The following is a 44,703-nucleotide window of genomic DNA, read 5'->3' as shown; positions in this document are numbered from 1 at the left end:
CTCCCATGCCACTCCCCTCGGCGGGGCGGCCCCCAGTGCGGCCCCGGCCAGTGCCGCCCCGCCGAGGGGAGTGGCATGGGAGGGCGTGGCCGGCGAGGACGGAGGCTCAAGAGCGGCCCTGGGCGTCGGTGCGAAGGGCTCGGGCAGGCGGCCGTCCCACCGCGGCAGCACGCGACGGATGCGCGCCTCCAGCGGCGGGTGGGTCGCCGTGAATCGGCTCAGGCTGCGCACGCCACTGCCGAAATAGAGATGGCTGAACTCGGCGGCATTGGCCGCCAGCAGGTGCGAGCCGAGGCGATAGGCGGCCAGGGTCTGGAGGGCCCCGCCGATGCCTTCGGGGTTGCGGGTGTACTGCACGGCGCTGGCATCGGCCAGGAACTCGCGCTGGCGACTTACTGCCGCCTTGATCAGGTTGCCGCACAGGGTACCGGCGTAGCCCACCGCCATCAGCGCCACCCCCAGGCCCATGATCGCCACATGGCCGCCGCGCCGGGAACCCCGACGCCGGCCGCCGGCGAGCCCGCGCAGCAGGAAGCGGCCCGCCAGGCCGATCACCAGAATGCCGTGGAGCAGCGCCACCAGGCGCAGGTTGAGGCGCATGTCGCCATGCAGGATATGGCTGAACTCATGGGCAATGACGCCCTGCAGCTGATCTCGGTCGAAGTGCTCGATGGCGCCGCGGGTCACGCCGATGACGGCATCATGGGAGTCATGCCCGGCGGCGAAGGCATTGATGGCGGCGTCATCCAGAAGGTAGACCGCCGGCACCGGCATCCCCGAGGCGATGGCCATCTCCTCCACCACATGGAGCAGGCGCCGCTCATCCTCATCCCGGGTATCCAGTGCCAGGGGGCGCCCGCCCAGGGCCTCGGCCACCGCATAGCCGCCGACACGCAGCTGCAGGTGGCGCACCAGACCACCCAGCACCACGATGGCCACCACGCCACCCGCCACCAGGGCGAAGAGCCTGGGCTCCAGCGCCGCCGCCAGCGGGTCACCGGCGCCCATCCGCTCCGGGTTCATCACCACCACGGCCAGCGCCACCAGCACGCAGGTCAGCACCACCAGGAGCACGACGGCGAGCAGCAACAGCAGGACCAGCCGAGCCGAGAGCCGCCGGGCACGGTCCTGGGCGGTAAAGAAGTCCATGCGGGGCCTCCGCTCAGAAGCTCACGCGGGGCGCGGCCTGGATCTCCGCACTGTCCTCGAACTCCAGCAGGGCGGCATCCTGCTTGTGGCCGAAGGAGGCGGCCAGGATCACCGGCGGGAAGCTCTGCTTGTAGGTGTTGTACTGCATCACGGCGTCGTTGAAGGCCTGGCGGGCGAAGGCGACGCGATTCTCGGTGCTGGTCAGGGTCTCGGAGAGCTGTTGCATGTTCTCCGAGGCCTTGAGATCCGGATAGGCCTCCATCACCACGTTGAGGCGCCCCAGGGCGGCACCCAACGCTCCCTCGGCACCGGCCAGCTCGGCCATGGCGGCGGCATTGCCGGGAGCGGCGGCGGCGTGCTTCAGGCCGACTTCGGCGGCATTGCGCGCCTCGGTCACCGCGGAGAGCGTCTCGCGCTCGTGGGCCATGTAGGCCCGCGCGGTCTCCACCAGATTGGGGATCAGATCATGGCGCCGCTTGAGCTGCACCTCGATCTGCGCAAAGGCATTCTGGAAGCGGTTCTTCAGGGCCACCAGGCGGTTGTAGATGCTGACGGCATAGATCAGCAGGGCAACCAGCAACACGACAGGCAGGATCAGCGAAAGGTCCATGGCGTCCTCATGTAGCATGCAGGCGACGCCGACCACCGGCGTCCTTGCCTAACCTTAGCCGCAGACGGTGCCGATGGCGATCACGGCGGGCCAGCCAGGAGCGCTCGGCGGGGTTGAATCATCCTCGAGCGGTAACCTTCTCATGCAACGATGCCATTCAAGCACCGGCTTCCGTAAACTACTCATCACGTACGATGCATAGAACAGGGAGCGTCCATGATCGAACCGGCCTTTCTTCTCGCCGCCTTCATCGGCGGGTTTGCCGCCCTGGCCCTGCGCCTGCCCCCCTTGGTGGGCTTCCTGGTCGCCGGCTTCGCCCTCAACGCCCTGGGCTATGAAAATACACCGCTGCTCGAGCTGATCTCCGACATCGGGGTCACCCTGCTGCTGTTCACCATTGGCCTCAAGCTCGATGTACGCACCCTGCTTCGCGGAGATGTCTGGGGCGGTGCCACCCTGCATATGCTGGGCTCGTCGCTGCTGTTCTTCGGTCTGCTGGCGCTGTTCAAGGGCTGGGGACTGAGCCTGCTGGCCGACAGCCAGTGGCAGACACTGCTGCTGCTTGGCTTCGCCTTCTCCTTCTCGAGCACGGTGTTCGTGATCAAGGTGCTGGAGAAGCGCAGCGAGACCCAGACCGCCTATGGCCGCCTGGCCATCGGCGTACTGATCATGCAGGACATCTTCGCGGTGCTCTTCATCACCGGCTCTACTGGCAAGCTTCCGAGCCCCTGGGCGCTGGGCCTGGTGCTGTTGATCCCCCTCGCCCCGCTGCTGCGCCGACTGCTGGACCGTCTCGGTCATGGCGAGATGCAGATCCTCTTCGGCATGCTGCTCGCCCTGGTGCTGGGCTACTCCCTGTTCGAAGCACTCGGCGTCAAGGGGGATCTCGGCGCCCTGATCATCGGGCTGCTGCTGGCCCCACATCCAGCCGCTCAGACCCTGGCTCGCTCGATGTTCAACATCAAGGAATTGCTGCTGGTTGGCTTCTTCCTGGCCATCGGCCTCACCGCCATGCCGGATAGCTCGCACCTGGCCATGGCGCTGCTGCTGCTGGCGCTGCTGCCGCTCAAGAGCCTGCTCTACCTGCTGGTATTCATGCGTTTCCCGATGCGCAACCGCACCTCGATTCTGGCCACCCTGAGCCTCTCCAACTATTCCGAATTCGGCCTCATCGTGGGCGCCATCGCAGTCTCCGGCGGGCTGCTGACGGAAGAGTGGCTGGTGGTCATCTCGCTGGCGGTGGCACTGAGCTTCGGCCTCTCGGCGATGATCAACGCCGTAAGCGAGGGAATCTATCGCTGGTTGGCCAAGCGACTGCCAGGACGCGACTCCATGCAACTCACACCCAGCGACCGCCCCATCGAGGTGGGGGATGCCGAGGCAGTAGTGCTGGGCATGGGGCGCATCGGACGCAGCGTTTACCAGCGCCTCCAGAAGGAATACGGGCTACGAATCCTCGGCATCGACAGCAACCCGGCCAGCGTCAGGATGCTGACGGAACGTGGCTTCAACGTGGTGGAAGGTGACGCTCTCGACTCCGACTTCTGGGACAAGCTGCTGATGTCTCCCGATGTGCACATGGTGGTACTGGCCATGCCGCATCACGCAGGCAACCTGTTTGCCATAAAGCAGCTGCGGTCGCGCCAGTTCCCCGGAAAGATCACCGCCGTGGTCGAGTTTCCCGAGGAGATCGATCCGATCCGCGAGTTGGGTGCCAGCGCCGTCTTCCATGTCTATGACGAGGCGGGCCGAGCCCTGGCCGACAGCGCCGCCGAGGAGTCAGGCATCGAGCCGGTTTCAAGCCAGCTCGGCTAATTCATGCCGCACCCCGAAGATGACAATCGCTCCCGGCGTGGTTACCTTGAGCTACTTCTCGAACTGCCACGGAACCTGACATGGAAGAGTTCTTCACCTGGATCGGCAGGACCCTCGGCGAGATCATCCGCTTCGTCGTCGACCTGCTGACCGGCTTCTTCGCCAATATCGGCGACTCCGCCCGCGGCTTCCTCCAGGGGCTGGCCGGTTCGCTGGGCATCTCCACCTCCATCGTCAGCCTGCTGATCCTGGTGGTCGGCCTGTGGATGCTGTGGAAGGCATTCCGGGCCCTGACCCGTCGCGCCATCGTCGCTACGCTGATCTGGCTGCTGCTGGGCTTTGTTGTATTGAGCTGGCTCATATATTGACCGCCATCCCGACGTGAAAGCGCCGCCCCGAGGGGCGGCGCTTGTCGTTGAAGACGCGGAGGTTCAGGCCAGGGCCTTTTCCACCACCTCATACACATTGGGCGATAGCTCCTCGGCACGGATGCGCTCGAGCTCGCCCTTCATCAGCTCTTGGCGCTCCTCGTCGAAGCGCGCCCAGCGCGTCAGCGGGGTGATCAGCCGTGCGGCGATCTCCGGGTTGAGGCGGTTGAGCTCGATCACGGTGTCGGCCAGCAGGCGGTAGCCCGCGCCGTCGATACGGTGGAAGTTGACCCGGTTCTGGCCGGCGAAGGTGCCGATCAGTGCGCGCACCTTGTTGGGGTTCTTCAGCGAGAAGGCCGGGTGCTGCATCAGGAACTTCACCCGCTCGAGCACGTCGGGTTGCGGGCGTGACACCTGGATCGCAAACCACTGGTCCATCACCAGCGGGTCATGGGCCCACTTCTCGCCGAAGGCCTTGAGCGCCGGCTCGCTGAGCTCGTCGCGACTGCTGTGGGTCAGCAGGGTCAGGGCATGGCGCACGTCGGTCATGTTGTGGTCGGCCTCGAACTGCTCGCGGGCCAGCTGCACGCCGTCCTCGTCCTCGATGGCCATGAGATAGGCGAGCGCCACGTTCTTCAGGCTGCGCCGGGCGATCTGCTCCGGCGTGGGCGCATAGGGGCTGTCGTCCTGGTTCTCGCGGTAGACGCGCAGGAAGTCATCCCGCAGCGCGGTGGCCAGCCCGCGACGCATGAACTCCCGGGCGGCGTGGATGGCGTCGACGTCCACCAGTGGCTGCTGCTCGGCGATGTAGGCCTCGCTGGGCAGGGTGATCATCTCGGCAAGCACCGCGCGGTCCTCGGGCTCCCCCTCCAGCAGGCCACGGAAGGCCTCGGTGACCCGCGGATCCATCACCTTCTCGACACCGTTGCGGTGCGCGGCGATCAGGTCGTCCAGGGCCAGCATGGCCAGGCGCTGGCCGGCATCCCAGCGGTTGAAGCCATCGGAGTCGTTGGCCAGCAGGAAGGCCAGGTCCTCGCGGCCATAGGGGAAGCGCAATTTGACCGGCGCCGAGAAGCCGCGCAGCAGCGAGGGCACCGGGGCCTCGGAGACGTCGGTGAACAGGAACTCCTGCTCCGCCTCGCGCAGGTGGATCACGGCGTCGCTCCCCAGCGTTTCGCCATCCAGGGTCAGCGGCAGGTCACGGCCGCTCTTGGTACCCACCAGGCCCAGGCGCACCGGGATGTGCAGCGGCTGCTTGTCGAGCTGGTCGGGGGTCGCCGGAGTGCGCTGGCGCAGGATCAGGCGATACTCGGCCCTGGCGTAGTCATACTCGCCGAAGGCATCGATCTCCGGGGTACCGGACTGGGAGTACCAGTGCATGAACTGGGAAAGGTCCAGTCCCGAGGCCTCGGCCATGCAGTCGACGAAGTCCTCGATGGTCACCGCCTGACCGTCGAAGCGCTCGAAGTAGCGGTCGCTGCCACGTCGGAAGGCTGCCTCGCCCACCAGGTTGGCGAGCATGCGCACCACCTCGGCCCCCTTCTCGTAGATGGTCAGGGTGTAGAAGTTGCCGATCTCGATGTAGTGGTCGGGGCGCACCGGATGCGCGGTAGGGCCGGCATCCTCGGCGAACTGGGCGGTGCGGAAGAAGGCGACGTCCTCGATGCGCTTGACCGCCGGGGAGTTGGTATCGGCGGAGAAGCACTGGTCACGGAACACCGTGAAGCCCTCCTTCAGGGAGAGCTGGAACCAGTCGCGACAGGTGACGCGGTTGCCCGACCAGTTGTGGAAGTACTCGTGGGCGACGATGCTCTCGACCCGCTGGAAGGTGGCGTCGGTGGCGGTGTGGGGATGGGTCAGCACCGCCGCCGAGTTGAAGATGTTGAGCCCCTTGTTCTCCATGGCGCCCATGTTGAAGTCGTTGACCGCCACGATCATGAACAGATCGAGGTCGTACTCGCGGCCGTAGGCCTGCTCGTCCCAGCGCATGGCGCGCTTCAGCGAGGCCATGGCGTGATCGGTCTTGTCGAGGTTCTCCTCCTCGACCCAGATCTGCAGGGTCACCTCGCGCCCGCTGGCGGTGGTGAAGGCATCCTCGACCTTCTTGAGGTCGCCGGCCACCAGGGCGAACAGGTAGCTGGGCTTGGGATGCGGGTCCTCCCAGGTGACGAAGTGGCGGCCACCCGGCAACTCGCCGCGTTCCACCGGATTGCCGTTGGAAAGCAGCACCGGCTCGCCGGTACCACCGATCACCGTGGTGGAGAAGGTCGCCATGACGTCCGGGCGGTCCGGGTAGAAGGTGATGCGCCGGAAGCCCTCGGCCTCGCACTGGGTGCAGTACATGCCGTTGGAGAGGTAGAGCCCCTCCAGGGCGGTGTTGGCCTCGGGAGCGATCTCCACCTCGGTGTCGAGGTGGAACGCCTCGGGCACCCGGTGCACCGTCAGGTGCTTGTCGTCTACCGCATACTCGTCCGCCTCCAGCGGCTCGCCGTCGAGGGCGATGGCCTTGAGGGACAGCCCTTCACCGTCGAGCACCAGCGGCTCACCCGGCTCACGCTCGGGGTGACGCGCCAGGTGCAGGCGTGCCTTGACCCGCGTGGCGGCGGGATCGAGGTCGAAGGTGAGGTCGGCATGGGTGACGCGGTAGGCGGGGGGACGGTAATCGCTCAGGTAGGTCGCCTGGGGATCGGACATGCGTGGTGCTCCTGTCGAGAATTGCGACCATTGTACGGCGCCGCGCCCCCCGAGCTCAAAGCACCCTCACAGGGCCGGCTCCGGCCGGGTGACGATCCAGGCCCCAAGCAGGGCAAGGCCGCCGATCAGCGCGAGCTTGAGCCACAGCAGGCTGACGGTCAGCGCCAGCACCAGCATGGAAAGGGCCAGCATGCCGGCGGCCAGCTGCTTGGCGTGGCGCGGGATGGCACGCTCGCCCTCCCAGGCCAGCACCGCGGAGCCGAAGCGCGGATGCTCACGGATCCAGCGGGCGAAGCCCGGCGACGCCTTCGAGGCAGACCATACCGCCAGCAGCATGAAGCAGGTGGTGGGCATGAGCGGCACGAAGACCCCGATCACGCCGAGGCCAAAACTCAGCCAGGCGATCATCAGGAAGGCCAGGCGGGGGATGGATGACATGACACAGCCTCCGACGACGTCTCGTCCTTCATTGAAGACCAGCCAAGCACGGCACGCCAATCGCCATCCCCTATGAAGGCCATGGGCTCCGCGCCAACGGCATCGAGCGGACCGCTTTCGCGGCCCCTCGATGCCCCGAAGCGCGCGGGTCAGTCGCGGAAGTTGTCGAACTGCAGCGGCAGATCGGGGCCCTGCTCACCGCGCAGCAGAGCCATCACTGCCTGGAGGTCGTCGCGCTTCTTGCCGGTGACGCGCACCTTCTCGCCCTGGATCTGCGCCTGCACCTTGAGCTTGCTGTCCTTGATGCGCTTGACGATGTCCTTGGCCTCCTTCTGCTCGAGGCCCTGCTTGAGGTGCGCCTCCTGGCGGGCACGCACCCCGGAGAGCACCGGTTCCTGGATATCGAGGCAGCGCGCATCGATGCCACGGCCGATCAGCTTGTTGCGCAGCACGTCGAGCATCTGCTTGAGCTGGAAGTCCACCTCGGCCTCGAGCTTCACGCTCTCACCCTCGAGCGCGAAGCTGGCATCGACGCCCTTGAAATCGAAGCGCGACTGGACCTCGCGGTTGGCCTGATCCACGGTGTTGCTGGCTTCGTGCTTGTCGAACTCGGAGACGATATCGAAAGAGGGCATGACGGCTCCTGGCAATGGGGGAAGGATCCAGGGATTCTAACAGCCCTGAGCCCCCGGCGCCGCAGGCTCCAGCGCCTTTACCATCTGCCAGGCGGCGCAGCCATCCTGGTAATACTCCGGCAACCAGCGCTCGAGCCGAAACCCCATGCGCCGGTAGAGCGCCAGCGCCGCACGGTTGTCGGCGCGCACCTCGAGCCCCAGGCGGGTGCAGTCTCGCCCCCGGGTCGCCCCTTCCAGGGCTTCGAGCAGTTGACGCCCCAGGCCCGAGCCGCGGAACTCCGGGTGCACACAGAAGGAGTAGAGCCGGGCGCGGGTACTGCCGTGACGGAACAGCAGGGTACCGTAGCCCAGCAGCCGCACCGGGGTGAGCGCCTCGGCGTCGCGCTCCAGCACCCAGGTCTCGGCATGGGCTCGGTTGAGCAGGTGCCAGAGCTGGCGGCGGGAGAAGCGGTCGCCGGTAAAGGCGCTCTGCTCCAGGCGAAAGAGGGCGTCGAGGTCGTGGCCGGTGGCCCGACGCAGCTGAATGGTCATGGGGCTCTCCAGAGGGTACCCGGCCGATTCTGAGCGTGCTCGGAGCCGATGTCAGCGAGGCAGGAGCATGAAATATTTTCACTCAGCATCCGCCTTGCCGTGGTCGCGAGCCAGGCGCATTCTGGCCACAGTTCGGCCCGCCCCGGCCGCCCTCCTCCCTATCCGGTAGCCGCCACCATGTGCCCCTTGCGAATCGTCGTCGACCGCCTCGCCGACTGGCAGCCCTACTACCCCAGTGAAGACCTGATCAGCGCCGACGACTACCTTTCGCTGGACCGCCGCCACCGCAGCGGCACCGAAAGCGAACGCACCACCCATGTGATCAACCTGTGCGGTGAGCTCGACTACCTGGGCACCGGCTACTATGTGTCGCTGCTGGCCCAGGCCCGCGGCCAGCGGGTGCTGCCCACGGTGGAAACGCTCAACGAGCTGTCGCGCAAGGCGCTGATCGACCTGCAGCTCGATACCCTGACCCCGCTGCTCGGCGAACTGGCACGGCGCGGCCGGCTTTCCGGCGATGCCGTGACCCTGCGCGTGCTGTTCGGCGAGTGTCACCAACCCGGCCTCGAGCGCCTGGCACGCAAGCTCTTCGAACGCCTGCCCTGCCCCCTGCTGGAGGCCCGACTGGTGCGCCGCCACGACCAGTGGCGGCTTTCCCGCCTCAAGCCGCTGCGCCTGCGCGACCTGGCACCCGCGGAGCAGGACCTCTTCGCCAGCTCCCTCAACCGCCACTCCCGCAAGGTCTGGCGCACGCCCAAGGCGCGACGCCGCTACCGCTTCGACCTGGCGATCCTGGTCGACCCCGGGGAGACGCTGCCCCCCAGCAACCGCGGGGCGCTGAAGGCCTTCATCCGGGCCGGACGCCGGCTCGGCATCGATGTCTCGTTGATCACCCGCCGCGATGCCGGACGAATCGCCGAGTTCGACGCCCTGTTCATTCGCGAGACCACCGCCCTGGACCACCACACCTATCGCATGGCGCGCCGTGCCGAACACGAGGGGCTGGTGGTGATCGACTCGCCACGGGATATCCTGCGCTGCACCAACAAGGTCTACCTGCACGCCCTGCTGCGCGCCCGCGGGGTGCCGGCACCGGAGGGCGTACTGCTCAAGCGCGGCGACCGTCGCCCGCTGGCCGAACGCCTCGACGGCCTCGACTTCCCGCTGGTTCTCAAGGTCCCCGACGGCTCGTTCTCCCGCGGCGTGGTCAAGGTCACCGAGCTGGCCCAGCTGGAACACCAGGCGGCCCGCCTGTTCCACGACTCGGCCCTGCTGCTGCTCCAGGAGTGGCTGCCCACCGAATACGACTGGCGCATCGGCGTGCTCGATGGCCAGGTGCTCTTCGCCAGCCGCTACTACATGGCCCGCGGGCACTGGCAGATCTACGACCACTCCGCTGCCGGGGTGAGGAGCGGCGGCTTCACCACCCATACCCCGGAGGAGGTGCCGCCAGCGGTGATCAGGGCGGCCCTCAAGGCCTGCCGGCTGATCGGCGACGGCCTGTATGGCGTCGACCTCAAGCAGGCCGGTGACCGGGTGGTGGTGATCGAGGTCAACGACAACCCCAATATCGATGCCGGCATCGAGGATGCCGTGCTCGGTCGGGGTCTCTATGAGCGCATCATGGCGGTATTCCTGTCACGCATGGAGGCACGGGTACGCCAGGGGAGCTGACGCCGGGCCACGGCTCGCGTATGCTGTCGCCTTCCTCTACAAGCCTTGTACAGCATATGGAGCCCCGATGAGCGATCGCGATACCCGCCACAAGAAGTCGATGCAGAAACTCAAGGCCCACGTCGACGAGAAGGTCGCCGCCGCCACCGAACAGCGCGGCCTGCTGCTGGTGTTCACCGGCAACGGCAAGGGCAAGACCACCGCCGCCTGGGGCACCGTGACCCGCGCACTGGGTTATGGCTACCGGGTCGGGGTAATCCAGTTCATCAAGGGACAGTGGGAGTGCGGCGAGCGCGAGCGGCTGGTCGAGGACCCCAACCTCGAGGTCGCCATCATGGGTACCGGCTTCACCTGGGAGACCCAGAACCGCGAGGCCGATACCGCCGCCTGCCGCGAGGTGTGGGCCGAGGCGGAGCGCATGCTGGTCGACCCCGATGTCTACCTGGTGGTACTCGACGAGATCACCTACATGCTCAAGTTCGGCTACCTCGACATCGACACCGTGCGGCGCGCCATCGAGAACCGTCCCGCCGAGCAGAGCGTGATCGTCACCGGGCGCAATGCCCACCGCGAGCTGCTCGAGATGGCCGATACCGTGACCGAGATGCAGGAAGTGCGCCACGCCTTCAATGCGGGCGTACAGGCGCGCCGCGGCATCGACTACTGACCACTCCCCGAACGCAGCAGGCCCCGCTCGCGCGAGGCCTGCTGTGGATAACGGGACGGTGTCTACCGGGAGAGCTCTCGCTCAGCCGTCGAAGGGATTGCGCAGCACGATGGTCTCGTTGCGATCCGGCCCGGTGGAGATGATATCGATGCTCACGCCCACCTTCTCTTCCAGGAAGCTGATGTAGGAGCGGGCGTTGGCCGGCAGGTCCTCGACGCGCTTGGCACCCAGGGTCGACTCGCTCCAGCCCGGGAGGTCCTCGTAGAGCGGCTCGATGGCTTCATAGCCCTCGGAGTCCACCGGGGTATCCAGCACCTCACCATCCTTGCTGCGGTAGCCGATGCAGACGCGGATGTTCTCCAGGCCGTCGAGGACATCGAGCTTGGTCAGGCAGATGCCCGAGACGGAGTTGATCTGCACGGCATGGCGCAGGGCCACGGCATCGAACCAGCCACAGCGGCGCGGGCGGCCGGTGGTGGCGCCGAACTCGTGACCCTTCTCGGCCAGGTGACGACCGTGGTCATCGAACAGCTCGGTGGGGAAGGGTCCGGAGCCGACGCGGGTAGTGTAGGCCTTGGTGATGCCCAGCACGTAGTCCAGGTAAAGCGGACCGACACCGGAACCGGTGGCGGTGCCGCCGGCGGTGGTGTTGGAGCTGGTCACGAAGGGATAGGTGCCGTGGTCGATATCCAGCAGCGAGCCCTGGGCGCCCTCGAAGAGGATATTCTCGCCGGCGCGACGCACGCCATGCACCAGGCCCACGGTATCGGCCACCATGGGACGCAGCTCCTCGGCCATCTGCATGGCGCTGTCGAGGACCTCCTGGAAGTCTACCGGCGGCTCGCCGTGGTAGTTGACCAGCACGAAGTTGTGGTAGTCCAGCACCTCGCCGAGCTTGGAGGCGAAACGCTCGCGGTGGAGCATGTCACCCAGGCGCAGGCCGCGACGCGCCACCTTGTCCTCGTAGGCCGGGCCGATACCGCGCCCGGTGGTGCCGATCTTGGCCACACCGCGGGCCTTCTCGCGGGCCTGGTCGAGGCGCACGTGATAGGGCAGGATCAGCGGGCAGGCCGGCGACAGGCGCAGGCGGTCACGCACCGGCACCCCCTTGGCCTCCAGCTCGCGGATCTCCTTGATCAGCGCCTCGGGTGACAGCACCACGCCGTTGCCGATGACACACATCTTGCCGGGCCACAGGATGCCTGAGGGAATCAGGTGAAGGACGGTCTTCTCCCCGTCGAGCACCAGGGTGTGGCCGGCGTTGTGACCGCCCTGAAAACGCACCACTGCATCGGCGGATTCCGTCAGCAGGTCGACGACCTTGCCCTTGCCCTCGTCACCCCACTGGGTGCCCAGTACGACTACGTTCTTGCCCATTGCTCTCTCGTCTCTCGTTGCCGCGCGGCGGCGGGCCGTCGCGCCAAGTTGGTATCCCAGTCTACAGTGTCACGGCCTGCCAGTGGCCAGCGCGAAGCACCAGCTGCCGATCGCAGCGGTGTTCCTCGGGTCCGGTGCGTTGTCCCGGCAACGCCTGCACCACCCGCTCGCCCCGGGCGCGCAGCGCCATCACGGTCTCGACCAACCCCTCTCCCTCGGCAGGTGCCCAGATGCCGTCACGGGGAGGCTCGGCGAGGGCGAGCGTGGCCAGCTGCTTGAGGTCCATGGAGAAGCCGGTGGCCGGACGTGCCCGACCGAAGGCGCGACCGGTGTCATCATAGCGGCCGCCCTTGGCCAGTGCCTGGCCGTAGCCGGGCACATAGGCCGCGAACATCATGCCGGTATGGTAGGCATAGCCGCGTAGCTCGCCGAGGTCGAGGTAAAGCGATACCTCGGGATGGGCGGCCAGCACGCCGCGCAGCAGCGCGCGCAGCTGCTCCAGGGCGGCGCCCACGGCGGCAGGCGCCTCGGCGAAGGCCTCACGGGCCTCGTCCAGCACCTCGACGCCGCCGTGCAGTCGCCCGAGCGCCATGAACATCTCGGCCAGTGCCGGATCATCGATGCTCGACTCGACGCGGGCTGCCAGCTCACCCGGCGACTTCAGCTCCAGGGCCTCGAACATCGCTCGCTCGGCGTCGCCTTCGAGGCCCGAGGCCTCCACCAGGCTGCGATAGATGCCGATATGGCCCAGCGCCAGGTGGATCTCCCCGGCCCCAGCGGCGGACAGCGAGGCCAACGCCAGGTTGAGTATCTCCTGGTCAGCCTCGAGGCCGGCATGGCCAAACAGTTCCACCCCCACCTGCACCGGGCTGCGGCCGCCCTGGTGCTGGTCGGGAGTGGCGCGCAGCACGTTGGTGCAGTAGCAGAGCCGCACCGGGCCCTGGCGCTTGAGTGAGTGGGCATCCATGCGCGCCACCTGGGGGGTGACGTCGGCGCTGATGCCCATCATGCGGCCGGTAAGCTGGTCGGTGAGCTTGAAGGTCTGCAGCGCCAGGTCGGAGCCGGTGCCGGTGAGCAGGGAATCGAGAAACTCCGCGGTGGGCGGCATCACCTGGTCGTAACCCCAGCGGTGATAGAGATCGAGCAGCGCGCGACGCAGCTCCTCCATGCGGTTCGCCTGGGGTGGCAGCACTTCGTCCATGCCGTCGGGCAGCAGCCAGCGGTCAGCGATGGTCATGTCAATCATCCTGCAAGGCAGTGAATGGCCGTGATAAAGACGCTTTTCCGTGGCCCGGCGAGCGTCTGGCGTGCGACGGGCTGGCGCGGTCTTGTTGATAGACGGCCACAAAAAAACCGGGCCTCGCCCGGTGTCAGGAGTCTACCACGTTTGCACCGGGGATGAACCCCGGCCGGGCCCGCAGGCCCGGCCGGATGGTTTACTCTCCGCCGCCTGGCGCGGGGCTCTTCAGGTACTGGAAGAACTCGCTGGAGGGATCGAGCACCAGCATGTTGTCATCGCCAGCGAAGCTGTCGCGATAGGCGTTCAGGCTGCGCCAGAAGCTGAAGAACTCCTGATCCTTGCCATAGGCTTCGGCGAAGATGGCCGCCGCCTCGGCGTCGCCCTCACCGCGCAGGGTCTCGGCACGCTCGTTGGCCTGTGCCAGCAGCACCTGCCGACGGCGGTCGGCGTTGGCGCGGATGCGCTCGGCCTCCTCCTGACCCTGGGCGCGCCACTCGCGGGCCTCCCGCTCACGCTCGGAGCGCATGCGCTCGTAGACCGCCGAGGAGACATCCTCGGGGAGGTCGATACGCTTGACGCGGATATCGCGGATGGCCACCCCCAGCTCATCGCGCAGCAGCTGGTCGAGCTCCTCGGTGGGACCGGTCATCAGGTCATCGCGACGCTCGGCGATGATCTGCTGCAGGTCGAGGCGACCGAACTCGTTACGCAGGCTCTCATCGACCCGCGGCTGGATCAGCCGGCTGGCCATCAGCTCGTCACCCGCCGTGGCCTCGTAGTACTGGGTCGGATTGACCACCTGCCACTTGACGTAGGAGTCGACGATCACCGCCTTCTGCTCCAGGGTCAGGTAGCGGCTGGGCTCGGTATCCAGGGTCAGCAGCCGGGTATCGAAGGTACGCACCGTCTGGGTGATCGGCACCTTGAAGTGCAGGCCGGGCTGGATGTTCTCCTCGATGATCTCACCGAAGCGCAGCTTGACCGCACGCTCGGTCTCGTCGACCACGTAGAGGCTGTTGCTGGCCAGCCAGGCGACGGCCGCCAGGCCGCCGACAATGAGCAGGGAACGATTATTGATCATTTAGCGGCCCTCCCTGCGGATACCACCGGTGTTACTGCTGTTGCTGGTGTTGCCGGAAGACGACGAGGCGCCCTGGGTGCCGCGCAGGCGCTCCAGCACCCGCGGGTCTAGTTCGCCCTCTTCGCCCTGCTGTGCGCTGCTGCTGCCGCTTCTGCCCAGCTGATCCAGGGGCAGGTACATCAGCGGCGCGTCATTGGCGACATCGACCATCACCTTGGAGGTGTTGCCGAACACTTCGCTGACAGCATCGAGGTAGAGGCGCTCACGCATGATCGCCGGCGCATCCTCGTACTGGGTAAGCAGGGCGCTGAAGCGGCTGGCCTGACCACGCGCCTCGGCGACTACCGATTCGCGATAGCCCTGGCCCTGCTCGACAATGCGCTGCGCCTGGCCCTGGGCCTCGGGGATGATGGCGTTGGCGTAGGCCATGCCCTGGTTGATGGTGCGCTGGCGATCCTCGCGGGCGCGGATGACATCGTCGAAGGCATCGATGACCTGGTCCGGCGCCGAGGTGGACTCGATGTTGATGGTCTGCAGGCGAATGCCGGTGCCGTAGCTGTCCTGGTAGGACTGCAGGCGACTGGCCACCGAGCTACCGAGGATCTCGCGACCGGAGGTCAGGATATCGATCATGTCGGTGCCGCCGACCACGTGGCGCAGGGCACTGTCCAGGGCGTTCTCGATGGAGAGCTGCGGGTTGCGCACGTTGAGCACGAAGTCACGCGGATCGGAGACCTGATACTGGGCCGAGATCTCGACCTCGACGATATTCTCGTCGCGAGTCAGCATCGACTGAGTCTGGGTCAGCGAGCGTACCCGGGTCACGTTGACCATGCGCACGTCATCGATCAGCGGCGGATTCCACTGCAGGCCCGGCGTGACGACTTCCTGGAACTTGCCGAAGCGCAACACGACACCGCGCTCGGACTGGTCGACCAGGTAGAAGCCCGAGGCCGCCCAGATGGCCAGGGCCACCACGATCAGCAGGCCCGGCAGGGTGAAGGCATTGCGCGGCTTGCCACCGCCGCCCTTGCCGCCGGATCCGCCCTTCTTGCCCCCGCGGCCACCCAGCATGCCGTTGAGCTTGTCCTGAAACTTCTTCAGGGCCTCGTCCAGGTCCGGCGGCTGATTGCCACCGCCCTTGCCTCCGCCGCCGTTACCGCCGCCGCGACGACCACCCCCACTCCAGGGGTCGTGCTGGTTGCCACCACCACCAGGCTCATTCCAGGCCATAGGTCTTCTCCACTATGCGTTGCTGCCCCGACCGGAGATGCCGGCCGGGGCCTCGGTTGCGATCCTGTCTTGTTCATGCCCCGTCTAGGGGGTCTCCTCCCACGCCTCACGCTCGCTCAGCGACGCCGGCAGGTAGTCTTCGGCCCGCTCGCCGAGCCGCGCCATCAACTGCAGGAAGTCGCGGCGCGGCAGCCGCACCTGCAGGTGTGTCTGGCCATCCTCGGCGAAGCGCTCCTCGCGCACCGCGCCCAGCTCGTGCAGGCCGGCGCGCAGGCGACCCTGCTCGGGCTCCAGGGTCAGCGCGAAATCGATGACATCATCGGCCAGACACTCCGAGAGCGCCTGCTCCAGCAGCTCGAGCCCCCTGCCCTCGCGGGCCGAGAGCCACACTACCTCGGGGCGCCCCTCGCCGTCGCGCTCGATACGCGGTGCGCTGTCGAGCAGGTCGATCTTGTTCATCACCTTGAGCGTCGGCACCTCCAGGGCGCCGATCTCGTCGAGCACCGTCTCGACCTGCTCCACATTGAGCTCGCGGTCGGGATCGGCGGCGTCGATGACGTGAACCAGCAGGCTGGCCTCGGCGGCCTCCTGCAGGGTCGCCTGGAAGGCCTCCACCAGCTTGTGCGGCAGGTGGCGGATGAAGCCTACGGTATCGGCCATCACCACCGGCCCCACATCCTCGATCTCCAGGCGCCGCAGCGTCGGGTCGAGGGTAGCGAAGAGCTGGTCGGCCGCATAGACCTTCGATTCGGTAAGCGCGTTGAACAGCGTTGACTTGCCGGCGTTGGTATAGCCCACCAGCGAGACACTGGGAATCTCGGCGCGGGCCCGGGAGCGGCGGTTCTGGTCGCGCTGGGTACGCACCTTGTCGAGGCGCTTGTGGATCGCCTTGATACGCCCACGCAGCAACCGCCGGTCGGTCTCCAGCTGGGTCTCGCCGGGACCGCGCAGGCCGATACCGCCCTTCTGGCGCTCCAGGTGGGTCCAGCCCCGCACCAGGCGGGTCGACATGTACTCCAGCTGGGCCAGCTCCACCTGCAGCTTGCCCTCGTGGGTACGCGCCCGCTGGGCGAAGATATCGAGGATCAGGCCGGTGCGATCGATCACGCGACACTTGAGCTCGCGCTCGAGGTTACGCTGCTGGGAGGGGCTCAGGCCATGATTGAAGATCACCAGCTCGGCGCCATGGACGCTGAGCGCCTCGCGCAGCTCCTCGAGCTTGCCGGAGCCCACGAAGGTGCGCGAGTCGGGACGCTTGCGGCTGCCGGTCAGCAGGGTGGCCGGCACGGCGCCGGCCGAACGCACGAGCTCCAGGAGTTCACCCGGATCCTCGCGCTCCTTTTCGTCCTGGAAGTCCATATGGACGAGTACCGCCGTCTCACCGGCGTCGGGGCGTTCAAAAAACAATCACTACCTCACTCATCTTCCTGCGGCGCGGCAGGATCCTGGGCCGGCAGTCGCACGTTGCGCGACGGGACCACGGTGGAAATGGCGTGCTTGTAGACCATCTGGCTGACGGTGTTGCGCAGCAGGATGACGAACTGGTCGAAGGACTCGATCTGGCCCTGCAGCTTGATGCCGTTGACCAGGAAGATCGATACCGGGATACGCTCCTTGCGCAGGATGTTCAGGTACGGATCTTGAAGCGACTGCCCTTTGGACATTTTTTCTCTCCCTGGATGTGTCTCTGGGGTTGGGGTATTGGGGTTTTCGGGGGCCTTTTCAAGCGGCCCGGCCAGCGGCCTAGGAAACACCGTATCTTACGCTAAGTGCCGAAATGGCGCACGAGTTTCAACACCTCCGCCAGGGGGTCGTCGCCCAGGGTATCCACCCAGTGCAGCGCCTCCCAGCTGCGCATCCAGGTCAGCTGCCGCTTGGCCAGCTGCCGGGTCGCCACGATGCCGCGCTGCTCGAGACCGGCGCGGTCGACCTCGCCGTCGAGGTACTCCCATACCTGACGATACCCTACGCTTTTCATCGAGGGCAGCGCCGGCGTCAAATCGCCGCGCGACCGCAGGGCGTCGACCTCCTCGATCAGGCCACCCTCGATCATGGCCGCAAAGCGTGTGGCGATACGCTCGTGCAGCACGCGCCGTTCGCCCGGCGCGAGCCCTATCGACAGCGTACGCCAGGGAAAGGTTTCCGGGCGCTGTTCGGCCCACAGTTCGCTGAGGGTCCGCCCGCTGATGCGAAAGACCTCCAGGGCGCGCAGCAGCCGCTGGGGGTCGCTGGGGTGGATTCGCGCCGCCGAGCCCGGGTCGACGCGGCCAAGCTCCTGATGCAGGGCGGCCATGCCGCGGGCAGCAAGCTCGGCCTCGAGCTCGGCGCGCACCGTCGGGTCGGAACTCGGCAGGTTGGCCACGCCATGCAGCAGCTGCTTGAGGTACATCATGGTGCCGCCCACCAGCAGCGGCACCCGGCCGGCGGCACTGATCTCGCGCATCTCACGCAGGGCGTCCTCGCGAAACTCCGCCGCCGAGTAGGGATCGGCAGGATCGCGGATATCGATCAGCCGGTGCGGCGCGCGGGCCAGCTCCTGCGCCGAAGGCTTGGCGCTGCCGATGTCCATGCCACGGTAGACCATGGCCGAGTCGACGCTGATCAGCTCCACGCCCAGGCGTTCATGGAGCTCGATGGCGAGGTCGGTCTTGCCGGCGGCGGTGGGACCCACCAGCAGGATCGCGGGGGGGCGCTTATCGATCATGGGCCTACTGCCCCCGCATGAAGAGGTGGTCGAGCTGCTTCATGCTCATCTCGGTCCAGGTGGGGCGGCCGTGGTTGCACTGACCGCTGCGTTCGGTGCGCTCCATGTCGCGCAGCAGGGCATTCATCTCCGCCAGGGTCAGGCGGCGGTTGGCACGCACGCTGCCGTGGCAGGCCATGCTGGAGAGCAGCTCGTTGATATGTGCCTCGAGGCGGTCGGAGCGCCCGTAGCGCTCGAGGTCGGCGAGCATCTCGCGTACCAGCGGTTCCACGTCGGCATCGGCCAGCAGCGCCGGCACCTGGCGCACCAGCAGGGTCTCGGGGCCGGCGACATCGAGCTCGACGCCCAGCCGGGCAAAGGCCTCGCGCTCGCTCTCCGCGGTGGCCACCTCCGCGGGGCTGGCCGCCAGCGAGACCGGCACCAGCAGCGGCTGGGCCTCGAGGCGACCGCCATGGACCTGGGTCTTCATGCGTTCGTAGACGATACGCTCGTGGGCGGCATGCATGTCCACCAGGATCAGGCCACGCTCGCTCTGGGAGAGGATATAGACCCCGTGCAGCTGTGCCACGGCATAGCCCAGCGGCGGCGCCCGGGTGTCGTCCTGCTCGGGCAGCGGCGCGTGTGGCGTGGTCTGCTTGGCCTGGCGCTCGGCCACGGCCAGGTCGGCCGCGGCACCACCGGCGCCGGGCGCCGCGGGCTGCGGCGTTAGCAGGGTCTCCTCGTGATCGGGATGCAGGTTGCGATAGCCCTCCATGAAGGCCCGCACCCTGTCGGGCGTCACCTTGCCCTCCTCCTCGCGATTCGGCAGCGACATGGGCTGCTGCTGCCAGCGCCCGGCAGACTCGGCCACCCGCTGCGGCGCGGCACCCGCCTCGCTGCTCCCGCTGGATCCCTGGTCGCCGCCTTCGTCGGACTCTTCGCCAGGCCCAACCCCCGGTTGGCCGGCACGAGCCTCACCGAGCGCCCGGTGCAGGCTGGAGAAGAGGAAGTCGTGGACCAGGCGCCCGTCGCGGAAGCGCACCTCATGCTTGGTGGGGTGGACATTGACATCCACCACCGACGGGTCGACCTCCAGGTAGAGGACGAACACCGGGTGGCGGCCGTGGAAGAGCACGTCACGGTAGGCCTGGCGCACGGCGTGGGCCACCAGGCGGTCGCGCACCACGCGGCCGTTGACGAAGAAGTACTGCTGGTCGGCCTGGGCCCGGGAGTGGGTGGGCAGGCCGACCCAGCCCCACAGGCGCAGGCCCGAGGCCTCGAGGTCCAGATGCAGGGCGTGTTCGAGGAACGCCTTGCCGAGCAGCGCGGCGATGCGCCGCTCGCGGCTGGCCATGTCTTCCCCCGGGCGCAGCTGATGGACGGTCTTGTGGTTATGGCGCAGGGTCCAGCCGATGTCGTAGCGCGACAGCGCCTGACGGCGGAAGGCCTCCTCGACGTGGCCGAACTCGGTCTTCTCGGTGCGCAGGAACTTGCGCCGCGCCGGCGTATTGAAGAACAGGTCACGCACCGTCACCGAGGTGCCACGGGGGTGCGGCGCCGGGGAGACGCGGGGCTCCATGTTGCGGCCCTCCGCCACCACCCGCCATCCGGCGGTGGGGTCCTCCGCGGGGTTGGAGACCAGCTCCAGGCGCGACACCGAACTGATCGAGGCCAGCGCCTCGCCGCGAAAGCCCAGGCTCGCCACCCCCTCGAGCTCCTCCAGGGACACGATCTTGCTGGTGGCGTGGCGCGAAAGCGCCAGCGGCAGGTCATCCTCACCGATGCCGCTGCCGTCGTCGCGCACCCGGATCAACCGGGCACCGCCGGCCTCCAGCTCCACCTCGATGCGCGAGCTGCCGGCATCGATGGCGTTCTCCACCAGCTCCTTGACCACCGAGGCGGGCCGCTCGACCACCTCGCCGGCGGCGATCTGGTTGGCCAGGCGCGGATCGAGAATCCGGATACGACGCTGTTCGGTCATAGGGCTCCAGGGGACGTCATGAACGGGGGATGCGCAGTACCTGGCCGACCCGGATCACGTCGCCATTGAGCTCGTTGGCCTGCTTGAGGCGGCCCACCGGTACGTTGTGGCGCGAGGCGATCTCGGAGAGGGTGTCCCCCGGCTGGATGCGGTACTCGTTGCCGGCGGTACTCCGCCCGTTGTCGCGCTGCCACGCCAGCAGGCTGGCCGGTGGCGGGTTGGTGCGGAAATGCTCCTCCAGGCCGGCGAAGATGGCCCGGGCCATCTTCTCCTGGTGGCCCGAATCGCGCAGGCGCCGCTCCTCCTCGGGATTGGAGATGAAACCGGTCTCGACCAGCAGCGAGGGAATATCCGGTGACTTGAGCACCACGAAGCCGGCCTGCTCCACCCGCGACTTGTGCAGGCGATTGACGCGCCCCATGCGGTCCAGCACCTGCCCACCGATGGAGAGGGAGTCGTTGAGCGTCGCGGTCATGGTCAGGTCGAGCAGCACGCCGCGCAGCACCTCGTCCTTGTCCTTGAGCGACAGGTTGCCGTCCACACCGCCGATCAGGTCGGCCTGGTTCTCGCTCTCGGCCAGCCACTGGGCGGTCTCGGAGGTAGCCCCGCGCTGGGAGAGCGCGTAGACCGAGCTGCCGTTGGGGCGAGGGCTGTTGAAGGCATCGGCGTGAATGGAGACGAAGAAGTCCGCCTTCTGCTCGCGGGCGATGCGCGTACGCTGGCGCAGCCCCACATAGTAATCGCTGTCACGGATCATCACCGCGCGAAAGCCCTCGGTGGCGTTGACCCGTTGCTGGAGGCGCTTGGCGATCTGCAGCACCACGTCCTTCTCGCGGGTCCCCGCGGGGCCGATGGCACCCGGGTCCTCGCCACCGTGACCGGCATCGATGGCGATGATGATATCGCGCCGGGGATGGGGCTGGGCACGCTGCACCGGCGCCTCGGGCCCTGGCACCGCGGCCGCCCCGCCGAGATCGGCCTGGGCCTGGGCACGCTTGGCGGCGATCTCCTGCTCGCGGATCATCGCCTCGATGGGGTCGATGGGATCCTCCACCGCGCTCTCACCGGGGTACTCGAGGTCCACCACCAGACGGTGGCCGTACTGGTCGTTGGGCGCCAGGGAGAAGTGCCGCGGGTCCACCTCGCGCTCGAGGTCGAGCACCACGCGCAGACCGCTGCCATCCCGCACGCCGGAACGGATGCGACTGATGGCGCTGCCGGTCAGGTCGAGGCCGTCGAGATCGGCCCCCATGCGGCTATCGTCCAGATCGATCACCAGGCGGCGCGGATTGTCGAGGGAGAACACCTCGGCCCGGGTGGGCGAGGCCAGGTCGAAGACCAGCCGCGCATGGTCAGGGGCCGCCCACAGGCGCAGGTTCTCCACCTCGCCGGCCTGCACTCCGGCCAGCGGAGCCAGAAGCAATGCACCCAGTGCCAGCAGACGATGCAGGGCAGCCAACCTCATGGGGTACTCCCCTCGCGACGACCATCGGCGAGGCGCCATTCGGCGACGGCGGGCATGGCGCCCAGGCGGGCCAGGGCGGCTCGTCCATGCGCACTGTGCGCCTCCAGCCGGGCCTCTCGGCCACTGCCGACCACGCCAAGCTCGATGCGCAGGTCGGGGGCGGGCAACCAGCCGGCGCCACGGGCGGGCCACTCGATCAGGCTCAGGGCGTCGTCGCCGAGCAGGTCGCGACCACCGATGAACTCCAGCTCCTCGGGATCCCCCAGCCGATAGAGGTCGAAGTGGTAGACCCGCACCCCATCGAGCTCGTAGGGCTCCACCAGGGTGTAGGTGGGGCTCTTCACCGCGCCGCGATGGCCATAGGCACGCAGCACGCCGCGCGCCAGGGTGGTCTTTCCGGCCCCCAGCTCACCGACGAGATAGACTCGCCCACGCCCCTCCAGGGCACGACCCAGGCATTCGCCCAGGCCCACCTGGCTCTCTTCGTCATCGAGTCGCAGCCGCATCGCCCTCGCCCTTGCCATCACACGTCGCCATCACACACGGTCGGGTTGACCAGAATTCGCGCATAGGATGCCAGATCACCGGCCAGCAGACCACGCTCACCGGCCTCTGCCACGGCGAGATCCGCGGCCCGGGCGTGCACCAGCACGCCCAGCCGGGCGGCGCTTTCCAGGGGCACTCCCTGGGCCAGCAAGGCGCCGAGCATCCCGGAGAGCGCATCGCCCATCCCGCCGCTGGCCATGCCCGGGTTGCCGAAGGGGCAGACGGCCATCCCTGCGGGGCCTTCGATCAGGCTGCCCGCCCCCTTGAGGATGATCACGCCACCCCAGCGCTCGCGCAGCGCCCGCGCCGCCGCGGGGCGATCCGCCTCGACCTCGGCCGCTGTACAGCCCAGCAGGCGGGCCGCCTCGCCGGGGTGCGGTGTCAGGATCCAGTCTTCACGGCGCATCCCGGCGAAGTGTGCGGCCAGCAGGTTGAGGCCATCGGCATCCACCACCAGCGGCTTGCCGGCAGCCAGCGCCGCCTGCAGCACGCCCTGCCCCCAGCTGCCCTGCCCCAGGCCAGGCCCTGCCACCAGCACGTCGGCAAGGGTGGGTAGCGCGCCGAGATCGGCGGCACCGCGGACACCGTGGGCCATCACCTCGGGGCGCCGCACCAGGCTGGCGGTGACGTGCTCGGGTGCGGTAGCCAGGCTCACCTTGCCCGCTCCCAGGCGCCCACAGGCCTCGGCGGCCAGCAGCGCCGCCCCCCCGAAGCCGGGCGCTCCGCCCAGGATCAGCGCATGGCCACAGTCCCCCTTGTGGGTGGTGCGGGCACGCGGCGGCAGCGAGGCCTCTATCAGGGAGGCATCGAGCAGGCGGGCGACGGGCAGCAGGTCGGCCTCGGCCAGGGCGTCCACACCGAGCGCCCGAAAGGCGAGCTCGCCGACATGATCCGCTGCCGCCCCGGTATGCAGCCCCAGCTTGTCGCCGATAAAGGTCACGGTGGCGGCGGCGCGCACCGCCTCGCCGAGCACCGCGCCGCTGTCGGCATGCAATCCAGAGGGAATATCGATGGCCAGCACCGGCTTGGCGCTCGCGTTGACCGCCGCGATCGCCTCACGGAAGTCGCCGCGAACCTCGCCATCGAGACCGGTGCCCAGCAGGGCATCCACCAGCAGCTGGCCGGAAAACGCCATGCCAGGACTCCAGGGGTCGGCACCGACGCCGGCTGCGGTTGCCATATCCGCGGCGCGGCGGGCATCGCCACTCAGCTCGTCGAGTTCCTTGAGCAGGATGCGCTGCACCGCAAGCCCCTCCGCGGCGGCCAGGGCGGCCAGCACATGGCCATCGCCGCCGTTGTTGCCGGCGCCGCACAGCACCGTCAGCGAGCGCACCTCGGGCCAGCGCTCCCTGAGGCACTGCCAGGCGGCAGCGCTGGCACGCTGCATCAGGGCGAAGCCCTCGATGCCACCGGCGATGGTCCGCCGGTCGAGCTCACGCACCTGCTCGGCACGGTAGAGCGGGTGCAGCGATACGGCAGGATGGCTGTCGGCCATGCGGTGTCTCCCGGGTGGCAATGCTTTATCATGGCGATGGTTCGATGAACGCGCTTATCGAACAGTGTAAAGCCTTAGTGGCTTGCGCCAAGTGACGCAGGCCCCCTGCACGGTGTTTCCGCGATCATGTCTTCCTCGTCTGTCCACGCCGACGCCCCCGATCTGCATGCCCTGGCCGAGCGCATCAAGGCCTGGGGAGGCGAGCTCGGCTTCCAGCAGCTCGGCATCACCGATGTCGACCTCCACGAGGATGAGGCGCGCCTCGCGCGCTGGCTGGATGCCGGCCGGCATGGCGAGATGGGCTTCATGGCCAAGCATGGCACCAAGCGCACCCGCCCCGCCGAGCTGGTGCCGGGCACCATACGGGTGATCAGCGTGCGCCTGGACTACCTGCCCGCCGAGGTGGAGACCCTGGCCACGCTGGAGCGGCCCGAGACGGCCTATGTATCGCGCTATGCCACCGGCCGCGACTATCACAAGCTGATGCGCAAGCGTCTGGCGACGCTGGCCAAGTGGATCGAGGCCGAGGCAGGGCCCTTCGGCTACCGCGCCTTCGTCGACTCAGCACCGGTGATGGAGCGCGCCCTCGCCCGCAAGGCGGGGCTCGGCTGGGTCGGCAAGAACGCCATGCTGCTCAACCCCCGGGCCGGCTCGCTGTTCTTCCTGGGCGAGCTGTATACCGACCTGCCGCTGCCGGTGGACCCGCCCTTCGAGCGCGAGCACTGCGGCAGCTGCAGCGCCTGCCGCACGGCCTGCCCCACCGGCGCCATCGTCGAGGACCGCGTGGTGGACGCCCGGGCCTGCATCTCCTACCTGACCATCGAGCTGTTCGGCGTGATTCCCGAGCGCTACCGCGAGGCCATGGGCAACCGCGTGTTCGGCTGCGACGACTGCCAGCTGGTCTGCCCCTTCACCCGCTTCGCCACCCCCACCGCCGAGAAGGACTTCACGCCGCGCCACGACCTCGACCGCGCCAGTCTGCTGTCGCTGTTCGCCTGGGGCGAGGAGGAGTTCCTGGACAAGACCGCCGGCAGCCCGATCCGCCGCATCGGCTATGAGCGCTGGCTGCGCAACCTGGCGGTGGGACTCGGCAACGCCCCCTGGAGCGAGGCGGTGGAGGCCGCTCTGCGCGCGCGGCTGGCCTACCCCTCCGACCTGGTTCGCGAGCACGTGCGCTGGGCGCTGGACAGGCAGCAGGAAAGGCGCCAGAACGTCATCACTAGCGCTTGAGGACACCGCGGTAGTGAGCGGCGCAGGGGGCTGGTCCGGAGGGGGGCCGAGGACCAGGGACGGCCGAGGTAGCGCCCATGGATGGGTTCACAGCGCCCCCGATCGGACCCGCCGCCGGAAAAGCCGCGCCTGTTCCAACGAGGCCTATTCCTCCTCGTCGCTCCACTGGCCCGGCAGGCGCAGGAAGGTCTCGCGGTAGTGGGCCAGCTCGGCGATGGACTCCTTGATGTCGTCCATGGCCAGGTGCACGTTGCGCTTCCTGAAACCCGCCATGGCGCCGGGATTCCAGCGCTTGGCCAGCTCCTTGAGGGTGGAGACATCCAGGTTGCGGTAGTGGAAGAAGGCCAGCAGCTCGGGCATCTCGCGTTCCAGGAAGCGGCGATCCTGATGGACGCTGTTGCCGCACATCGGCGAGGTGCCGGAGTCGACATGCTCGCGCAGAAACTCCAGGGTACGCCGCTCGGCCTCGGCGGTGTCGATATCGCTGGCCTGCACCCGCGCGGTCAGCCCCGACTCGCCGTGGGTCTTCGTGCACCACTCGTCCATCGCCCCGAGCAGGGCGTCGGGCTGCCTGACCGCAATCACCGGTCCCTCGGCGATCACGTTGAGCTCGGCGTCGGTGACCAGGGTGGCCACCTCGATGATGCGCTCCTTCTCCGGGTCCAGCCCGGTCATCTCCAGATCGATCCACACCAGGCGCTGCTTGCGGGGATCCTGCTTGCTGTCTTTCGCTGACGCTTGCGAACTCATGGGGAAGCCTTCTCCTGCGGGGCCGGCTCGCAACCTCGCGACAGCCGGCGTCATGGATGAGTACAATGCCTTCATTGTACCGAGCATCAGGGCCTCATGAGCAAACGCAAGCTGAGCCGCCAGCAGCGCTGGCGTATCGAGAAGATCCAGGCCGAACGCGCCGAGCGTGCGACCCGGCGTGACGTCCCGGAGGACGAGCTGCTCGCCGCGGGGGACTACGGTCCCGAGCAGCCGGGTCGTGTGATCGCCCACTTCGGGCGCACCCTGGACGTGCGACCGGACGCCGATGGCGAGGTGATACGCTGCCACCTGCGCGCCAACCTCGAGGGCCTGGTCACCGGTGACCGGGTGGTGTGGCGCGGCAGGACGGATGCCGAGGGACGCACCGTGGAGGGCGTGGTGGTGGCCCGCGGCGAGCGTGCAAGCGTGCTCGAACGCCCCGATGCCCGCGGCCAGCTCAAGCCGGTGGCGGCCAATATCGACCAGATCCTGATCGTCTTCGCGGTGGAGCCCGAGCCCCATCCCAACCTGATCGACCGCTACCTGGTGGCTGCCGAGGCCACCGGGATCCTTCCGGTGCTGGTGCTCAACAAGGTCGACCTGCTGCCCGATGACGGTGGCGAGCTGATGGCGCTGCTGCGCCGCTACGAGGGACTGGGCTACCCGGTGGTGACCACCACCACCGAGCGTGAAGGGGGCCTCGACACCCTGCATGCCCGACTCGCCGGCCGCACCTCGGTGTTCGTGGGCCAGAGCGGCGTGGGCAAGTCGTCGCTGATCGACCGCCTGCTGCCCGACGAGGAACTTCGCATCGGCGAACTGTCGAAGGATTCACGCAAGGGGACCCATACCACCACCACCGCACGGCTCTATCGCCTGCCGGAAGCGGAGGGTGCCGAACTGATCGACTCCCCGGGAATTCGCGAATTCGGCCTGATCCACCTCGACGAGCAGCAGGTCACCGAGGGTTTCATCGAGTTCCACCCCTTCCTGGGCCACTGCCGCTTCCGCGACTGTCGCCACCGCCAGGAACCCGGCTGCGCCCTGCTGGAAGCGGTGGAACGTGGCGAGATTCATCCCGAGCGCTTCGCCAGTTACCGCCGCATTCTCGACTCGCTGGAGGCGAGCTGAGGGCGCGCAGAGACCAAGGACCTGACACCAGGCCAGCCCCTGATACCGGAAAGGAGAGCCCCATGAGTTCCGAAGCCAACTTGCTGCCACTGATTGTCGAGCCGGAAGAGCTCGCCGAGCATCTCGACGATGCCTCGCTGCTGATCGTCGACGTGCCGATGCGCGCCGAGAGCTACGCCGAGGGCCACGTGCCCGGCGCGGTGTTCCTCGACAAGGCACGGCTGATGCGCGGCCAAGGCGAGGTGCCCTGCCTCGAGCCCACCGTCGAGCAGCTCTCGGCGCTGTTCAGCGAGCTGGGCCTGACCCGGGACACCCACGTGGTCGCCTACGACGACGAGGGCGGTGGCTGGGCGGGTCGCCTGCTGTGGACCCTGGAACTGATCGGCCACACCCGCTACTCCTACCTCAACGGTGGCATCCACGCCTGGCGCGAGGCGGGCAAGCCGCTCGAAAGCGAGGCGAGTCGGCCCACTCCCAGCGAGTATGAAGCAGAAATCCTCCGGCCCGAGGAGCTGATCGAGCGCAGCGAACTGGTCGAGCGCCTGGACGAGAAGGGCTTCGCGGTATGGGACGCCCGCTCCCCCGAGGAGTATCGCGGCGAGAAGGGCGAGAATAAGCGCCTGGGCCATATTCCCGGCGCGGTAAACCTGGAGTGGACCCAGGCCATGGACCGCGAGCGCGGCCTGCGCATCCGCGACTATGCCGAGCTGATCACCGAACTCGAGGCGCTGGGCCTGACCCCGGACATGGAGGTGGTCACCCACTGCCAGAGCCACCACCGCAGTGGCTTCACCTGGCTGGTAGGCAAGGCGCTGGGGTTCGAGAAGATCCGCGGCTATGCCGGCTCCTGGAAGGAGTGGGGCAATCGCGACGACACCCCGATCGAGAAGTAAGCCGTCATTACCCCGTTTCCCCTTAGAGACTTCGCGCATTGTCCCTAGCCAAGCTGTTTGCCCTGATCCAGTACCCCCTGCCCCACCACCTGCTCTCCCGGCTGGTGGGTCGACTCGCCGAGTGTCGCCAGCCGGCGATCAAGAATGCCCTGGTGCGCACCTTCATCCGGCGCTTCGGGGTGGATATGGCCGAGGCCGTCGAGCCGGATCCGACGGCCTACGCCACCTTCAACGACTTCTTCACCCGCGCGCTGAAGGACGGCGTGCGCCCCATTAGTGAGGGGGTGGTCAGCCCCGCCGATGGGCGGCTCTCGCAGTTCGGCGCCATCGAGGCGGGCCAGTTGATGCAGGCCAAGGGGCACCGCTTCTCCGCAGAGGCGCTGCTGGGTGGCGACGTGGAGGCCGCAACCCGCTACCTGGGCGGCAGCTTCGCCACGGTCTACCTCTCGCCCAGCGACTACCACCGGGTACACATGCCCGTGTCCGGCACCCTGACCGAGATGGTCTATGTGCCCGGGCGGCTCTTCTCGGTGAACGCCGCCACCACCGAATATGTCCCCGGCCTCTTCGCCCGCAACGAGCGTCTGGTGTGCCACTTCGATACCGAGCAGGGGCCGATGGCCATGGTGCTGGTGGGGGCGATGATCGTCGCCGCCATCGAGACGGTATGGGCGGGCCAGATCACCCCGCTGCCCAAGGGTGACGTGCAGCGCATTCGCTTCGACACCCCGATCAGGCTCGAGAAGGGCGCGGAGATGGGCCGCTTCAAGCTCGGCTCCACGGTGGTGATGGCGTTCAGTGAGCCGGTGGACTTCGCCGACGGCCTCGAGCCCGGCGCCAAGGTGCAGATGGGGCAGTCGTTGGGGGCGATTTAGCAGCGCGGCGTGGCGAAGGCCATGACCTCCGCAACGCCCTCGTGGCCCAGCGCCAGCTGGATCAACCGGTCGATGCCCAGCGCCACGCCGCTGCCCGCCGGCATGCCGTGCTCGAGTGCCGCCAGCAGGCGCGTGTCCACGTCTACCTCCGGCAGCCCCGCCGCCCGTCGGGTGGCGTTGTCCTCGGCAAAGCGCGCGGCCTGCTCTGCAGCATCGGTGAGTTCGTCGTAGCCGTTGGCGAGCTCCAGTCCCTCGAGATAGAGCTCGAACCGCGAGGCCACCCTCTCCCCGTCCTCGGGGTCTCGGTGGCGCCTGGCCAGGGCCGCCTGGCTCGCCGGGTAGTCCACCACCACCTCGATCCCGCCCCGCCCCAGCTGCGGCTCGATGACCAGGCTCATCAGCAGGTCGAGGCAGTCGTCACGAGGGGCATTGTCCATGGCAAGTCCGCCCCGCTCCGCCGCCAGCCGGCGCAGCATCTCGATAGGCACGGTGAAGGGGTCGATGCCCAGGGCCTCCCGGAACAGCTCACGATAGCGGCGCCGCCGGAGTGGCACGGGGTCATCCCCCGATTCTCGGCCCAGCACCCGGCGCACCAGATCGGCGGTCTCCTCGATGAGGGCAGCGAGAGGGAGGCCCGGGCGATACCACTCCAGCATGGTGAACTCGATGTTGTGGCGCCGCCCCACCTCGCCGTCGCGAAAGCAGCGGGCCAGCTGGAAGATGGGTCCCGAGCCCGCCGCCAGCAGCCGCTTCATGGCGAACTCTGGCGAGGTCTGCAGCCACAGCCGCTCGCGCCCGGCAGGCGTGGTGGCCTCGGCGGATAGCGACGCGAGATGCACATCGGTGCTGCCGCCATGGCCAAGCACCGGGGTCTCCACCTCCAGCACGCCGCGCTCGGCGAAGAAGGTGCGCACCTCGGCAATCAACCGCGCCCGCTCGCGCAGGGTCACGATGGTCGCCGTGGGGCGCCAGTCGTCGATCATCTTCAGGGTCTCCAGAATCGCCAAGGCCACGCATAAGCGTGGCCTTCATAGTGCAAAGCCGCGGCTTATCCGGCGACAGGCCCCGAAGTGTCGGACCATCGCGGAGGCGCTGTAAACCCATCCCTGGGCGCTACCGATGCCATCCGTGGCATAGGACCTCCGCTTCGACCTGTCCCCGGCGCCGCTTTCAGCTCGCAGCTAAATGCAATCAGGCGCGGGAGACGTACTCACCGCTCCGCGTATCCACCTTGAGGACCTCGCCCTCGTTGATGAACAGTGGCACACGCACCACGGCACCGGAGGAGAGGGTCGCCGGCTTGGAGCCGCCCTGGGCGGTGTCGCCCTTCAGGCCGGGGTCGGTCTCGGTCACCTCGAGTTCGATGAAGTTGGGCGGGCTCACACTGATGGCGTTGTCGTTCCACAGAGTGATGGTGTAGACAACCTGCTCCTTGAGCCACTTCTCGGTGTCGCCCAGGGCCTTCTTCTCCACCGGATACTGCTCGAAGGAGCCGTCGGTCTTCATGAAGTACCACATCTCGCCATCGTTATAGAGATACTCCATATCCAGATCCAGGACATCGGCGCCTTCCAGGCTCTCGCCGGACTTGAAGGTGCGCTCCCAGACGCGGCCGGTCATCAGGTTGCGCAGCTTGACGCGGTTGAACGCCTGGCCCTTGCCCGGCTTGACGAACTCGTTCTCGACGATCGCACAGGGGTCGCCGTCGAGCATCACCTTCAGACCGGCCTTGAATTCGTTGGTAGAATAGTTCGCCATCTTCACTCACCCATGGATTTGAGCGCGTCACCGGAGCCCCGGCGGCGCACTGGGAAACGATTTTCGACGAGGGCATGCCTTACGAGGCGCAATCTCGTCAGCATTGACTGGTGCCGCATGATAACCCGAAGCCCCGCCCAATTGCAGCGTCACGACGAAGGCGAAGAAAGCAACCAGAAAGGTTCGCAGCGAGAGGCGCCGGGGACGGGTCGAAGAGGGGGTCCTACGCCGCCCGCCTGGCAGGCCCAGCTGGCCGGCGCCGTCCGCGACCCGCGCGAGCTGTGTCGCCGCCTGGGGCTGGACGAGCGCTGGCTGCCCGGGGCAGAGGCTGGCCATGAGCTCTTCGAGGTGCGCGTGCCGGAGGCCTTCCTTTCGCGCATGCGACCTGGCGATCCCCACGACCCCCTCCTGCGTCAGGTACTCCCGTTAGACGAGGAGGTCCGGCCCACGCCAGGCTATGTTGCCGACCCGCTGGAAGAGGCCGCGCATACCCCGGCCAAGGGGCTGATCCACAAGTACTCGGGGCGCGTGCTGCTGATCGCGAGCCCTGCCTGTGCGGTGAACTGCCGCTACTGCTTCCGTCGCCACTTCCCCTACGCCGAGAACTCCCCCTCCATGGCCCAGTGGGAGGCGACCCTCGACACCCTACGTGACGACACCACCATCCATGAGGCGATCCTCTCCGGCGGCGACCCGTTGGCCGCCAGCGATCGGCGTCTCGCCTGGTTGGTGGCGCGCCTGGAGGAGATACCCCACCTGACGCGCCTGCGGATTCATACCCGCCTGCCGGTGGTGATCCCCCAGCGCATCGACGACACCCTGCTCGCCTGGCTTGGAGGCACCCGCCTGCAGAAGGTGATCGTGCTGCATATCAACCACGCCAACGAGATCGATGACGCCGTCATCGCCGCCTGTGCCCGCCTGCGCGAAGCCGGGGTGACCCTGCTCAACCAGAGCGTGCTGCTGCGCGGGGTCAACGACTCGGTGGCGGCGCTGGCCACGCTCTCCGAACGGCTCTTCGAAGCCGGCGTGCTGCCCTACTATCTGCATGTGCTCGACCCGGTAGCCGGCGCGGCCCACTTCGACGTCCCGGACGACGAGGCCCGCGAACTGGTCGCGGGCCTCAGGGAGCTGCTGCCGGGATTCCTGATGCCGCGGCTGGTCAGGGAGATCCCCGGCGAAGGGAGCAAGACGCCCTTGTAGGAGCCCAATTCATTGGGCGATGGAGGCCGTAGGCCTCCCTGGCAGCAGCCATCGGCTCTGGGCGACACCGCCGGGCGCCTGCGGCGCCAATCGCCCGACAAGTCGGGCTCCTACAGGAGGCCGTTCACGCCAGTGAGGCGGCAGTCACATTGGCCGCCGGCGCCTGGGTGGACAGCTTGCGGTTGATGGCGCTCATCACCGCCTTCATGGAGGCGCTGGTGATGCTCTCGTCGGTGCCCACGCCGAACACCGCCTCACCGTCGATGCGCACCTCCACGTAGGCGATCGCCTCGGCATCCGAGCCCTGGCCACGGGAGTGCTCGTGGTAATCGATGATCTCCACGTCATGGCCGGCGGCGGCCAGCGCCTTGATGAAGGCAGCCAGCGGGCCGTTGCCCTGCCCCTGGAGGGTACGCCGCTCGCCGCGCTCCTCGATGGTGGCCTCAAGGGTGACCGTCGGGCTGTCGGGCTCCGAGGAGAGGCGATGGCTGACCAGTCCGAAGGGCGAGGTCTGCTCGAGGTACTCGTCGGCGAAGGCCTGGTAGATCATCTGTGAGGTGATCTCCTTGCCCGTGCGGTCGGCCACCTCCTGCACCACCTGGCTGAACTCGATGGAGAGGCGGCGCGGCAGCTCGATGCCGTGCTCCTGCTCCAGCAGGTAGGAGACGCCACCCTTGCCCGACTGGCTGTTGACGCGAATCACCGCCTCGTAGCTGCGGCCCACGTCCAGCGGGTCGATGGGCAGGTAGGGCACGTCCCAGACGGCCTCGGGGTGGGCGCGGCGCTCGGCCATGCCCTTCTTGATGGCATCCTGATGCGAGCCGGAGAAGGCGGTGAACACCAGGTCGCCCACATAGGGGTGGCGCGGATGTACCGGCAGCTGATTGCAGTACTCTACCTCGCGCATGACCGGGGTGATATTCGAGAAGTCGAGCCCCGGGTGCACCCCCTGGGTGTACATGTTCATCGCCAGGGTGACGATATCCACGTTGCCGGTCCGTTCGCCGTTGCCGAACAGGGTGCCCTCGACGCGATCGGCGCCGGCCATCAGCGTCATCTCGGCGGCAGCAACGCCGGTGCCGCGGTCATTGTGGGGATGCACGCTGACGATCAGCGCCTCACGATCCTTGATGTTGCGGCAGAACCATTCGATCTGGTCGGCGTAGTTGTTGGGAGTGGCGACCTCCACCGTGGCCGGCAGGTTGACGATCATCTTCTTCTCGGCGCTGGCGCCGAAGGTGTCCATGACCGCCTCGACGATCTCCCGGGCGAACTCCATCTCGGTGGTGGTGAACAGCTCCGGCGAGTACTGGAAGGTCCAGTTCGTCTCGGGGGACTCCTCCATGCGCTGACGGATACGCGCGGTGGCATCCACGGCGATCTGGATGCACTCGGGCTTGTCGACACCGAATACCACGCGGCGGAACATCGGATCGGTGGCGTTGTAGACATGGACGATGGCGTTCTTCGCCCCCTTGAGGGCCTCGAAGGTGCGATCGATCAGGTGGTCGCGGGCCTGGGTCAGCACCTGGATGGTGACATCCTCGGGAATGCGCTCATTCTCGATCAGCGAGCGCACGAAGTCATAGTCGGTCTGGGAGGCGGAGGGGAAGCCGACCTCGATCTCCTTGAAGCCGACCTTCACCAGCAGGTCGAAGAGGCGCTGCTTGCGCTCCTGATCCATGGGGTCGATCAGCGACTGGTTGCCGTCGCGCAGGTCGACGCTGGTCCAGATGGGCGGCTGCTCGATGCGGCGATTGGGCCACTGGCGGTCGGGCAGGTCCACGGCGACGAAGGGGCGATACTTGGCGGCGGGATTGTCGAGCATCATGGCGGCGTTCTCCTCTGGATACGGGGCGTCAGGCGTGCTGGCGTTCGGAAACGGCAGCGCCCCGACGGCGGGGAGCCGGTCGGGGCGCTGCATGAAAGATCACGGTGCGGCAGGCAGCGCCCCGCTGGGGCGATACCGGTGCGACCTGGAAACAAGCTGTGACGACGGGGATGGATGACATGGTACGACCTCTTGACGACCGGGGCTCCAACAGGGGAGCAGTGACTCGGCGATGCAGGCGGCATCGCCAGCGCTCAGGCTAGCGCTAGTAGTCGTAGGTCGAGGTCGTACGCGGTCAGGTTCATACCCCTAGAAAATCAGGCCTGGAGGGCGTTGTCAACTCCGTCGCTCCAGCAGTGCCTCCATGCGGGTCAGCTGGTCACGCAGCTCGCGCACGTCGCTGCGCAGGCCGTGGAGCTCGGCGGCCTCCCCCTCGCCGCTCTCGATCTCCATCTGCACGCTCTCCTTCTGCATCACGTCGAGCACGATGCCGATCATCATGTTGAGGAAGATGAACGCGGTGAGGAAGATGAAGGTCAGGTAGTAGATCCAGCTCCAGGCATACACCTCCTGGGTGGCATACATCACGTCGGTCCAGTCCTCGAAGGTGGCGATGCGGAACAGCGTGAGCATGGCGATGGAGATATTGCCCCACAGGAATTCATCGATGTCCGCGAACAGGAAGCTGCCGATGGCCGCATAGATGTAGAAGATGATGAACATCAGCAGCGCCACATAGCCCATGCGCGGGATCGACTTGACCAGTGCCGCCATCAGCAGGCGCAGCTCGGGGATCATCGAGACCAGGCGCAGCACCCGGAAGATGCGCAGCAGCCGCGCCAGCAGCACCATCTCCGAATCGTCCAGGGGGATCAGGCTGGCGGTGACGATCAGGAAGTCGAAGATGTTCCAGCCGCGACGGAAGAAGTCCCGCAGGCGCCGTTCCGCGGCCATGCGGATCAGGATCTCCACCAGGAAGAACACCGTCACCGCCACGTCCAGGGCCAGCAGCCACTGCTGGAAGCGATTGGTCTCCTCGTAGGTCTTGGCGCCGATCAGCAGCGCCGAGATGATGATGATGGCGATGACCGCGGTCTCGAACAGCTTGTTGGCGCGCAGCCGCTCGAAACGGTCGCGCCATGCCTCGAAGACCGAGCTCACGACGCTGACTCCTCCAGGTCACCCTGGCGATAACCGATCAGGTAGAGCACCGCATCGAGCCCCAGCGTCGAGATGGAGTGGCGCGCCTGGACGCGCACCAGGGGCTTGGCGCGGAAGGCGATGCCGAGCCCGGCGGCAGCGAGCATCTTGAGGTCGTTGGCGCCATCGCCCACGGCGATGGTCTGCTCCATGGCAAGCCCCTCGCGTGCGGCGATCTCGCGCAGCAGCTCTGCCTTGCGGTCGGCGTCGAGGATCGGCTCGCGGACCTCGCCGGTCACCTTGCCGTTCTCGATCACCAGCTCGTTGGCGTGGATCTCGTCGAAGCCGAGCTTCTCCTGCAGGTGGCGGGCGAAGTAGGTGAAGCCGCCCGAGAGGATCGCCGTGCGGTAGCCCAGGCGCTTGAGCTGGGCCATCAGCCGCTCGACGCCATCCATCAGCGGAAGCGACTCGGCAATCTCGGCCAGCACCGACTCGTCGAGGCCGGCAAGCTTGGCCATGCGCTCGCGGAAGCTCTGCTGGAAGTCCAGTTCGCCGCGCATCGCCCGCTCGGTGACCTCGGCCACCTCGTCATAGACGCCGTGGCGGCGCGCCAGCTCGTCGATCACCTCGGCCTGGATCAGGGTGGAGTCCATGTCGAAGCACACCAGGCGGCGGTGGCGGCGCCAGATGGAGTCCTCCTGGATGGCGATATCCACGCCGTGCATGGCGCCCAGCGCCAGCGCCTTCTCGCGCAGGGCGTCGAGGTCCACCTCCTCTCCGCGCAGCCAGCACTCCACGCAGGCACCCTGGATGGCATCACGCTCACCGGGCACACCGCCGTCCAGCGGCTCGCGGCCGGAGAGGCGGTGGATCAGCTCCACGGTCAGGCCATGCTCGGCGGTGAGCGCCCCCACCTCGGCCAGGATCCCGGCGGGCAGGTGCGGCGCCAGCAGGGTCAGGATCAGCCGCGGCTGGCTGGCCTGGCTGCTCCAGCGCTGGTAGTCCTCGGCGGCAACCTGGATCGCCTGGACGTCGAGGCCCAGCTCGTCCCCTGCCGCCGAGAGCGCCGCCTCGAGATCGGCCTCCCGCTCGAGCCCCACCAGGGCCTCCAGGGAGAGCATGCCGAAGGTCACGCTCTGGTTGATGTCCAGCAGCCTCGCGCCGCTGGCGGCCAGGGCCCTGCCCAGGCCGGCCAGCTGGCCCGGCTGTGCCGCGCCGGTGGCGCGGATCAGGATTCGTCGTGTCATGGTTGCCTCAGGAGCTCTCTCGTTTCCGCGGCTGATCCGGCGCCGCGGCACCATCTTGTCAGCTGTCGCCGTTCAACGCTTCCAACCTGTCGACCTTCTGCAGCCCGCGGGGTAACTTGCTGCCGCGCCGGCCGCGCTCGCCGAGATAATACGCGAGATCGTCGGCCTTGAGTGTCAGGTGGCGCTTGCCGGCGTGCACCACCAGCGCCGCGCCCTCCGGCAGCACCACCAGGTCGCGCACGAACTCCTCGCGCCGCGCCGCCCGTGGGCCCGGAATATCGATCATCTTGTTGCCCTTGCCCTTGGCCATCTCCGGCAACTCCGCCAGCGGGAAGAGCAGCAGGCGCCCCTCGTTGGAGACCGCCGCGACCAGCGCCCCCTCGCCCTCCGGTACCGCCACCGGCGGCAGCACGTTGCACCCCTTGGGCACCGTCAGCACCGACTTGCCGGACTTGTTCTTGCCGACCAGCTCCTCGAGCCGGGCCACGAAGCCATAGCCGCCGTCGGAGCCGAGCAGGTAGCGGGTGGACGGCGGTGCCAGCATCACTCCGGCCATATGGGCACCGGCGACCACGTTGACCCGGCTGGTCACCGGCTCGCCCTGCCCCCTCGCGCTGGGGAGGTTGTGGGCCTGCAGGGTATAGGCGCGGCCGGTGTCATCGAGCAGCACCAGCGGCTGGTTGGTCTTGCCCCGGGCGGCCAGCGCGAAGCGGTCTCCGGCCTTGTAGGAGAGCCCGGCGGGGTCGATCTCGTGGCCCTTGGCGCTGCGGATCCAGCCCTTCTCGGAGAGCACCACGGTGACCGGGTCGGCGCCCACCAGCTCCACTTCGGAGAGCGCCCGGGCCTCCTCGCGTTCGACGATGGGCGAGCGTCTGGAATCGCCATGGGCCTCGGCGGCATCGCGCAGCTCCTCCTCGATAAGGTCGGTGAGCTTGGCCTCATTGCCGAGCAGCTCCTGGAGGCGTGCGCGCTCGGCCTCGAGCTCCTCCTGCTCGCCGCGGATCTTCATCTCCTCGAGCTTGGCCAGGTGGCGCAGGCGCAGCTCGAGGATCGCCTCGGCCTGGCGGTCGCTGAGACCGAAGGCCTCCATCAACGCAGGCTTGGGGGCATCCTCCTCGCGGATGATGCGGATCACCTCGTCGATGTTGAGGTAGGCGATCAGCAGGCCCTCGAGCAGGTGCAGGCGATCCTCCACCTTGCCCAGGCGATGCTCCAGGCGCCGACGCACCGTGGAGCGCCGGAAGCGCAGCCACTCGCCGAGCAGGTCGGGCAGCGCCATCACTCGCGGGCGGCCATCGAGACCGATCACGTTCATGTTGACGCGGATGTTCTTCTCGAGGTCGGTGGTGGCGAACAGGTGCGCCATCAGCGCCTCGATATCGACGCGGTTGGAGCGCGGCTCGATCACCAGCCGGGTCGGCTCCTCATGGGTCGACTCGTCGCGCAGGTCGGCCACCATGGGCAGCTTCTTGGCCTGCATCTGGGCGGCGATCTGCTCGAGGATCTTGGCCCCGCTGACCTGGTAGGGCAGCGCAGTCACCACGATGCTGCCCTCCTCCATCACGTAGCGGGCGCGCAGCTTCACCGAGCCACGCCCGCTCTCGTAGAGCTTCCGCAGGTCCGCGCGGGGCGTGATGATCTCCGCCTCGGTGGGAAAGTCCGGTGCCGGCAGATGCTGGACCAAGTCCGCGGTGGTGGCCTCGGGGTGACGCAGCAGGTGACAGGTGGCCTCGACCACCTCGTTCACGTTGTGGGGCGGGATATCGGTGGCCATGCCCACGGCAATGCCGGTGCCGCCGTTGAGCAGCACGTGGGGGAGGCGCGCCGGCAGCACCACCGGCTCGTTCATGGTGCCATCGAAGTTCGGGGTCCAGTCCACGGTCCCCTGGCCCAACTCGGCCAGCAGCACCTCGGCGAACTTCGACAGCCGCGCCTCGGTGTAGCGCATGGCGGCAAACGACTTGGGGTCGTCGGGGCTGCCCCAGTTACCCTGGCCATCCACCAGCGGGTAGCGGTAGCTGAACGGCTGGGCCATCAGCACCATCGCCTCGTAGCAGGCGCTGTCGCCGTGGGGATGGAACTTGCCCAGCACGTCGCCGACGGTACGCGCCGACTTCTTGTATTTGGCGCTGGCATTGAGGGCCAGCTCGCGCATGGCGTAGACGATGCGCCGCTGCACCGGCTTCATGCCGTCGCCGATATGCGGCAGCGCCCGGTCGAGGATGACGTACATCGAATAGTCGAGATACGCCTTCTCGGTGTACTCGCGCAGCGAGAGGCGTTCGACGTCGCCCTCCGCTACCTGGATATCCATGGTCATAGGGGGTTACACCTCGATGTCCGCCAGATTGCCGTAGTCCTCGAGCCAGCTCTTGCGGTCGGAGGCGCGCTTCTTGGCCAGCAGCATGTCCATCATCTCCATGGTGCCGTCACCGACCTCGCGGGTGAGCTGCACCAGGCGGCGAGTCTCCACCGCCATGGTGGTCTCGCGCAGCTGCAGCGGGCTCATCTCGCCCAGGCCCTTGAAGCGCTGCACGTTCACGGTGCCCCGCTTGCCCTCCAGCTTGCGCAGGATCGCCGACTTCTCGCTCTCGTCCAGGGCGTAGAAGACCTCCTTGCCCAGGTCGATGCGGTAGAGCGGCGGCATGGCCACGAAGACGTGGCCGGCGTCCACCAGCGCCGGGAAGTGGCGCACGAAGAGTGCGCACAGCAGGGTGGCGATATGCAGGCCGTCGGAGTCGGCATCGGCGAGGATGCAGATCTTGTGGTAGCGCAGCTTGGACAGGTCGTCGCTGCCCGGGTCCATGCCGATGGCCACGGCGATGTCGTGGACCTCCTGGGAGCCGTAGATATCGTGGCTTTCCACCTCCCAGGTATTCAGGATCTTGCCGCGCAGCGGCAGAATCGCCTGGCTCTCGCGGTTGCGCGCCTGTTTGGCACTGCCGCCGGCGGAATCGCCCTCCACCAGGAACAGCTCGCTCTGCGCCGGATCCTGGCCGGAGCAGTCGGCCAGCTTGCCGGGCAGCGCCGGGCCCTGGGTGACCTTCTTGCGCGCCACCTTCTTCGAGCTCTTCTGGCGACGCTGGGCGGCGCTGATCACCAGCTCGGCCAACGCCTCGGCCTGGTCCACATGCTGATTGAGCCACAGCGAGAAGGCGTCCTTGACCACCCCGGAGACGAACCCCGCCACCGTGCGCGAGGAGAGGCGCTCCTTGGTCTGGCCGGCGAACTGGGGGTCGAGCATCTTCACCGAGAGCACGTAGGCGACCCGCTCCCAGAGGTCCTCGGCGGTCAGCTTGACCCCCCGCGGCAGCAGGCTGCGGTACTCGCAGAACTCGCGAAGCGCCTCGAGCAGGCCGGCGCGCAGGCCATTGACGTGGGTGCCCCCCTGGGGCGTGGGAATCAGGTTGACGTAGCTCTCCAGAAGCGGCTCGCCGCCCTCGGGGAGCCACTGGATCGCCCAGTCCACCCCGTGCTCGTCGTCGGCGAAGTGGCCGATGAAGGGCGCGGCAGGCAGCACCTCATAACCGTCGGTGGCCTGGGCCAGGTAGTCACGCAGGCCATCGGCGTACTGCCACTCGCTCTCGGTACCATCGGCCTCCACCAGGCTCACCTTGAGCCCCGGGCAGAGCACCGCCTTCGCGCGCAGCAGGTGCTTCAGGCGCCCCACGGCCAGGCGCGGACTGTCGAAGTAGCTCGGCTCCGGCCAGAAGCGCAGCACGGTTCCGGTATTGCGCTTGCCCACGCTGCCGACCACCGCCAGCTTGGAGACCGGCTCGCCGTGCTCGAAGGCGACGGCGTGGCGGCTGCCGTCGCGCAGCACCTCCACCTCGAGGCGCCGGGAGAGCGCGTTGACCACCGACACGCCGACCCCGTGGAGGCCGCCGGAAAACTTGTAGCTTGCGTTGGAGAACTTGCCACCGGCGTGGAGCCGGGTAAGGATCAGCTCCACCCCGGAGACGCCATGCTCGGGGTGGATATCGATGGGCATGCCGCGGCCGTCGTCGGAGACCTCGATGCCGCCATCCTCGAACAGGCGCACGCTGACTTGGCTGGCGTGGCCGGCCAGCGCCTCGTCGACGCTGTTGTCGACCACCTCCTGGATCAGGTGGTTGGGACGGCTGGTGTCGGTGTACATGCCCGGGCGCTTGCGCACCGGCTCCAGGCCGGATAGCACCTCGATCGAACTGGCACTGTATTGCGTCATGAGTCGTCCGGTTCCTTAGTGTTGGCTGGCCTGCCACTCCGGCGGCAAGGCATGGCCGCCATGGGCCAGCACCGCCGGCAAGTGCCGGGAGAGCACCGTGAAGGCGTGGTCGGCCCCGGGGTGCAGCAGGGTCCGCGCGCCGCGATAGAGCGTGAAGGCATGCGCCGGGTCGAGCACCTCATCGGCGCTGCCCAGCAGCAGCAGGTAGCGCTCCGGGGTGACCGCCTCGGGCGTCAGCGCCGCCAGCTCGGCCAGGTGCTGGCGGCCGATGGTGAAGCGCTCGCCGGTATGCTCGTTGGCGAAGCGCTCGCCCACCCATTCGGCCACCAGGTCCGCCGGGCGCACCGCCGGGTTGATCAGCACGCCATCGAGGTCGTGGCGCTCGGCCAGGCAGGTGGCCAGGAAGCCTCCCAGCGAGCTGCCCGCGACCAGCGGGCGCTCCCCCAGCTCGGCCAGGCGCGATTCGGCCAGTGCCAGCGCCGCACCGGGACGGTGCGGCAGCTGGGGGGTAATACAGGGCACTCCCAGGGCCTCGCAGGCACGGCGCATCAGCACTCCCTTGGGCGAGGCGGCACCGCTGTTGAAGCCATGCAAATAGAGCACGCCGCTGGCCACACGCCCCCGCCGTGGCTCGCTCAGCATACCGCAACACCTGTATGGGTAGCCAGCATCATGGAGACTCTCCCTCCGCCGCCCAGGCCGCCTCGATCAGCGCCCGGGTGGAGGCATCCATGGACGCGAGGCCCTGGTGGCTCTCGAGGATACGCTGGGTCTCCCCGGCAATCTTCTTGCCCAGTTCAACGCCCCACTGGTCGAAAGGGTTGATGCCCCAGATGGTGGCCTGGACGAATACCTTGTGCTCGTAGAGCGCGATCAGCGACCCCAGAGTGGCCGGGGTGAGCTCGTCGAGCAGCAGGGTGCTGGAGGGCTGGTTGCCACGATAGCGCTTGTGGCCCGGACGCGGGCCATCATCGGCGATGGCGTCGTCGCCCAGCATCAGCACCCTGGACTGGGCGAAGCAGTTGGCCAGCGTCAGCCGGTGCTGGCCCTTGAGGTGCTCGCGAGTGGCAGAATCTTCCACATCATCATAGCGCCTGAGCGGGGCGATGAAGTCGCACTCCACCGCCTGGGTGCCCTGGTGCAGCAGCTGGTAGAAGGCGTGCTGGGCGTTGGGGCCGAGCTGCCCCCACAGCACCGGGCAGGTGGCGTAGTTCACCTCGCGACCATCGTGGGTCACCGACTTGCCGTTGGACTCCATCTCCAGCTGTTCGAGATAGGCGGCGAAGTACTCCAGGCGGCCGTCGTAGGGCAGGATGGAGTGGGCGCGGATATCCAGGAAGTTGGCGTTCCAGATCCCCGCCAGGGCCAGCAGCACCGGCAGATTATCGGCCAGGGGCGCCTCGCGAAAGTGGCGATCCATGGCATGAGCGCCGGCCAGCAGGGCGCGGAAGTTGTCCATGCCCACCATCAGCGCGATGGGCAGGCCGATCGCCCCCCACAGCGAATAGCGCCCGCCGACCCACTCCCAGAACTCGAGACGGTGGGCCGGGTCGATGCCCCACTCGCCCATCTTCTCGGCGCTGGCCGAGACGCCGATGAAGTGCTGACGCATGATCAGCTCGGCGTCGACGCCCTCCGCTCCCGCCAGGCGCCCCATCAGCCAGTCGCGGGCGGTATTGGCGTTGGAGAGGGTGTCGATGGTGGTGAAGGACTTCGACGACAGCACGAAGAGCGTGGTCTCGGGGTTGAGCCGCCGCAGGTAGTCGGCCAGCTGGGAGCCGTCCATGGTGGAGGCGAAGTGCACCTCGACGGGATGTACGTCATCCGGGCGATAGTCGGACAGGGCGTGGGTCACCATCAACGGACCCAGATCGGAGCCACCCACCCCCAGATTGACCACATCACGAATCGCCCTGCCGGTGGCGCCGCGCCACTGCCCAGCGTGGAAGCGCTCCACCATGGCGGCCATGCGCTCCAGAGTGCGATGCACCCCGGGCACCAGATCCTCGCCCTCCACCACCAGGGAAGCATCGGCGGGCAGGCGCAGGGCAGTATGCAGCGCCGGGCGATCCTCGCTGACGTTGACCCGCTCGCCGTCGAGCAGCCGGCCAATGGCGGCGGGCACCTCGGCCTGCTCGGCCAGCGCCAGCAGGTGTTCCAGGGTCTCGGCGGACCAGCGCTGCTTGGAGAGGTCCAGGGTGAGACCCGCGGCGTGGCGGGTGAAGCGCGGCTGGCGATCCGGCTCCGCCGCGAACAGCTCGCGCAGATGGGTCTGGCCCAGGGTATTGGCATGCGCCTGCAAAGCCTGCCAGGCGGGGGTCTGATCGATCATGGCTCCTCCTTGGACGTCGTATGAACGGGCCTCCGTGCACCTCCCTACATCACAACGTAGAATGACGGATTTCCCTGCATGACTGGCTCGACGATGAGTGACGCATCTTACCGTGACGCGATCTTTTCGACACCCCTCGACCGGGTGGCACGATTCTCCTTCGACGAGCGGGTAGTCGCCTGCTTCCCCGACATGATCCGTCGCTCGGTGCCGGGCTACGGGCAGATACTCGGCATGCTGGGGCTGATCGCCCGCCGCCACCTGCGTCACGGCGCCCGGGTCTACGACCTGGGCTGCTCGCTGGGCGCCGGCGGCCTGGCCCTGGCCGGCCAGCTCGCCCCGGACGCCTTTCGCTACACCGGTGTGGACCTCTCGCCGGCCATGGTGGCCCGCGCCCGGGAGACCCTGACCGCCGAGTGCCCCGAGCATGCCATGGAGGTACTCGAGGGCGACATCCGGCGCCTCGATTACCAGCCGGCCGGCATGATCGTGCTCAACTTCACCCTGCAGTTCCTGCCCCCGGAGGACCGCGAGGCGCTGATGACCCGGCTCTTCGAGGCGCTGGAGCCCGGCGGCGTGCTGGTGCTCTCGGAGAAGATCCAGGCCTGCGACGAACAGGAGAACGCCTGGCTGGTGGAGCGCTACCACGACTTCAAGCGCGCCAACGGCTACAGCGACCTGGAGATCAGCCAGAAGCGCACGGCGCTGGAGAACGTGCTGGTCCCCGACACCCTGGACGCGCACCACGCCCGCCTGGCCAGGGCCGGCTTCTCGCGCAGCCATACCTGGTTCCAGCTGCTCAACTTCGCCTCCGTGGTGGCATTCAAGGACGGGGCGTTCAAGGACGGGGCGTTCAAGAACGAGGCCTTCAGGGACACCGCCTCCCCCACGTCACAGGAGACCTGAGGGTGCCGATACCCGCCGAACACCGCGACCTCTACCGGGCCTTCCTCGATCAGGGCCTCGATACCTGGCTGGCCCGGCTGCCCGAGCAGCTCGCCCGCGGGCTCGATCGCCGCCGCTACGGTGACCTTCCCGCCTGGGAGAAGGCGGTGGCCAAACTGCCCCCGTTGCCGGAGGAGCGCGAGGTGCGCCTGGATACCGATACCATCACGGTGGAATGCGACCTTTCCGACAGCCGGCGCCGCCAGTGCGAGAACCTGCTCGGCAAGCTCGCCCCCTGGCGCAAGGGTCCCTTCTCACTTGGCGGCATCCCGATCGATACCGAGTGGCGCTCCGACTGGAAGTGGCAGCGTGTCGCCCCCCACCTGGCACCGATGGCGGGCAGGAAGATGCTCGATGTGGGCGGCGGCAGCGGCTACCACGCCTGGCGCATGGCGGGGGCAGGGGCCTCCTTCGTGTTAGTGATCGACCCCTCGCCGCGCTTCTTCTGGCAGTTCCGGGCGGTACGCCACTTCGTCGGCGACGCCGACGACCAGCGCACCCACTTCCTGCCGGTGGGCATCGAGGAGGTCCCCGAGGAGCTCGGCTTCTTCGATACGGTGTTCTCCATGGGAGTGCTCTACCACCGACCCTCGCCGCTGGAGCACCTGCTGCAGCTCCGCGGCGCCCTGCGTCCCGGTGGCGAGCTGGTGCTGGAGACCCTGGTCGTCGAGGGCGATGCCACCAAGGTGCTGCTGCCCGGGGAGCGCTACGCTGCCATGCCCAACGTCTACTTCCTGCCCTCCTCCGCCGCCCTCTGCCAATGGCTCGAGCGCTGTGGCTTTACCAACGTGCGGGTGGTCGACGAGGCACCGACGACGACAGAGGAGCAACGCACCACCGAGTGGATGACCTTCCAGTCCTTGGCCGACTTCCTGGACCCCGGCGACCCGTCTCTGACCCGGGAAGGCTACCCCGCCCCGCGCCGCGCGGTGATCATCGCCAATCGGGTGAGTTGAGAGGAACCAAGTCTACTCGAACATCTCCAGGAGGGTGGCATGCCAGATGGAAGGCGGAATGTCTCCCATTCTGTCCAGGACCCGGCGCTTGTCGATGCAACGGAGCTGATCAAGCAGTATTCTTGCCGGCTTCCCCTGAAAGCTAAGGGTGGGCCGGCAGCCGAGTGGCTGTCCCTTGCTGGTGACAGGCGCCACGATGACCCTGGGAAGTACACTATTCATGTCATCTGGTGAAATAACCAGCGCCGGACGGGTCTTGCGAATCTCGCTGCCTACCGTGGGATCAAGGTTGACCCAATAGACCTCACCGCGGCGAATATCACGACCTACCACTGCCACTCATCCTCGCCGGCTTCTACCTCTACAAGGTCTTCCCAAACGGCATCGTCGCGGCTGGCATCATAACCGCTGAACCATTGGCGTCGCGGCTGCTTGATCGGTTCCACTACCAGCCGCTGCCCCTCAAGATGAATCTCAACTTCATCGCTGACACCCAGCTCGGCCAGCATGGCGGCCGGAATCA

40 protein-coding genes (1 of these 40 cut by a window edge) are annotated in these 44,703 nt (G+C 67.7%); 11 read left to right on the top strand and 29 right to left on the bottom strand.

The window, feature by feature from the left end; translation table 11 throughout:
• Together LWH48_RS07155 and LWH48_RS07150 are read right to left on the bottom strand one after the other, a co-directional pair.
• Window positions 1-1,149, bottom strand: a 1,149-nt coding sequence (locus tag LWH48_RS07155) for a M48 family metallopeptidase (protein ID WP_232912045.1), incomplete at its 3' end; no start/stop codon positions are given.
• Between the two features lie 13 nt (window positions 1,150-1,162).
• Window positions 1,163-1,759, bottom strand: coding sequence for a LemA family protein (locus tag LWH48_RS07150; protein WP_232912044.1), 597 nt, complete (start codon window positions 1,757-1,759; stop codon window positions 1,163-1,165).
• Window positions 1,760-1,975: 216 nt separating this feature from the next.
• Between LWH48_RS07150 and LWH48_RS07145 the strand changes: the two genes are divergently transcribed.
• Together LWH48_RS07145 and LWH48_RS07140 are read left to right on the top strand one after the other, a co-directional pair.
• A complete protein-coding gene (locus tag LWH48_RS07145; RefSeq protein WP_232912043.1) occupies window positions 1,976-3,574 on the top strand; it encodes a cation:proton antiporter family protein in 1,599 nt (532 codons plus the stop codon).
• 80 nt (window positions 3,575-3,654) lie between these two features.
• Entirely contained in the window at window positions 3,655-3,942 is a 288-nt protein-coding gene (locus LWH48_RS07140; protein ID WP_213312309.1) for a hypothetical protein, read from the top strand.
• A 63-nt stretch (window positions 3,943-4,005) separates the two neighbouring features.
• Here the strand turns inward: LWH48_RS07140 and pepN are convergent, their stop codons facing one another.
• From pepN to LWH48_RS07120, 4 genes are all read right to left on the bottom strand, one after another.
• Complete coding sequence (gene pepN, locus LWH48_RS07135; RefSeq protein WP_232912042.1) at window positions 4,006-6,636, bottom strand: aminopeptidase N; 2,631 nt, start codon at window positions 6,634-6,636, stop codon at window positions 4,006-4,008.
• Window positions 6,637-6,702: 66 nt separating this feature from the next.
• Window positions 6,703-7,074 carry a YbaN family protein gene (locus LWH48_RS07130; RefSeq protein WP_232912041.1) on the bottom strand — a complete coding sequence of 124 codons (372 nt, stop codon included), beginning with the start codon at window positions 7,072-7,074 and terminating at the stop codon, window positions 6,703-6,705.
• 149 nt (window positions 7,075-7,223) lie between these two features.
• Window positions 7,224-7,709 carry a YajQ family cyclic di-GMP-binding protein gene (locus tag LWH48_RS07125; protein ID WP_232912040.1) on the bottom strand — a complete coding sequence of 162 codons (486 nt, stop codon included), beginning with the start codon at window positions 7,707-7,709 and terminating at the stop codon, window positions 7,224-7,226.
• A 36-nt stretch (window positions 7,710-7,745) separates the two neighbouring features.
• A complete protein-coding gene (locus LWH48_RS07120) occupies window positions 7,746-8,240 on the bottom strand; it encodes a GNAT family N-acetyltransferase (protein ID WP_232912039.1) in 495 nt (164 codons plus the stop codon).
• 177 nt (window positions 8,241-8,417) lie between these two features.
• Between LWH48_RS07120 and LWH48_RS07115 the strand changes: the two genes are divergently transcribed.
• Both LWH48_RS07115 and cobO read left to right on the top strand, forming a co-directional pair.
• Complete coding sequence (locus LWH48_RS07115) at window positions 8,418-9,914, top strand: RimK family protein (RefSeq protein WP_232912038.1); 1,497 nt, start codon at window positions 8,418-8,420, stop codon at window positions 9,912-9,914.
• A gap of 67 nt (window positions 9,915-9,981) precedes the next feature.
• The gene (gene cobO, locus LWH48_RS07110; RefSeq protein ID WP_232912037.1) at window positions 9,982-10,581 is read left to right on the top strand and encodes a cob(I)yrinic acid a,c-diamide adenosyltransferase; all 600 of its coding nucleotides are present in this window, start codon (window positions 9,982-9,984) and stop codon (window positions 10,579-10,581) included.
• Window positions 10,582-10,662: 81 nt separating this feature from the next.
• Here the strand turns inward: cobO and LWH48_RS07105 are convergent, their stop codons facing one another.
• From LWH48_RS07105 to LWH48_RS07055, 11 genes are all read right to left on the bottom strand, one after another.
• On the bottom strand, window positions 10,663-11,958 hold the full coding sequence (locus tag LWH48_RS07105; RefSeq protein WP_232912036.1) for an adenylosuccinate synthase: 1,296 nt from the start codon (window positions 11,956-11,958) through the stop codon (window positions 10,663-10,665).
• A 61-nt stretch (window positions 11,959-12,019) separates the two neighbouring features.
• A complete protein-coding gene (locus LWH48_RS07100) occupies window positions 12,020-13,195 on the bottom strand; it encodes an ATP phosphoribosyltransferase regulatory subunit (protein WP_232912035.1) in 1,176 nt (391 codons plus the stop codon).
• Window positions 13,196-13,394: 199 nt separating this feature from the next.
• The gene (gene hflC / locus LWH48_RS07095; protein ID WP_232912034.1) at window positions 13,395-14,279 is read right to left on the bottom strand and encodes a protease modulator HflC; all 885 of its coding nucleotides are present in this window, start codon (window positions 14,277-14,279) and stop codon (window positions 13,395-13,397) included.
• Window positions 14,280-15,512: an FtsH protease activity modulator HflK gene (hflK, locus tag LWH48_RS07090; protein WP_161431468.1), complete on the bottom strand. Its 1,233-nt coding sequence runs from the start codon at window positions 15,510-15,512 to the stop codon at window positions 14,280-14,282.
• Window positions 15,513-15,596: 84 nt separating this feature from the next.
• On the bottom strand, window positions 15,597-16,919 hold the full coding sequence (gene hflX, locus LWH48_RS07085; protein ID WP_232912033.1) for a ribosome rescue GTPase HflX: 1,323 nt from the start codon (window positions 16,917-16,919) through the stop codon (window positions 15,597-15,599).
• Between the two features lie 8 nt (window positions 16,920-16,927).
• Window positions 16,928-17,176 (bottom strand): RNA chaperone Hfq, encoded by a 249-nt coding sequence (gene hfq, locus LWH48_RS07080; protein ID WP_161431466.1) that lies wholly within the window; start codon window positions 17,174-17,176, stop codon window positions 16,928-16,930.
• A gap of 101 nt (window positions 17,177-17,277) precedes the next feature.
• The gene (gene miaA / locus LWH48_RS07075) at window positions 17,278-18,216 is read right to left on the bottom strand and encodes a tRNA (adenosine(37)-N6)-dimethylallyltransferase MiaA (protein WP_232912032.1); all 939 of its coding nucleotides are present in this window, start codon (window positions 18,214-18,216) and stop codon (window positions 17,278-17,280) included.
• 4 nt (window positions 18,217-18,220) lie between these two features.
• Complete coding sequence (gene mutL / locus LWH48_RS07070) at window positions 18,221-20,176, bottom strand: DNA mismatch repair endonuclease MutL (RefSeq protein WP_232912031.1); 1,956 nt, start codon at window positions 20,174-20,176, stop codon at window positions 18,221-18,223.
• A gap of 16 nt (window positions 20,177-20,192) precedes the next feature.
• Window positions 20,193-21,641 carry an N-acetylmuramoyl-L-alanine amidase gene (locus LWH48_RS07065; RefSeq protein WP_232912030.1) on the bottom strand — a complete coding sequence of 483 codons (1,449 nt, stop codon included), beginning with the start codon at window positions 21,639-21,641 and terminating at the stop codon, window positions 20,193-20,195.
• The gene (gene tsaE / locus LWH48_RS07060) at window positions 21,638-22,147 is read right to left on the bottom strand and encodes a tRNA (adenosine(37)-N6)-threonylcarbamoyltransferase complex ATPase subunit type 1 TsaE (RefSeq protein ID WP_232912029.1); all 510 of its coding nucleotides are present in this window, start codon (window positions 22,145-22,147) and stop codon (window positions 21,638-21,640) included. Before tsaE ends, LWH48_RS07065 begins: the two co-directional genes overlap by 4 nt.
• A gap of 17 nt (window positions 22,148-22,164) precedes the next feature.
• Window positions 22,165-23,682 (bottom strand): NAD(P)H-hydrate dehydratase, encoded by a 1,518-nt coding sequence (locus LWH48_RS07055; RefSeq protein ID WP_232912028.1) that lies wholly within the window; start codon window positions 23,680-23,682, stop codon window positions 22,165-22,167.
• A gap of 126 nt (window positions 23,683-23,808) precedes the next feature.
• Between LWH48_RS07055 and queG the strand changes: the two genes are divergently transcribed.
• The gene (gene queG / locus LWH48_RS07050) at window positions 23,809-24,912 is read left to right on the top strand and encodes a tRNA epoxyqueuosine(34) reductase QueG (RefSeq protein ID WP_232912027.1); all 1,104 of its coding nucleotides are present in this window, start codon (window positions 23,809-23,811) and stop codon (window positions 24,910-24,912) included.
• A 144-nt stretch (window positions 24,913-25,056) separates the two neighbouring features.
• Here queG and orn read toward each other — a convergent pair whose 3' ends face one another.
• A complete protein-coding gene (gene orn, locus LWH48_RS07045) occupies window positions 25,057-25,662 on the bottom strand; it encodes an oligoribonuclease (protein ID WP_232912026.1) in 606 nt (201 codons plus the stop codon).
• 96 nt (window positions 25,663-25,758) lie between these two features.
• On the opposite strand from orn, the gene rsgA reads away from it, so the two are divergent.
• The 3 genes from rsgA (at window position 25,759) to asd (ending at window position 28,561) form a co-directional block, all read left to right on the top strand.
• Window positions 25,759-26,793 (top strand): small ribosomal subunit biogenesis GTPase RsgA, encoded by a 1,035-nt coding sequence (rsgA, locus tag LWH48_RS07040; RefSeq protein WP_161431458.1) that lies wholly within the window; start codon window positions 25,759-25,761, stop codon window positions 26,791-26,793.
• A 62-nt stretch (window positions 26,794-26,855) separates the two neighbouring features.
• On the top strand, window positions 26,856-27,686 hold the full coding sequence (locus LWH48_RS07035; RefSeq protein ID WP_232912025.1) for a sulfurtransferase: 831 nt from the start codon (window positions 26,856-26,858) through the stop codon (window positions 27,684-27,686).
• A gap of 38 nt (window positions 27,687-27,724) precedes the next feature.
• Window positions 27,725-28,561: an archaetidylserine decarboxylase gene (asd, locus tag LWH48_RS07030; protein WP_232912024.1), complete on the top strand. Its 837-nt coding sequence runs from the start codon at window positions 27,725-27,727 to the stop codon at window positions 28,559-28,561.
• Here the strand turns inward: asd and epmA are convergent.
• Both epmA and efp read right to left on the bottom strand, forming a co-directional pair.
• Window positions 28,558-29,544 carry an EF-P lysine aminoacylase EpmA gene (gene epmA, locus LWH48_RS07025; protein ID WP_232912023.1) on the bottom strand — a complete coding sequence of 329 codons (987 nt, stop codon included), beginning with the start codon at window positions 29,542-29,544 and terminating at the stop codon, window positions 28,558-28,560. The genes asd and epmA overlap by 4 nt on opposite strands.
• 208 nt (window positions 29,545-29,752) lie before the next feature.
• On the bottom strand, window positions 29,753-30,319 hold the full coding sequence (gene efp, locus LWH48_RS07020) for an elongation factor P (protein ID WP_161431454.1): 567 nt from the start codon (window positions 30,317-30,319) through the stop codon (window positions 29,753-29,755).
• Between the two features lie 117 nt (window positions 30,320-30,436).
• Here efp and epmB point away from each other — a divergent pair, with 117 nt between their 5' ends.
• On the top strand, window positions 30,437-31,522 hold the full coding sequence (gene epmB / locus LWH48_RS07015; RefSeq protein ID WP_232912022.1) for an EF-P beta-lysylation protein EpmB: 1,086 nt from the start codon (window positions 30,437-30,439) through the stop codon (window positions 31,520-31,522).
• Between the two features lie 124 nt (window positions 31,523-31,646).
• Here the strand turns inward: epmB and leuA are convergent, their stop codons facing one another.
• The 7 genes from leuA to pgi form a co-directional block, all read right to left on the bottom strand.
• Window positions 31,647-33,353, bottom strand: a complete 1,707-nt coding sequence (gene leuA, locus LWH48_RS07010) for a 2-isopropylmalate synthase (RefSeq protein WP_232912049.1) — start codon at window positions 33,351-33,353, stop codon at window positions 31,647-31,649.
• Window positions 33,354-33,689: 336 nt separating this feature from the next.
• Window positions 33,690-34,514: an ion transporter gene (locus LWH48_RS07005; RefSeq protein ID WP_232912021.1), complete on the bottom strand. Its 825-nt coding sequence runs from the start codon at window positions 34,512-34,514 to the stop codon at window positions 33,690-33,692.
• Window positions 34,511-35,740, bottom strand: a complete 1,230-nt coding sequence (gene serB / locus LWH48_RS07000; RefSeq protein WP_232912020.1) for a phosphoserine phosphatase SerB — start codon at window positions 35,738-35,740, stop codon at window positions 34,511-34,513. Before serB ends, LWH48_RS07005 begins: the two co-directional genes overlap by 4 nt.
• A 58-nt stretch (window positions 35,741-35,798) precedes the next feature.
• The gene (parC, locus tag LWH48_RS06995) at window positions 35,799-38,060 is read right to left on the bottom strand and encodes a DNA topoisomerase IV subunit A (RefSeq protein ID WP_232912019.1); all 2,262 of its coding nucleotides are present in this window, start codon (window positions 38,058-38,060) and stop codon (window positions 35,799-35,801) included.
• Window positions 38,061-38,066: 6 nt separating this feature from the next.
• Entirely contained in the window at window positions 38,067-39,947 is a 1,881-nt protein-coding gene (gene parE, locus LWH48_RS06990; protein WP_232912018.1) for a DNA topoisomerase IV subunit B, read from the bottom strand.
• Window positions 39,948-39,962: 15 nt separating this feature from the next.
• Entirely contained in the window at window positions 39,963-40,589 is a 627-nt protein-coding gene (locus LWH48_RS06985) for a YqiA/YcfP family alpha/beta fold hydrolase (protein ID WP_232912017.1), read from the bottom strand.
• Between the two features lie 28 nt (window positions 40,590-40,617).
• Window positions 40,618-42,279, bottom strand: coding sequence for a glucose-6-phosphate isomerase (gene pgi / locus LWH48_RS06980; RefSeq protein WP_232912016.1), 1,662 nt, complete (start codon window positions 42,277-42,279; stop codon window positions 40,618-40,620).
• Between the two features lie 93 nt (window positions 42,280-42,372).
• On the opposite strand from pgi, the gene cmoA reads away from it, so the two are divergent.
• Both cmoA and cmoB read left to right on the top strand, forming a co-directional pair.
• Window positions 42,373-43,185: a carboxy-S-adenosyl-L-methionine synthase CmoA gene (gene cmoA / locus LWH48_RS06975; protein ID WP_232912015.1), complete on the top strand. Its 813-nt coding sequence runs from the start codon at window positions 42,373-42,375 to the stop codon at window positions 43,183-43,185.
• Between the two features lie 2 nt (window positions 43,186-43,187).
• The gene (gene cmoB / locus LWH48_RS06970; protein ID WP_232912014.1) at window positions 43,188-44,180 is read left to right on the top strand and encodes a tRNA 5-methoxyuridine(34)/uridine 5-oxyacetic acid(34) synthase CmoB; all 993 of its coding nucleotides are present in this window, start codon (window positions 43,188-43,190) and stop codon (window positions 44,178-44,180) included.
• Between the two features lie 12 nt (window positions 44,181-44,192).
• Here the strand turns inward: cmoB and LWH48_RS18440 are convergent, their stop codons facing one another.
• Together LWH48_RS18440 and LWH48_RS06965 are read right to left on the bottom strand one after the other, a co-directional pair.
• Window positions 44,193-44,513 (bottom strand): type II toxin-antitoxin system PemK/MazF family toxin, encoded by a 321-nt coding sequence (locus LWH48_RS18440; protein WP_442908300.1) that lies wholly within the window; start codon window positions 44,511-44,513, stop codon window positions 44,193-44,195.
• On the bottom strand, window positions 44,507-44,703 hold the 3' portion of the coding sequence (locus tag LWH48_RS06965; protein ID WP_232912013.1) for an AbrB/MazE/SpoVT family DNA-binding domain-containing protein. 43 nt of this gene lie beyond the right edge of the window; 197 of the gene's 240 nt are visible here — the last part of the coding sequence; its start codon lies beyond the right edge, outside the window — the gene reads right to left on this strand; its stop codon occupies window positions 44,507-44,509. Before LWH48_RS06965 ends, LWH48_RS18440 begins: the two co-directional genes overlap by 7 nt.

The organism is Halomonas sp. G15 (assembly GCF_021282295.1).
GTDB classification, from domain to species: Bacteria; Pseudomonadota; Gammaproteobacteria; order Pseudomonadales; family Halomonadaceae; genus Halomonas; species Halomonas alimentaria.
Note: the sequence above shows the minus strand (reverse complement) of the source record. Positions and strands in the feature narration are given on the sequence as shown.

What these genes read in the sequence shown, in the direction of transcription:
- orn (WP_232912026.1), bottom strand. Translation starts at nt 25,662, where the DNA reads ATGAGTTCGCAAGCGTCAGCGAAAGACAGCAAGCAGGATCCCCGCAAG.
- LWH48_RS07055 (WP_232912028.1), bottom strand. Translation starts at nt 23,682, where the DNA reads ATGGCCGACAGCCATCCTGCCGTATCGCTGCACCCGCTCTACCGTGCC.
- LWH48_RS07065 (WP_232912030.1), bottom strand. Translation starts at nt 21,641, where the DNA reads ATGAGGTTGGCTGCCCTGCATCGTCTGCTGGCACTGGGTGCATTGCTT.
- LWH48_RS07035 (WP_232912025.1), top strand. Translation starts at nt 26,856, where the DNA reads ATGAGTTCCGAAGCCAACTTGCTGCCACTGATTGTCGAGCCGGAAGAG.
- LWH48_RS07150 (WP_232912044.1), bottom strand. Translation starts at nt 1,759, where the DNA reads ATGGACCTTTCGCTGATCCTGCCTGTCGTGTTGCTGGTTGCCCTGCTG.
- pgi (WP_232912016.1), bottom strand. Translation starts at nt 42,279, where the DNA reads ATGATCGATCAGACCCCCGCCTGGCAGGCTTTGCAGGCGCATGCCAAT.
- queG (WP_232912027.1), top strand. Translation starts at nt 23,809, where the DNA reads ATGTCTTCCTCGTCTGTCCACGCCGACGCCCCCGATCTGCATGCCCTG.
- mutL (WP_232912031.1), bottom strand. Translation starts at nt 20,176, where the DNA reads ATGACCGAACAGCGTCGTATCCGGATTCTCGATCCGCGCCTGGCCAAC.
- cmoA (WP_232912015.1), top strand. Translation starts at nt 42,373, where the DNA reads ATGAGTGACGCATCTTACCGTGACGCGATCTTTTCGACACCCCTCGAC.
- LWH48_RS07115 (WP_232912038.1), top strand. Translation starts at nt 8,418, where the DNA reads ATGTGCCCCTTGCGAATCGTCGTCGACCGCCTCGCCGACTGGCAGCCC.
- cobO (WP_232912037.1), top strand. Translation starts at nt 9,982, where the DNA reads ATGAGCGATCGCGATACCCGCCACAAGAAGTCGATGCAGAAACTCAAG.
- LWH48_RS07120 (WP_232912039.1), bottom strand. Translation starts at nt 8,240, where the DNA reads ATGACCATTCAGCTGCGTCGGGCCACCGGCCACGACCTCGACGCCCTC.
- LWH48_RS07140 (WP_213312309.1), top strand. Translation starts at nt 3,655, where the DNA reads ATGGAAGAGTTCTTCACCTGGATCGGCAGGACCCTCGGCGAGATCATC.
- epmB (WP_232912022.1), top strand. Translation starts at nt 30,437, where the DNA reads ATGATAACCCGAAGCCCCGCCCAATTGCAGCGTCACGACGAAGGCGAA.
- LWH48_RS07130 (WP_232912041.1), bottom strand. Translation starts at nt 7,074, where the DNA reads ATGTCATCCATCCCCCGCCTGGCCTTCCTGATGATCGCCTGGCTGAGT.
- pepN (WP_232912042.1), bottom strand. Translation starts at nt 6,636, where the DNA reads ATGTCCGATCCCCAGGCGACCTACCTGAGCGATTACCGTCCCCCCGCC.
- tsaE (WP_232912029.1), bottom strand. Translation starts at nt 22,147, where the DNA reads ATGCGGCTGCGACTCGATGACGAAGAGAGCCAGGTGGGCCTGGGCGAA.
- efp (WP_161431454.1), bottom strand. Translation starts at nt 30,319, where the DNA reads ATGGCGAACTATTCTACCAACGAATTCAAGGCCGGTCTGAAGGTGATG.
- LWH48_RS06985 (WP_232912017.1), bottom strand. Translation starts at nt 40,589, where the DNA reads ATGCTGAGCGAGCCACGGCGGGGGCGTGTGGCCAGCGGCGTGCTCTAT.
- LWH48_RS07125 (WP_232912040.1), bottom strand. Translation starts at nt 7,709, where the DNA reads ATGCCCTCTTTCGATATCGTCTCCGAGTTCGACAAGCACGAAGCCAGC.
- LWH48_RS07105 (WP_232912036.1), bottom strand. Translation starts at nt 11,958, where the DNA reads ATGGGCAAGAACGTAGTCGTACTGGGCACCCAGTGGGGTGACGAGGGC.
- hflC (WP_232912034.1), bottom strand. Translation starts at nt 14,279, where the DNA reads ATGATCAATAATCGTTCCCTGCTCATTGTCGGCGGCCTGGCGGCCGTC.
- LWH48_RS07100 (WP_232912035.1), bottom strand. Translation starts at nt 13,195, where the DNA reads ATGACCATCGCTGACCGCTGGCTGCTGCCCGACGGCATGGACGAAGTG.
- parE (WP_232912018.1), bottom strand. Translation starts at nt 39,947, where the DNA reads ATGACGCAATACAGTGCCAGTTCGATCGAGGTGCTATCCGGCCTGGAG.
- miaA (WP_232912032.1), bottom strand. Translation starts at nt 18,216, where the DNA reads ATGATCGATAAGCGCCCCCCCGCGATCCTGCTGGTGGGTCCCACCGCC.
- LWH48_RS07145 (WP_232912043.1), top strand. Translation starts at nt 1,976, where the DNA reads ATGATCGAACCGGCCTTTCTTCTCGCCGCCTTCATCGGCGGGTTTGCC.
- epmA (WP_232912023.1), bottom strand. Translation starts at nt 29,544, where the DNA reads ATGATCGACGACTGGCGCCCCACGGCGACCATCGTGACCCTGCGCGAG.
- rsgA (WP_161431458.1), top strand. Translation starts at nt 25,759, where the DNA reads ATGAGCAAACGCAAGCTGAGCCGCCAGCAGCGCTGGCGTATCGAGAAG.
- hflK (WP_161431468.1), bottom strand. Translation starts at nt 15,512, where the DNA reads ATGGCCTGGAATGAGCCTGGTGGTGGTGGCAACCAGCACGACCCCTGG.
- leuA (WP_232912049.1), bottom strand. Translation starts at nt 33,353, where the DNA reads ATGATGCTCGACAATCCCGCCGCCAAGTATCGCCCCTTCGTCGCCGTG.
- parC (WP_232912019.1), bottom strand. Translation starts at nt 38,060, where the DNA reads ATGACCATGGATATCCAGGTAGCGGAGGGCGACGTCGAACGCCTCTCG.
- serB (WP_232912020.1), bottom strand. Translation starts at nt 35,740, where the DNA reads ATGACACGACGAATCCTGATCCGCGCCACCGGCGCGGCACAGCCGGGC.
- hfq (WP_161431466.1), bottom strand. Translation starts at nt 17,176, where the DNA reads ATGTCCAAAGGGCAGTCGCTTCAAGATCCGTACCTGAACATCCTGCGC.